This is a genomic window from Mucilaginibacter flavidus (genome assembly GCF_024055575.1).
Lineage (GTDB): Bacteria > Bacteroidota > Bacteroidia > Sphingobacteriales > Sphingobacteriaceae > Mucilaginibacter > Mucilaginibacter flavidus.
Genome location: NZ_JAMXOE010000013.1, coordinates 1 through 56707, shown reverse-complemented (window position 1 = coordinate 56707; position 56707 = coordinate 1). Strand labels below are relative to the sequence as shown.

Sequence of the window (56707 nt, the reverse complement as noted above, 5' to 3'; positions counted from 1 at the left end):
GCTGTGTTATCGTAGTGTGATTTATAGCAGTAGCATATTCCGTATAGCTTAGCTGCTGAAAGTCTATTAACTGAGAGTCCCATACCGAATGCAGGTTGGTGTCGTTATTAAACCATTTTACTTTAAAGCCATTGCCACCCTGGTCGTCGGTATGCGCAGTGTGCATAGGCTGATGTACATCTTCAATAATATGTATCAGCACACGCAGGTAAAGTAGTTTATTTTCTTTGCTGGTGCTTTTCTTCTTTAATTCGCCAATCAGGAAATTCATTTTGGTATAGGCATCAACCTTGGTATCCTGTGCCAAAAATTCCTGCATTTCCGGGTAGGTGTGGGGCTTGTCAAAATCGATATAATGCCAGGTGGATAAATATTTGTAGTTATCGTCCGATTTGATAAAATCGGCCCAGTTGCTGGCCATGGCGATTGATTCATTGCCCAAAATATCTTTAATGGCCTTGCGGGCCTGCGGTGATAAATAGCTGTCGGCTATTTGCCCGCAAATGCGGTGCCCCTGAGCTCCCCAAGCCATCGACTGTAACGGTGCATAAATAATAGCAAAGCCTAAAGCAATTATTTTAAAAAACTTTGTTTTCATATTATAGCGGTTTTGGAACACAGCTTGTTCGCTTTATTAAACGAGCATTAATGGGAATAACATTGGTAATACTTGCAAATTGAACTAACGAATCGGTCGTTTTGGTGATCTTAAAATATTCTTCATAATCGCCAAAACGCAGGCAGGTTGTTTCATCTTTCACGCTTTTGTCGGCCTTGCAAAATTCGCCCTTCATGCGCAAGGTGTCGTGCCGTTGCTCGTAGGTGCCTTTCCAGTACTCGATCCATTTACCGCTGCCCGTACAGGTGTCCGCTCCGGTACTTACCTTACTAAATGAGTGTATGGTTACAAAAAACGAATCGCAGCTGAACTTTAAATCGTACAGCGAATAGCTAACCAGGCGTTTTTGTGCCGGCACCGAGTCCTGGCGCCACTCGCCCTGTACCCAGCTTTGTCCCGGTTTTTGTTTATCGGGATTGAAGGTGCATGCGGAGCCCAAAGCCATTAGTAAGGCCAAAGGTAAAAGGTAAAAGGCGAAAGGCTTTTGCATAGATATTTGTTAAAGTCCCCCTCCAATGGAGAGGGATTTAGAGTGAGGCGAATTATTTTAAACCACCTATCATATCTTCAGGGCGTACCCATTGGTCAAACTGCTCGTTGGTTAACAAGCCAAGGCCCAGTGCTGCTTCGCGAAGCGAAAGGTTTTCCTTCAATGCTTTCTTGGCGATTTTGGCCGCATTTTCATAACCGATATGCGGGTTAAGCGCGGTTACCAGCATTAGCGAGTTTTCCAGGTGCTTTTTAATGCCGGCGTAGTTTGGTTCGATACCGGCAGCACAATGATCGTTAAATGACACACAGGCATCACCGATTAAACGTGCCGACTGTAAAAAGTTAGCCGCCATAACGGGTTTAAACACATTCAACTCATAGTGACCGTTAGAACCTCCGACCGATATAGTAACGTCGTTACCCATTACCTGTGCCGCAACCATTGTCACTGCCTCATTTTGGGTTGGGTTAACCTTGCCCGGCATAATTGATGAACCCGGCTCATTGTCCGGAATATGTATTTCGCCAATACCCGAGCGTGGCCCCGAAGCCAGCATGCGGATATCGTTTGCAATTTTCATTAGTGATACCGCAATTTGCTTTAATGCGCCATGGCTTTCTACTATGGCGTCATGAGCAGCAAGGGCCTCAAATTTATTGTCGGCAGTGCGGAATGGCAGACCGGTAAATTTAGCAATGTAGTCGGCAACCTTTACATCGTAACCTTTTGGTGTATTGATGCCTGTACCAACGGCTGTGCCGCCAAGAGCAAGTTCCGAAAGGTGATCAAGTGTATTTCTTAGCGCTTTTAAGCCATGAGTCAACTGTGATACATAGCCCGAAAATTCCTGGCCCAGGGTAAGCGGGGTGGCATCCATCAGGTGCGTACGGCCAATTTTTACCACACTTTTAAACGCTTCAGATTTGGCCTGCAGCGTATCGCGCAATTTTTCAATACCCGGGATAGTAACATCAATCACCATTTTATAGGCGGCAATGTGCATGGCGGTCGGGTAGGTATCATTTGACGACTGCGACTTATTTACGTCATCATTAGGGTGGATAAAGGTTTTGCCCTCGCCAAGTTTATTGCCGGCCAGTACGTGTGCACGGTTGGCAATAACCTCGTTAACATTCATGTTTGATTGCGTACCCGAACCCGTTTGCCATATCACCAATGGGAATTCGGAAGCTAAGCCGCCGGCTAATATTTCTTCACAAACCTGCGCAATCTGGTCGCGTTTTTCGGCAGGCAATACGCCGCAATCGGTATTGGTGTAAGCTGCAGCCTTTTTTAGATAGGCAAAAGCGGCAATAATTTCCTTCGGCATTGATGCTTCGGGGCCAATTTTAAAGTTATTGCGTGAACGTTCGGTTTGTGCTCCCCAGTATTTATCGGCAGGTACCTGTACCTCGCCCATGGTATCGTGTTCGGTTCTGAAACTCATGGTTTTTGTATTTTTTGCAGGGGCAAAGGTAGGGTTTTATATGGTGGATATAAATGCCAAAGAGTAAACTTTTTGGTACAAAAACTATAATAAACCGCAAGTGTTGTGTAAATAAATAATGCCTTAACAAATGCATAAATATAACATCATATACAGATCGCCAAATAAAGAAATCTACCTCTGGAACGGCAACAGCTTTGACAAACTTGACGACGAGGAGCGCGAAGTGCTGCTATACAGCGGCCAATCGGTAAATGCGGAAGATGCAGCTGAAGCTTTGGCTGCCGGCAAAGCAGCGGCCAAAATGGAGTTCCCCGGTGACGAAAACCCTGACATTAAAAAAGTCTCGGTGAAGGTTTCCTAAAAGATTTTTGCGGCGTAAATATTACGTGATCGCTCAATTATTTTGTGACGCCCCGGATTTAATTGGGCTCCAGGATTCCAATCTTCGGTTTAGCTGTGTACCTTTGCCATATCCGGGATAAAAACCCGGCATACACATGACAAAAGAAATCGAAATTGTTTGCCCTCCCGGGCAGCAGGAAGATGAAGCCGCTTTAATAAAAATAGCCGCCACTTCACTTAATCTATCACCACAAAAAATATCTGCCTTAAAAATTCTGAAACGCTCTGTCGATGCGCGGGGCCGCAAGGTGGTTTACCGCATGCAGGTACAGGTTTTTGTGGATGAGGTATATGTGCCCGAAACATTTACAGTTAACTATCCCGATGTAAAAGCCGCCAAACCGGTAATAATTATTGGCGCCGGGCCCGCCGGGTTATTTGCGGCTCTGCAATGCATTAAACTTGGGTTAAAACCTATAATAGTTGAGCGCGGCAAAGATGTAAAACAACGCCGCCGCGATTTAGCCAATATCAACAAGCAGGGCCTGGTAAATCCTGAGTCGAACTATTGCTTTGGCGAGGGTGGAGCAGGCACTTATTCGGATGGCAAATTGTACACCCGTTCCACCAAACGCGGCGATGTTAACGCCGTACTGAAAACCTTTGTGGCCCATGGCGCAACTGAAGATATTTTAATAGATGCCCGTCCGCATATCGGCACCAATAAGCTGCCGCAGATAATTACCTCGATAAAAGACAGCATACTCAATGCTGGCGGTGAAGTGCTTTTCGATGCAAAGGTTACCCGCCTGCTGGTTGAGTTTGGCAAAATAAAGGGTGTTGAACTTGCTAATGGTGACAAGCTGACGGCCGGTGCCGTAATACTGGCAACAGGCCACTCTGCACGCGATATTTTTGAAATGCTGCACCATCAAAATATTTTGATTGAGGCTAAACCGTTTGCCTTGGGTGTGCGCATTGAGCACCCGCAGGAAATTATCGACCAGGCGCAATACCATTGTGAATTCCGTGGGCCCGACCTGCCGCCGTCATATTATAACCTGGTTGAACAGGTAGATGGCCGGGGTGTATTTTCGTTCTGTATGTGTCCCGGCGGTATCATCGCCCCCTGCGCTACGGAGGCTGATGAAATTGTGGTAAACGGCTGGAGCCCATCTAAGCGGAATAACCCTTTTGCAAACTCGGGCACTGTAGTGCAGGTAAATTTGGAGGATGTAAAAGGCAATGAAAACGACCCGTTGCGGATGCTGCGCTTTCAGCAACAAATAGAAAAGCTTGCCTTTACAGCAGGTGGTGGGCACCTCGTTGCACCAGGGCAGCGCATGATTGACTTTTGCGAGAACCGTTTATCAAAAAACCTCCCCGAAAATTCATACCTGCCCGGCACCAAAAGTATCGAACTAAAAGAAATTTTACCCGGCTGGATAAATGAACGCCTGCGCAAGGCTCTGCCGGTATTCGGCAAAAAAATGAAGGGCTATTACACCAACGAGGCGATATTGGTGGGTGTTGAGTCGCGCACTTCGTCGCCGGTAAAGGTTCCGAGGGACAAAGAAACATTACAGCACCCGCAGGTAACAGGATTATTTCCATGCGGCGAGGGCGCGGGGTATGCCGGTGGCATAATTTCTGCTGCTATTGACGGGATTAACTGCGCCATTGCGGCATCAAAACTATAAACATGACAATTTCTGAAAAATTAAGCAAAGAGTTAGAACAGGTATTATCGAGAGATCCCTGGTATGGTTCTTCAGTTTATAAAATACTGGATGCGGTAAGCTTTGAAACCGCGTTTGAAAGACCGGCAGGCGCCGCCCACACTATTGCTGCAATTGTATTACACATGCTATCGTGGACGGAAGAAGTAATGGACCGGCTGAACGGCATGACGGCTTCGGTGCCCTCCAGCGGCGACTGGCCTGAACCCAGCACACCCAATGAACAAAAATGGCAGCAATATGTCAATGATTTAAAGCTGGTGAACGTAAATTTGCTGGGGATTATCCAAAACTTCGAAGAAGAAAAATGGACCGAGCCGATACTGGATGAACGTAACCCGGAACTGGGTACCGGAGTAAGCAACGAGGAACTGGTACGGGGTTTGATACAACATCATATATACCATTCGGGACAGGTAGCAATTTTAATAAGGATTATTAATGGCTGATAAAAAAACTTTGATATTAGGTGCAACACCCAACACCGGGCGCTATGCAAACCTTGCCGCCAACCGGCTGGTTAGGAGCGGGCATACAATTGTGAATGTGGGTATAAAAGAGGGTGAAGTTGCCGGTGTGCCTATTGAAAAGCCCGAAACCATTCACGACGATATCGACACCATTACCCTGTATGTTGGCCCGGCAAACCAGCAGGGCCTGTATAACTATATTTTAGCTACCAACCCCAAACGCATCATATTTAACCCCGGGACCGAAAACTCCGAGCTTCGTCGTATGGCAAATGATAAAGGAATTGAAACGGAGTATGCCTGTACGCTGGTGATGTTGTCGATAGGGCAGTATTGAATTTGATGTGTGGATGAGAAGCTTTACTATTTCAATCTTTCACAAACCTCTTTCACCGTTTCGCTTATCGGCTTAAATTCTATACTGATAGCTTTTTTAATTTTCGAGTTATCGTAATTGCGTTGCAAACTGGCTGCCTGGGCCGATACTTTATCGATAGGCGGATTTTTGCCGGTTAAAGCCCCGATTATTTTTGATGCGCGCCAGGCTATCCCCATCATCCATGGTTTGGCTAAGGTGGATGGAGGAGTAACGCCAAAGCCATTCGCTATTTCGGTAGTAAGTTGTTTGTAATTGCGGTTTTCGGGACTGATAATGTAGCGTTCGCCACAGATATCGGTATTCATCAGGGCTATCATGCATTTGGCGACGTCTTCCACGTCAACAAATCCACAACTGCCGGCGGTGTAAAATTTAAGTCCTTTATGCACGGTTTCAAAAAGTTGCCCGCTGCCTGCTGTACCTGCATTAGCGCCAATTATGATGGACGGATTTACAATAACAGCGTCCAACCCCTCAGCAATGCCGCGCCAAACTTCCATCTCGCTTTCCAGTTTTGATATGGCGTAACCGTCGGTTTCGGTAGCCTGATCCAGGTGATGGTTTTCGGTTATTAAATCGCCGGGCTTGGCAAGGCCTATGGCCGCAACTGAACTTACATGCACCAGCCGGATATTGTGCAACATGCACAGGTTAACCAAATTTGCCGTACCCATTACATTGGCATTAATCATCGGCTTTTTATCAGCCTGCTTTAATGATACCCAGGCCGCACAGTGGTACACCTGCGTTACGCCTTTAAGTGCATCTTCCAGCGCAAAAATATCCAGCATATCTGCCTCCACCCATTGTACCTGGTAAGGCAGCAAAATATCCGGGATCAATGATTGCGCCCGCCGGGTGCAGCGGATACGGTTGCCCTGCTGCAAAAGCTGCAACGCCACTTCCGAACCTAAAAAACCTGTTGCCCCGGTAACTAATATCATACTGTGTGCAAATAAACTAAGATTTATTGGATTTGAAGATTATAGGATTGAAAGACGGAGAAAAAGACGTTTCTATAGCGATGGGTTTTAAACCCATCGCTATGGTGAAGCCACGATCAAAACTAACATCTCCGCCACAAATCTTATTATCCTTCCATCCTATAAATCCTAGTTATGTTTAAAGACAGTGCAGGATAGTTAACTAAATGCATTTTCATTAACTTGCCTAACCAATTTAAAAAACATCCCTGGTTATATTTATATGAGAAAGCTCTTGTTACTGTGTGTCGCCTTTCATGTTTCGGCTATTTGTTTGGCGCAGGTTAAGGTTCAATATTTACAAACCGAAAATGCGGTTAACCCTATTTGCATAGATGCCGCTAACCCGCGGTTTAGCTGGCAACTGGATGCAGGCGACAAACGCGGCGTTATGCAAACTGCATATGAACTAAAAGTAAGCAGCGCAAAAGGCAAACACGAAGCCTGGAAAACCGGCAAGGTGTCGTCCGACCAATCGATGTATATTATCTATAAAGGCGAACCGCTGGCATCGGGGCAAAAGTATATTTGGCAGGTAAGGGTTTGGGATAACGCGGGAAAAGCCTCAGCATGGAGTGAGCCGGCCAGTTTTGGGGTGGGCATGTTAAACGCTGCCGACTGGAAAGCCAAATGGATAACCCCCGGCTTCGTCGAAGATTCGGTTAATCGCCCAAGCCCGTTATTTCGCAAAGGATTTTCGCTAAATAAAAAAGTGGCCTCTGCTATGGTTTATATTACCTCTCATGGTTTATATGAAGCCCAAATAAACGGCAAACGGGTGGGTGATGCGTTTTTAACTCCTGGCTGGACAACCTACAACAAGCGCCTTCAATACCAGGCCTATGATGTTACCAATTTGCTGCAGACGGGCGCAAACGCAGTTGGCGCAACGTTGGGCAGCGGCTGGTACCGCGGCCACATCGGTTTTTCTAACCAAAAGAACTACTACGGGAAGGACATAGCCCTGTTGCTGCAATTGGAAGTAACTTATACCGACGGCAGTACCGAAAGTATTGCTTCTGACGATACCTGGAAGTCATCTACCGGTCCGGTTAGGTTTGCCGAGATTTATGCAGGGGCAACCATTGATAACCGCATGCAGGTAAAAAATTGGTCGACAGCCGCATTTGATGATAAAAGTTGGTCGGGTGTAACGGTTAAGGATTATACAAAAAACACTTTGGTTGCTACCGTTAACGAACCGGTTAGAAAGCATGAAACCTTTAAACCGGTAAAAATATTTAAAACGCCCAAAGGCGAGGAGGTGATAGACTTTGGACAAAACCTGGTTGGTTGGGTACAAATGAAAGTGAGCGGCAACGCGGGCGATACCATCCGGTTATCTCATGCCGAGATTTTGGACAAACCCGGCAACTTTTATACCGACAACCTCCGCGCGGCACGTGCCCAGGATATATACGTTTTAAAGGGTGGCGGCGAAGAAACATTTGAACCGCAGTTCACCTGGCAGGGTTTCAGGTATATTAAAGTTGAAGGCTACAAAAAAGATTTGAACGCCGCTGCTTTTACGGCCATAGCACTATACTCGGATATGAAACCTACCGGTACATTCACCAGTTCGAATGATATGATCAACAAGTTGCAGCACAATATTCAATGGGGACAAAAGGGTAACTTTTTAGATGTACCGACCGATTGCCCGCAGCGCGATGAGCGTTTGGGCTGGACCGGCGATGCACAGGTGTTTTCGCGCACAGCAACTTATAACATGAACGTACACAACTTTTTTACCAAATGGCTTAAGGATGTTGCCGCAGACCAATACACAAGCGGCAGTGTTCCGTTTGTTATTCCTGATGTTTTAGGGAACGATAAGAACGAGCAGGGCGGCAGCACTGGCTGGTCAGATGTGTCTGTTATTGTACCATGGAACATGTACCTGGCCTACGGTGACAAGCAGATACTGGAAAACCAATACAGCAGCATGAAAGCCTGGGTAAAATATATGCAGGACAAAAGCAAGAACGACCTTTGGAACACCGGTTTTCATTTCGGCGACTGGCTTTTCTATAGTGTGAACGACGATACTGATGGGACCTCGGCCATAACAAGCAAATTTTTAATTGCGCAGTGCTTCTGGGCACATTCAACCCAACTGATGATAGACGCCGCCAGGGTGCTTGGAAAAAAAGATGACGAGGCTGTTTATACCGCTTCGCTGGCCAGTATAAAAAAGGCATTTGTTAACGAATATGTTACGCCAAATGGCCTGATATCATCAGATACCCAAACTGCCTATGTACTGGCCCTGGAATTTGATATGCTGCCCGAAAACTTAAGGCAGCAGGCATCAGACAGGCTGGCAAATAACATCCGCAGGTATGGTAACCACCTTACTACCGGTTTTTTAGGAACACCATACCTGTGCCATGTGCTGAGCCGCTTTAACCATGCTGATGTGGCTTACCGCCTGCTATTACAGGACACCTATCCTTCATGGCTTTACCCTGTAAAAATGGGCGCCACAACCATTTGGGAAAGATGGGACGGCATACGCCCCGATGGCTCGCTTGAAACCCCGACCATGAACTCCTACAATCACTATGCGTACGGCGCTATTGGCGATTGGATGTACCGCGTTGTGGCCGGCATCGATACAAAAGAAGAAGGCCCGGGTTATAAACAAATTATTATAAAACCAACCCCCGGCGGCAACATGACCAACATTGAGGCCGACTACAATACCAACTACGGTAAAGTAAGCTCGCACTGGAAAATTGATGGCGGTAATTTGTTGATGCATGTGGAGATACCCGCAAACACTACCGCTACGGTTTACATACCTGCGGCGAATGCAGCCGGCATAACCGAAAAAGGTGTGGCGCTGTCATCTGCACCAGGGGTGACGATGGCAAATGAATCGACTACAGGGTATGTGGCGGTAAATGTGGGTTCGGGTGTTTATGATTTTAGTACGGCAAAGCCGTAAACACACCGGCTGTAGGGGCGTATTGCATATGCCCTCTTACGCCGTTGTTGGTGTTGTCACCAACAACAGATGATTTTTGTGAGGTCGAAAATGCCGGCGGATTATTGGAAAATGTAAACATTTTGCAAACCCATTCTTGTTGGTGACAACACCAACAAGGGCGTAGGCCGTAATGACAAAAATTGGAGAACCGGGACAAAAAATAATTACAATTGGGCGTATGCAATACGCCCCTACAATAAATCAAACCAATAAACCAAAACCATGGGCATTATTTTCGGCGTATTTTTTCATTTCATCGGGGGTTTTGCCTCGGGCAGTTTCTACATCCCTTACAAAAAAGTTAAAGGCTGGGCCTGGGAGAGCATGTGGATTGTGGGTGGCATATTTTCCTGGCTGATTGTTCCGCCATTGGCTGCGTGGATAACCATCCCTGGTTTTATGGATATCATTAAACAAACCGGCTATGACGTATTGGGTTGGACCTACCTGATGGGCGTTCTGTGGGGTATCGGCGGTTTAACCTATGGACTTGGCGTGCGCTACCTGGGGGTATCATTAGGCAGTACCATTATTCTCGGCCTGTGTGCTGTATTTGGCTCGCTGGTACCATCAGTTTACTATAACTTCTTTCCGAAAGAAGGTAAAGATACTATCACCATACTCACCACCTCGCACTGGGGGCAAATGGTTTTGCTTGGCATTGCTATCTGCGTGCTGGGTATTATTATCTGCGGCAAAGCCGGTATGATGAAGGAAAAAGACCTGGCTAAAAACTCGGAGGCTAAAGCCGAAAATAAAGACTACCGTTTCGGCCTTGGCATTTTTGTAGCGATAGTATCGGGCATTTTAAGTGCCTGTTTTAACTTTGGTCTTGAAGCCGGGAAATCAATGGCTGACGTGGCAAATGCGGCCCATTTAGCCTTACATCCCGGCGAAACATCGTTTCTATACCGCAATAATGTGGTTTACATAGTAGTGCTATGGGGCGGGCTGACCACCAATTTTATCTGGTGCATGATATTAAATGCCCGCAACAAAACCTTTGGTGATTATACCAACCAGAAAAGCCCGTTGCTAAAAAACTACCTGTTTGCGGCATTGGCAGGCACAACATGGTTTTTACAGTTCTTTTTTTACGGCATGGGCGAAAGCAGGCTGGGTAACGGCGCAAGCTCATGGATACTCCACATGGCTTTTATTATCCTGATAGCCAACATGTGGGGCTTGATTTTAAAGGAATGGAAGGGCGTAAGTAAAAAGGCGTTTAACACGGTGATATTGGGTATTGCCGTTATTATAGTATCGGTTTTGGTGGTTGGGTACGGGAATGCGATTAAATAGATGTGAGACTTGAATCAGGAATCAAGCTACTGATATTAAAGCGCTTCGGTTTAACACCGGGGCGTTTTTTTTAAGCGCTTCAGCGCCGTGCAGAATAATCACCATTTGTCTAAAACTTTTTCTTAGTCGTTCCATTATTAGTATAGTAAACATTACTAATTTGCTGCTACAAAATGAAAAAGGTCTGCCTGGTATTGCTGTTCTCAATAACGCTTTGCCGGGTAATGGCACAAGGTAGCTGGCAACTTAAAAAAAACGAAAACGGTATCTTCGTTTACACCCGTACGGCGGCAAACGGAAACCTGAAAGAACTTAGGGTGGTCTGCGAGTTCGACGCCACTAAAGCACAACTGATAACAACCCTTCAGGATATTGACCACTACAAAGACTGGGTATACTCGAGCAAAAAAACTGAGATCTTAAAAACCCCGTCGGCTCAAAAGACTATTTATTACACGCAATCCAACTTACCCTGGCCAATTAAAGACCGCGATTTGGTTGTAGAGCTCGACATTGGCCCGCCGGAAGCGGATGTTTTGTATATCCAGGCAAAAAGTCTGCCGGCCTATCTGCCAAAGAACGACAAATTTGTTCGCGTTCCGTATTCACTTGCAACATGGAAGATAACCCAGGCGCCCGATAGGAAGCTAAAAATTGACTACACCTTTAGCGTCGACCCGGGAGGCAGTATCCCTTCCTGGTTGGTGAACGCAACCATGTCCATTGGACCCTATAATTCATTCGTTAAGCTTAAGGAGGTATTAAAGCAGGGGAAGCGTAACTAGTAGTCTTAAGCCCTAAGTAAAAGGGCAGTTTTCCCTGACTCTGGACTCAAGACTAACGACTTAAGACTAATAAGTAAACCCCGGAAAAACGATATGAAAAATACTCCACCACTCTACTTCCAACGAAAAGTACAGCTTAAACGGGCCCTGTATAAGTAGGGTCTCCCCGTTCTCTAAAACAGCATCATACCTCACGCCACCTTCCGCGTGGCCGAGGCCGCCATTTTCATTCAATTCAAATTTTATTTCTTTAATAAAATAGTCTTCGTTTTTAAACTCCCGGTAAGCGGCGAAGATATTATTCATTTGTGCGATGACATCCTTTTTGCTCATTATCAGCCTGTCGGGTAAAATAAACTGGTTGGCAAGTTCCCAACTGTATTCGCCAAAACTTTGTTTAAACCACTCCGTCATAAACTCCGTTGTGCGGTTCTGAATGTCTTTTTTATGATTTGGGTGAAATTCCTCGTAATCAAAATTGGTGGTCATTCCCGGCACCGAAAAATCGTCGGTTTCCTTTTCAAACAATTCTTCGGTAATAAACTGGTAGCGGGTGCGGCTATCGCATTCATCATCAAAATGCACTACAATGTTTTTAGCGGCCAGCAGGTCGGTAACCTTTTGAAGTTCGGTGCCAATAGAGGCCTTGTCCAAATCATCCGCTTTTATAAATTCCGGTCTGCCCAGCAGATCGTATATCAAAATCCGTTTGGCGTTGGCATAATTCTGTTCAAAAGCAAAAATATTTTTCAGGAACTCATTCTCCATTTCGGGCGGCAAATTACCCGAACTATGCGACTCCCCGCCCAATTCGGCCTGCAGTTTTAAACGCAGCAACTCGTTTTCCATGCGTAGGTTTTCTTCGGGGTCATCGCTTAGGGGCTGGTTGGTTAAATCGTCGTTGTTACTCATTCGAATAAGGTTTTATTGTTGAATCAAATTTAACGGATAGGGTGGAAAAAGCAAAAGAAATACACATAAATCCTTTAACGCTCTTTCCCCTGTCAACTCTTAACAGTCAACAGGGAAATCGCTTTTAAAAAGGAGGCTCCTCCGGGAGCCTGAAAAATGTGTGGGCCATTGTCTATAAACAGGCCGCTCCTCCGGAGCTAAAACAGCAAACAGCTCGACTCCAGCGGAGTCACCTGTTTATAGGCAAAGACAAATCGAAAATTCGGGCTCCGGAGGTGCCTCCTTGTAACACAAAGAGTTTAAAAGCGATTTCCCTGTAACAGCCAACTGATCTTTGTGGCTCCGCTAAATTTTTATATTTTTAGGCTCCCCTGCCATCCAGTTTAAACCATGATTAAACGTTTACTTTTCCTGTTACTTTTAATGCCCGCAATGCGCTCTTTAGCGCAGGATGCCGACTTTTTCAAACCTGACAGCGTCCGCAGGCAATTAAAGGCTGTCAAAATCTCCACCACGATTAATATTGATGGTAAGCTTGATGAGCAGGAATGGGCCCTTGCACCGCCTTCGCCACAATTTATCCAGGTTGAACCAAACCAGGGCAAGCCAACTGCCTTCGAGACCCGGGTGAAAGTGCTTTACAATCAAAAATATTTGTATTTCGGCATCATATTAAACGACCCGCTGGGTAAAAAGGCCATCCGCGCTACCGATTTTATCCGCGATTTTGATTTTATGAAGCACGACTTGATAAACCTGTCGTTCGATGCTTTTAATGATAAGCGCAATGCCATGGTGTTTGCCACCAATGCCTATGGCGTGCAGCGCGACTTGCTGGCTTTTGACGATTTATATTTTGATATCGACTGGAACGGCCTTTGGGAAGTACGCACTGCCCGGTCTGACTCGGGTTGGGTAGCCGAAATTGCCATCCCCTGGAAAACGCTGCGCTACCCCAAACGGGTAGATACCATACAAAGCTGGGGACTGAATATTTACCGCAACCGCAGGCTCACCAACGAAATCAGCGCATTTTCGCCGTTTCCGCGGGTGTTCAGCGCAACGCACATGAACTACGCAGGCGAGCTTACCAACCTGCAGCCACCGCCGCCAGCCACAAATATCCGGGTGCAGCCTTATATTTTGACCTCGTACGATCATTACAGCAATTTAGGTGCAGATGTGAAACCTCAAAGCACACATTTTAAGGCCGGCGGCGATTTAAAATGGGCCATCAACTCCAACGCCATCCTCGATTTAACAGCACATACCGATTTTGCCCAGGCCGATGCCGATTTGCAGGTAAACAATATCACCCGTTTCTCAGTTTTCTTTCCCGAAAAACGGCAGTTTTTTTTAGAGAATGCCTCGCTGTTTGGCGTCGGTGTAAGCCAGTTTGCAGATGGATCGGGCGGGGCGATGCGGTACCAGCCTTTTTTCAGCCGCAATATAGGTTTGGATGATAACGGCAATCCAATCCCGATTGTAGGTGGCGGGCGTTTCGTTTATCGCTCATCGAACCTCAATTATGGTGCAATTGTAATGCGACAGGGAGGGGACAATGACCTGCCCGGCACTAATTTTTTTGTAGGGCGGGTGTCTGAAAACTTTGGCAGCCAAAATAGGATTGGCGCGTTAGTGAGCGTTAAAAATCAGCCCGGCGTTTCAAATGTGGAAAGTACTGTTGATGGTTTTTTCCGGCTTGGCGAGTCGCAATCAATCAACGCTATTTTAACCCAATCAACCACTACCAATACGGGTAAAAAAGGGTTTGGAGGGGTGATGCAATACATCAACTCGACCAACCAATATAAAATATGGTGGACAGAATCGCTCATCACTAAAGACTTTGACCCGCAGCTTGGCTTCGTATCCCGTAAGGATATCATTGGCACCACGCCGGGCATGAATTATTATTACCGGGGTGGGCTGCTGCCGTTTAAAAGCCTCATCCGCGCATTTGAGCCCGGGATATTGCCGGAGCTTTATTATACAGCATCAACTGGTAAATTTGCCGAAATGAGCCTGGCGTTCTATCCTATCTGGTTTAACCTACAAAGCGGGGCCTACCTGGGCTATGGATTTACGCCTACAAGGCAGCATTTAACGGAGGTATTTGCCCCGCTCGACGTCAACATTGCGCCCGGTGATTATAATTACACGGTGCACAATATCCTGCTGAGTACCGACCCTTCAAAAATCATCAATCTAATGCTCGACTGGAAAACCGGCACCTACTTTAACGGGCATTTAACTTCGGCGGACTGGAAACTGCAATTTGCGCCCATTCCCCATATTTCGCTGCTGGGCGAGTTCAACCAAAACCATTTTACCGGCGTAGGCGAGCAAAAAGTAAACAAAAATGTAAACCTGTACATATTGCAGGGCCGCTTTGCGCTTAATCCGCGCGTGCAGCTTACGGGCATCTACCAAAAAAACTCGTTTGATAACGCCGACAATTACAATATCCGCCTGTCGTGGGAGTTTTCGCCGTTGTCGTATGTTTACCTTATCTACAACCGGGGCGTGGCCGGCGTGGCCAACACTTTAACGGTGCACCCGCAGACTGAAGACCATTTAATTGCGAAGATTAGTTATTTGCAGCAGTTTTAGGAGGCGATTCTTTTAAATATTACAAAACCGGCCCGGTGTTTGGCGGACAGATTTTCTTGTTTTAAAGTGGCCGGCATAACACCGCCATAAGCTATTTTTTACGAAAAGTACTGACACTGATTTGTCAGTACTTTTCGTGTTTTCAGGGTGGCAAATAAGGCAAAAAGTGCATTATCAATACAGAAACAAGCTTTTTAGCGAGTTGGGTTGACTTTTTCCTGTTTCACCCTGTTTATTGTGTTTCACTGTGTACAGCAACGTAAAACTATACAATAATGCACGCTCCCCAAATGCTTTTCAATCTCCCCAAGCCTGGTAATCCTACCCTCAAACAATTCCCCCTCCCCACTGTTATCTCTATAACTCAATTATAAAAACCAAGCGCATTCCGTTTGCCCATAATCTCAACGTTATCAGCCGGCCCGAATTACCCCAGGTTAAAATAATTTGATTGAGCTAAAAACAAATTAACAAATACAAGCTTTAATAGCAAAAAAACACAAGCTCCTATGGAAGAAGAGGTTATGATACCGGCCTGGAAAAAATGGTTTGAAGGCGTTGGCGACCAGGTGGCGTTTTTCTTTAAATTTTTCAAAAACATTTTTGTGGGTGGTTTTGAATGGTCGGAATTTGTGCGCCAGTGTTTTGAAATTGGCTACCGCTCGCTGATGCTGGTAGGCATTACCTCGTTTATTATGGGCGTAGTGCTGATATTGCAGCTGCGGCCCACCCTGGTGGCTTTCGGCGCGGCAAGCATGCTGCCAAAAACGTTGTCGGTTTCATTTATTCGCGAAATTGGGCCGGTTATCATCGCCATAATTTGCGCGGGTAAAATAGCCTCGAGCATAGGCGCCGAGCTGGGCAGCATGAAGGTGACCGAGCAACTGGATGCCATGGAGGTATCAGGGGCAAACCCAACGCAATATTTGGTGGTTACCCGCATTATTGCCACAACCATAATGGTGCCTATACTATCAATATTTGGCGACGCCATTGGGCTGTTCGGTGGTTTTTTGGCGCTCAATATCCGCGACAGCATAAGCTTCCAGCTATATTTTACGAAGGTAATTGCAGCACTTGATTTTACCGATTTTATTCCGGCATTGGTAAAAACCATATTTTTTGGCTTCGCCATTGGTTTTGTAGGTTGCTACAAAGGGTTCACATCAAACAAAGGCACCGAAAGCGTTGGGATAGCGGCAAACTCGGCAGTGGTAACGGCTTCTCTTTGGATTTTTGTTATCGATGCCATTGCCGTACAGGTAACCAGTTTATTATTTTATAAATAACATGGAAGCGGACAAAACAAAAAACGGACAAAAACATACCGCTACCGATAAACGGGAAACTGTTATTTGCGTTTCGGGATTGAAAAAATCATTCGGCACAAAAAAGGTGCTCAAAGATATAAACCTCGACCTCCGGAAAGGCGAGAACATCGTTATCCTTGGTCGCTCCGGTACCGGCAAATCGGTGACTATACAATGTATCGTAGGCATGCTGAAACCAACTGAAGGTTCGGTTAAGGTGTTTGGACGGGAGGTGTCGGAACTATCAGACGACGAGTTGAAAGAAATGCGGATGAAGATCGGTTTCCTGTTTCAAAGCGGCGCCCTGTACGACTCGATGACCGTTCGCGAAAACCTTGAGTTTCCGCTTACCCGCGTTCTGAAATTGACCGACCAAGCCGAAATAGATAAAAAGGTTGAAGACGCCCTTGAAAGCGTAGGCCTGCTGGATGCGATTGATAAACTGCCGTCGGACCTATCAGGCGGCATGCGCAAGCGGGCAGGCCTGGCACGAACCATTATTGTGAACCCCGAGATTATGTTGTACGACGAACCAACAACGGGCCTCGATCCTATTACCTCGCGGGAGATTAGCGACCTTATTTTAAACATTCAAAAAAAGCTAAAAACGTCATCCATCATTATTACTCACGACATGGAATGTGCACGCATTGCGTCAGACCGGGTGGTGATTATGGACGATGGCAAATACATTGCAGAGGGCACGTTTGACGAGCTGCATAAATCAAAAAATGAAATTGTAAAATCATATTTTCTGGATATATCATGAAAGCAACAGCATCACAAAAAATAAAAATTGGCATATTTACCTTTGTAGGTTTACTGGTGCTGGTATTAATAGTCTTTTTTATAGGCAACAAAAAAAACCTGTTCAGTTCAACCTTTGGGGTTTACGGCACCTTTAAAAATGTAAACGGCCTGCAGGTGGGTAACAATGTACGCTTTGCCGGTATAAACGTGGGCGTAGTGCAAAACATTACTATTGTAACCGACAGTTCGGTACGGGTTGATCTTACCCTAAACGACGAGGTAAAGAAATTTATAAAAACCGACTCAAAAATCAGCATAGGCAGCGATGGCCTGATGGGCGATAAGCTGGTGGTTATTGCCCCAGGCGGCGTTACAAGCACCACCCCGGTATCCCCCGGCGGGCAACTGGCATCAATACCCCCGCTTGATGTTGACAAGATAATAAACAAGCTGACAAAGGTGGCTGATAATGCCGAATCGCTGACATCCGGGCTATCGGAAATTGTGGCTAAAATAAATAGCGGCAAAGGTAGTATCGGGCGTTTGCTGAACAGCGATAAATTATCGAAAGACCTGGAAGGTACCGTTAGACAGGCCAAAACGACTATGGCTAACGTGCACGCTACCACCACAACGTTAAATACCGACTTGAAGGCTGCGCAAAGTAATTTTCTGTTAAAGGGTTTCTTTAATAAAAAGAAGAAAAAAGCCCAGCAGGATTCAATCAAAAAAGCGAAGGCCGCCGAGGATGCCAAGAAACCGAAAACGGATCAACAGTAGGGCTTTTTGCGTTTTGAATTTGGCGTCCGTAATTCCAGGGGTCAGTAATTTATATACTGTTCAGTAAACGTTCCATCAGCATAAAAATCGATCAGACCGTAACCGGCGGCGGTTTGGCGTTTGTTGCCTTCCCACCAGGCGCCGCTAACCGCCCCGTTACATATATAGGTTACGTTGTTATAAACCACCTTGTCGCGCAGGTGTATATGGCCGCTTAGGCACAATTTTACGTTGGGATGCAGATAAAACAGATCGACTATTTTACCGGTATCGGTATGCATATCGCCGCCTAATATTTCCCATTTATTGCTGCCGTCAGCAATATCATCCACCATTAGTGTTGCTGATAAAATAGGAATATGCGATAACACACAAACGGGCATTGTCGCGGGTGTGTTTTGAAGTTCTGTTTGCAGCCAGGTAAATTGCTCGTCGCCAAGTTTACCGATATACCATGTGTTATCAATATCCAGGTGGACACTATCCAACATAATAAACTTCCAGCCATTTTTTATGAAGCTATAGTACGGAGTTGCCAGCTTCAATTGGTCCATCGAGTACTTTTTGCCGTACAGGGTTTGGCCTTTATCGTTTTCGCTCCACCATACATCATGATTGCCCAAAACATAATGCATGGGCAGGTTGCATTCCGCTTTAAGGGTTTTGTGCCACAGGCTCCATTGGGAGTTTATAACATCGAGGTTTTCTTTATTTACATCAAAGACCACATCGCCGCCATTTAATATAAAATCAACGCCGGGCTGTTGCTGCACGTGCTGAAGGCATTTTGCAAAACGCGCCGGCGCATCCCACTTATCTTTTAAATGGATGTCGGTGAGATGGGCAACCCGCAGCACTGGTTTTTTATCCGTCGCAATTGCGCCGAAAGAAGGCAGCGCCGGGATTAACAGCAGCCCGCCAAGGTTTTTTATAAGCGATCGTCGTTGCATGTTTTTTGCATTTATAAAAGACGAAATTAAGCATCGGGATTAAAACAACTATGAGGTTAATATCAACAAAATGATAACCCCCGGGCGATTTAAAACGTAGGCTGCAGCAAATAATAACTACATCAAAATGTTACATAACGTTAATACGAAAACCCTTGCTATGTCTGAAACTACGCGTATATTTATACTCGTCAGATGATACGATGAACCCAACCCTAATTACGCGAAAATCATTGGCCGACGAAGTTGCTGTTACATTACAGGAACAACTATTAAAAGGCCTTTACAAAAAAAACCAAAAGCTACCTGTTGAGGCCGAACTGATGAAAAGTTTTGGCGTAGGCCGGTCCACCATCCGCGAAGCAGTTAAAATTTTAGTGAACTCTGGTTTTCTGCGGGTTCAGCAGGGCATAGGTACTTTTGTTGAGGATAGCTCGGGCATTAATGAGCCGCTGGGGCAGCGCCTTAAACGGGCATCAGCTAAACACATTACTGAGGTGCGCGAAATACTGGAAATGAAAATTGCCGAAAAAGCAGCCATGAACCGCACCGGCAATGATATCTCAAAGCTTGAACATGCGCTAAAGAAACGCACAAAGGCTGCGAATGAGAACCTGGTTGAAGACTGTATTGACGCACATGTAAATTTTTGTATCCTGATGGCCGAAGCATCAAAAAACGACATGCTGGCCGATTTGTATAAATTATTTTCGGTTCCCCTTAAAAATGACCTGTTGAACGCGCACCAGGATACGTCCTTTTTTAAAAGCACTTCCGAAAACTATCATAAACTGTTTGATACAGTGTTACGCGAAGACCCCAAAATGGCCTGGCATTGGAGCGGGAAAATTACGGGGCAGATAACGAGGTGAGGTGGTGAGGTGTGAATGGTGAAATTTGAGTCGTAGACCCCGATCGGCAATGGCCCCTTAAAACAACGATATCTGTTGTGCCTTAAAGTCAACTGACCCGTTTTGTTGTATGGCGTAGCTCTCCACCCGTTGGCCGATGTAGTAAACTTCACTCTCCGCATATCGTGAAGCAACTATAATATTTACACCACCGGCACATTCGTCGAAAAGTTGTTGTACCAATTGCGGGTCATTATTGTTTTTTGAAAGGTGGGACAGCAGCAGGTGCGTCATAAACGAAGGCTTGTGTGCCATAAAAAGCTCCAGCGCCTGTTTGTTGGATAGGTGGCCCTGTCCGCCGCGGATACGGCGTTTCAGGTGGTAGGGGTAGCCGCCCTTATCCAGCATTTCATCATCATAATTAGCCTCCAGGAAGGCCGCGTGACACTGACTGAAATGACTGATAAGGTTTTCGCAAACTACGCCTATATCAGTAAACACCCCAACTTTAATCCCCCGGCAGGTTATCGAAAAACTATGCGGGTTACTGGCGTCGTGCTGTTTGGGGAACGCCGAGATATGCAAATCACCAATAACAACGGTTTCAAAGGCCCCGAAGGAGATAACCAGTTCCTGGTCAAGCATTAGTCCGCCACGCCGCAAGGTTGGCGGTGTAATGTAAACCGGCAGGCGGTATTTTTTGGCGATAACCGGTATACCGTTAATGTGGTCAGAATGTTCGTGCGATACAAAAATGGCCTTAACTTTCTTCATCGACAGCCCCAGCCGCAGCATGCGCCGCTCGGTTTCGCGACAGGATATGCCGGCATCAATCAATACAGCTTCGTGCTCGTTACCCACGTAATAGCAATTACCGTTACTTCCCGAATTTAATGACGCGATGAAAAGTGACATATGAGGATACAAATAACGGTATTATTTCGGAATTCGGATTTTCGAATTCGGATTTTTTGAATTAGGAATACTGTTGAAAGACACACAAAAGAAATATCCGTTAATGAAAAATCGCTAATTCAATATTAATTAAATCCGAAATCGAACATCCGAAATCCGAAATTCAATATATTAGCCTCATGGATTCACCAATAACATTACCCGTACTTGATGCTGTTGAATTGCGTGTGCTTGGCTCGCTGATGGAGAAAAGCAAAACCACGCCCGATTATTACCCCATGACCATTAACAGCCTTACGCTTGCCTGTAACCAGAAGACCTCGCGCCGGCCGGTTGTTAATTATGATGACGACACCGTTGCCCAGGCATTAAACACCCTGAAGCGGCGCGGGTTAATATCCACTGCCACCGGTGGGTCAATCCGCAGCGTAAAATACAAACATAACTTTGCCATTGTGTACCCTGTATTACCGGCCGAGGTAGCCATAATTTGCCTTTTAATGTTGCGGGGACCACAAACGCCCGGCGAGATAAATACCAACTCTGGCAGGATGTACGAGTTTGAATCGATAGAAGAAGTGCAGGAGAAACTGGAGCGGCTAAGCAGTCCAGAACTGCCCTTTTTAATGCAGTTGCCCCGCCGCCCGGGGCAAAAAGAAGTGCGCTATGCCCACCTGTTGAGCGGTGTACCCGAGTTTACCGAGGACGATTTTAATGATGACGCACCGATAAGCAACCGCGGCGCCCTTGAGGCACGGGTAACCAAGCTGGAAACCGAACTTGCTGAACTACGCGAAGCTTTTGATAAATTGATGAAAGAATTGACGTAGAGAAAGAGTCAAGAATCAAGAGCCAGGATAAAAAACAAACCCAATTCAACGGTTTGCTACTGACTAGAATAAAACTTTGTCCCCTTCGTCTTGACTCTTGGCTCTTGATTCTTGTCTCTTGGTTCTTGACTCTCTTTTCTTTTCCCTTCTACGATTATATTTTATTTAAAAGTTAAAACTTTAATGGTGTGCCGGGTGTTTGTTTATTGAATTTATAAACACACTAACTAAGTACCTATGAAGAAGTTAAGTTTCGCGATAGTAATCGCATTTGCAGCCTGTGCTATGCAGAGTTGCGGCGGCAACAAGGATGCCAAAGAAAATGCCGATAGTTTAAACAAAACCAAGGACACCACTACAAATGTTGCGGCCACGGGAGGCATAGCGGTAACTGCCGAAGATGCTAAGTTTGCTACTGACGCTGCTAACGGCGGCCTGGCCGAAGTTGCCTTAGGCAAACTGGCCCAAACAAAAGCAAGCAACCCGCAGGTTAAAAACTTTGCCGATATGATGGTTACCGACCATGGTAAGGCAAATGACGAACTGGCTGCCATTGCAAAAGCAAAAAACATTACGCTGCCAGCCGCACCAGATGCCGATCATCAGAAAAAACTGGAAGACCTTGCTAAATTATCAGGCAAAGACTTTGATAAGGCCTATGTTGATGCCATGGTTGACGGGCACAAGAAAACCCTCGACCTGATGAATATGGCGGCTAAGGATTGTAAAGACAGCGAATTAAAAGCTTTCGCCGTTAAGACCGCGCCGGTGGTGCAAACGCACCTGGATGCCATTAATAGGATACATGACAGTATGAAATAATATATGCACTCGCTGTTTAAAGAGGGGAATGGGTATGGCGCCTGTTCCCTTTTTTGTTATGTGTATTCCTGTTTTTTGCTTCGTTCTTAGCTAAAAATACCGTGTACCAAAATGTATCATCTTGTACGGCATTGTATAACCGCCAGCCAATTTTGTATGTTATTTTTGTTACAGAGGTTTAGATAAAAAGCGACCAACGCTTTACAAATTTGGTGGGAACACAGACAAGTACAGGGGCACAAATTCTACTTCAGTGTTATTTCAGCAGCTCACCAGGCAGGGCTCCCGCAGAACCGGGGCCCTGTTTTTTTTCACCCGAGCCGCTTAAAGCTCCTGCACTGTACCCGAAAGTTTTACGTCAGGGTCGCTGGTGGTGCATTTCAGTGTTATTTCGGGTATAACAACTTTTACTTTTCCGCCGGTAACCGTTACTGTTATATCAACATCGGCGCCCAGGTAGGCATACGTTTTTGTAAGGGTGGAAGCCGCAAGCTCAAACTGGTTTGCAGTAAGCGTTCCGCCCACGCCGCCTTTCAGCTTCAATGTTCCGCTTGCCGTTGGCACTGTCGCAAAGCTCACCGAAACGCCGTTAACCCGAAAGTCAGAGGTGGGCACCGCTGTCCAAAAGTTTATTAAAGTGGTTTTGTCGCCGCCGGACGTGTTGGCCCGGCTGGTAATCCCGGTTTTGTAGGTTACACCATCTAATATCCAGCTGTTTTCGCCAGAAGCGGCTTTTTTGGTAGTGCTGTCTTTTTTGCAGGCGATGGTAAACAATACCAGTACCGCAACCATCAATGTAAATGCTTTTTTCATGGGTTTTAATTTTTGTTTGTTTTTATATTACAAACCAACGGCTTTACAAAGGCGGCATCAATAATACAGATGTGGTATTTTTGGGGAAGAAAGCTACAAATCGCAAGGAAGTGAATGGGTGCAACAAAAAAGGCCTCCTAACACTCGCTGTCCGGAGGCCTTAACCTAAACCTTTATTACATGAAGCAAATTGGGTATTTGCGTTAATAAGCATACAAAACTACCTCAACTGCTATTAACAAAAAAAAGCAATCGACCAGCGGGCGGGTTGTATAGATAGAAATCCGCATGGTAACCAAAAAATCTTATTTTTGGCCGTTTAAAGTGCTATTATATGAAAACCCTTGCCGATTTACTTTTGCTGGGCGATGCCCGCCTCTACGAAAGCTGCGATCCCGTTTTGCAAGCCGAGTTGCCACTTGTATACGGATGGGTAGCAGACATGGATAATGTAATGAAGGAGATCAGGATTAAATACAACTTTGGCCGGGCAATAGCCGCTCCGCAACTGGGTATAATGAAACGGCTAATTTATATGAACATTGATAAACCTGTGGTGTTCATTAACCCCGAACTGCATAACCTGAGCGCCGAGCTATTTGAACTGTGGGACGATTGTATGAGTTTTCCCAACCTGCTGGTAAAGGTAAAAAGACACCAGTCCTTAACCATCAAATACCTTGATGAAAACTGGCAACCACAACAATGGCAAATGGAGGGGGCACTATCGGAGCTGTTACAGCACGAATACGACCACTTAAACGGCGTATTATGCACCATGCGGGCAATTGACGATAAGTCCTTTAAATGGAGAGGGTAGTCCAGTCTTCTAGCTGCTCCAGTTTTTAAACGGGTGTACCGCTAAGTTTGAATTTGCATAGCGTCCTTCGTCCGTTACTTCCTGTGTAATCCATGCTGGTTTTTCAAATTTCTCGTCCTCGTGGTTAAGTTCTATTTCGGCCACGATTAATCCTTCGTTATCTCCTGAAAACACATCCACCTCCCAGGTAAAGCCGCTATAGGGTATACGGTAACGTGTTTTTTGAGTGCCATTTTTGGCGAATGTGGCCAGTAGTTCCTCGCCGTCGTTTAAGGGTATTTCGTACTCATATTCGCTGCGGCTTACATTAGTGGAACCCCGGCCTTTTAACGTCAGGTAGCTGTGTGGCCCTGCCACCCTAACCCGCACAACTTTGTCGTCATCACTCAAAATATATCCCTGCCGGTAATGTATGCCCGGTGGCTTATCTAATTTATGCCAGGCATCATGATCAACTAAAAACTTTCTTTCTATTTCTACCCCCATATACGCTAGCTTATTTGCTCAATTGGCAAGTCGACAACAGTTGTTGCCTGGTTATAAAAATCTTTGGTGAGCACCCTAATATTTCTTTTTAGTATGGTCATTTGTTTTTTCAGCGACCCAACAATTACTTTATCGTTAGCTTCGCCGCCCGAGAATAGTTCTATAGCAAGCACGCAGTCGTGCCAATCACCAATGGCGGTTTGTACCCGCTCCAGGTAGTCCTCATTCAACCCTATGGTTAGTACAGGCCGCACCAGTTTAAGATTGTAAATTAAAATTTTTACCAGCTTGCGGCATTCGTGCAATCCCTCGTTAAATTTAATGTTTTTAACAGCGTCGGCTATCTGCTGCAGCAATTTCTGATAAAAAAGATTAATGTGTAAATCGCTTATTGGTGGTATTTTTCCTTCCAACTGGTGTTTCGCGCGACCTATTTTATCAAGATGTTTATCCCCTGCCAATTTAAAATCGCGGTGGGCATTAAGCTGCAGCTGCTGCTGGCTTTCCATCAGCAAATTGTTGCCGGTATGGTGTGCATTACCTAACTGCTGGTTCATAAAAGCATTCCGTATCTCCCCGGCCTTTCTAAAAACACTTTTAACAGGTTTAAAAAGTGGCGCAAGCACGGGAACGTCTTCAACGCTATCAGCCATTATAATAAAGGCTCTCAATTTTTTTACCTGTACCCTAAAGCGGTGCAGGTCTTCGGGATCCTCAGTTTCCAGGTACGCGGCCAGGCTGTCGGTCATGGCTTCCCATTGCTTATCAAAATACTTTTCCTCTTCCCGTTTTTTCATAGCTAACAAAGGCGATGCAGCGGCAACTACAGATTCTTTAAACATAGCCGTGTACATTAAGTTTCGGTTAACACTATTTAATGATAACCTATCAGCTTACACCAGCAGGTTAACCATATACAACCCAACCAAATGTACTTATCCCTGCAAAGTTAAATAATGATATTGCTCATGCTTACAACCGTTGGTTATCACATATTTAAAAGTGCGTGAAACCCATAATTATTAACCACCGTGGTAAAAGTATTGGGAGATATAATATTTATTTTGCCGAAAGTCGAGGGGGTTCCGCTGTATAATTTAGCCATTCGGCTACCAGCAAGTTGGGCACCCAGCTTAAGAAAGCTATGATAAGGTAGTTGTGCGCAAAACCGACGCCACTGCCTACCACCGTAAACAGGAATATATAAAGCCGCAAAGTTACGGCACCAAAGGCAAGTGCGTAACTACGGCGCATCATTTTAATGTGCGGGTTTATGCGGCCCTTTATTACCAGCAACCATGCGGCCAAAGTAAAAACAACCCAAAGCGTGTTCTGTAGCAGGAATGACGTAAAAACCCCCGCGCCGCGATTTACAAACAGCGTCATCACATAAGCACCGGGTGCCGCAAAAAACAGCACGCCGAAAACGTATATCTTTCCCAGTGTTTTGTGCAGCGGCCGGTTGTTGTATACCTTTTTCGAGAACTGGAAAAACCCAATGAACAAAATTATGCTGCTGCCTATAATTTGGCAATAAAAAGCAGGCAGGTACCAGCCGGTTTTAACTGCGGCATGCTTTATCTGCAAAAAGGATGAATGCCCCTTAAAATCGAAATATTGTAAAAAGGTACCGACGCATAATATCGCTACCCAAAAAAAAACCGTATACCACAATACCTTTAGCGCCAGTTTCATTTTGCCGCGAGGGTGTTTTTGGGTGCAGAGCTGCCTTTTAGTCGCTGGTTAATCCAGTTGATATTATATTTATCAATTACGGTTAATGAGTCGTCGACGCTGACATTATAGGGTTGCTTATCTATTGTTTTGCGGTTGTACGATTCCATCATCATAAATATATCTTCCCAGCGTTTGTCCTTGAACTTATAAGCCTAATCAGCAAATATTTCGTTTTTTATCATGCGTAGCATTTCGGGCGTAATTTGATTGATTGTCTTTTTTTGCCGGTGATTATAATCCCCCGGGCCGACAAGCATTGTATAACATCCATTTAAATAACTATCGTCCATTTTTACATACTTGGTAAAGCCAAAAAAGCGGTCGTTTGGCAGTTCGGTCAATTTGTTGTTTTTAACGGCGAAATAATGATAGTACGGGCCACCTGTTATATCTTTAGTAGAATCATAAAGCTCGGAATAAAACGTGGCGCCGGCTTTCACTTCGTACAACGAATCGTTAATTACCTTAATACTGTTCACATCGCAAGCACCGGTCAATGCGTCGCCCCAGGCTTCTTCACGGCTATAATCAGAGCTAATACCTTGCGTAAACAAGCGGTTGTTCTTCTTATCCACAATTATTATATTCTTTTTGTCGTAAAACTCGCTTCTTCCACCTAAAAAGTAATCGCGTATAGAGTAAAACGTAGCTTCGAGCCAGTTTTCAGATGGTTTGGCTGTTGTGGTATAGGTTACCTTATAGTTGAGATGGGTGTCCTCGTAGTCAACTTTACGCAGGGGGTTTTTAAAATCCATCCTTTTATTAATAATATTCAAATCAACCAGGTACGAGGGCGCTATGTAGATTGCCCCATGTTCGGTTTCTGAATTATATTCCGTTATAACATTCAGCGCGCTTTTATATAGGTCGAACGAACCCGCCAGTCCCTTAATTTTCGGCATAATGTCGCTTATTTTCAAATCAACTTTGTCCGAAACTGTCGTGTCCCGCTTCAGGTAAAAATAATCGGCGCCGTTGCGTAAAACAGCAAGGTTATCGCCATCGTTAACCGGGAATACCTGGTCGTAGTTTACCGGTAGCACTATTTTGCCTTTAAGGTTATAAAAGCCTTTTTTACCATCCTTTTCCACCTCAACCAGGCCGGGAAATGTGCCGCTAATGTTGTGTATCAAATCATATTGGGGAGGGATAACTTCCTTTAAATCCGGGTTAACCAGGCCCATTTTGTAAGGCGCTATAACGCTGTCGGGGTAGCGATTAATATCGTTATCCATATCCCATTTTCCTTTAACCACGTAGTAATAGGTCTTTTTGTCAACGTGGGCCAGCCACACAACGGTATCATAAGCCGGCTTAAGTGCCCGGGCCGTTTTAAACGCGGCAATTGTTTCGGGGCTGAACATATCTTTCGGCGGCATCGTTTTTTGCCGCACCACACTTTCATAATCTGCATATTCGGCTAAAAAACGTTTAGCATCAACATCCTGTATTTTATATTGGCGGGGTGTCGTTTTCTTTATTGTGAATTTTAAAAGGGACTCGCGCGAAGCAATCGAGTCGTGGCTAAATTTTGTAACAACGCTTACTATCGCCACATTATCGTTCATCATTTTAATGTTCGCGCTGTTAATGTCAAGACTGATGGTAGCAAGGGGCTTTGAATTGCTGTTAAATTCGCTTTTCCCCGAAAGCAGATTAGCCATACCTAAAAATGAGCGACCGGAACGGCTCTCCGCGAAATACGCCAAAACAGAATCGGGATTGCGTGCTTCAACTTGTTTATTAAAGGCAGTCAAAAATTGGGCTATCTCGCCTTTTTGAGCTTTCTCTGTGGTTTTGCATTTTACCATTAACAATACAGCAGAAATAAACGCAATAGCGACCAGGGTTTTTAGGAAAGGTTTGGATTTCATGATACCAAGATAACAGATTTTATAGGAATCGAAAAAAGAAACGTTTGCAGGAGCGGGAAATCGCTTCAACCCTAAACGAGGCTTTATCATAGTAATGTGTTTAAAACCATAGCTATAGCAGAAATTTCCAGCCGTTAACCGTATGCATCGACCGGGCGAGGTTTGTACCTGTTTACAAACATCACCCGGCTTCTAACTTTTCGTAAAAAAGCCATAGCTTTAACAATTATGGTTTTAAAGAAAATATTACTGTGTGCTGTATTTGCCGGCGCTTGCTTGTTTTGCACCAGGCTATCCGCCCAAAATAAAAATAGCCCGGTGGATAATGTTCTAACCCCTTCCCCGGCGGTTGCGCTGAACGGCTACCTGGGGAATAAGTTAAGCGCATCATTAAACAATCGTATAATGGCGCAGGATGCCGATCGGCTAATTGAACCATTTAAATTGAAAAACCGCACCGAAACACACCTTTGGCAAAATGAATTTTGGGGTAAGTGGTTTACCTCTGCTGTGCTGGCCTACAAATATCAACCCTCAACTGAACTAAAAAAAGTGCTCGACCATTCGGTTAGCGCGTTGCTTGCCACCCAAACTCCGGATGGTTACATCGGCAATTATGCTGCCGGGCATCGCCTGGAAGAGTGGGATATTTGGGGCCGCAAATATTGTATGCTCGGGTTGCTGTCTTATTACGACCTTACCGGCGATAAAAAAAGTCTCAGCGGCGCAATCCGTCTTGCCGATAATTTAATAAGCGAACTAATTAAAAAAGACGGCATAATTGTAACCAAGGGTAATTTCAGGGGCATGGCGGCATCGTCGGTACTGGAGCCCATTTGCCTGTTATATAAAGCCACCCATAATCAAAAATACCTGGATTTTGCAAAGGAAATAGTGCGGCAGTGGGAGACACCTGATGGACCACAGCTGATAAGCAAGGCGAATGTGAACGTTGGTTCGCGCTTTCCGAAGCCCAAAAACTGGTACAGTCCCGAACAGGGTCAAAAGGCATATGAAATGATGTCGTGTTACGAAGGGCTTACCGAACTTTACCGGTTGACGGGTGACGAAACCTACAAAAAAGCGGTAATGGACGCCTGGGAAAATATCCGCGATACGGAAATAAACATTGTAGGATCGGGCGCATCTATAGAGATGTGGTTTGGCGGTAATATACTCCAGGACAGGCCTGTCACCCATTACCAGGAGACTTGCGTTACGGTTACCTGGTTAAAACTTACTGAGCAACTGTTGCGCCTTACCGGCGATTCAAAATACGCTGATGAAGCCGAACGGACATATTATAACGCATTACTTGGTTCCATGAGTGCTGACGGAGCGGTTTGGGCCAAATATACCCCGCTAAACGGTCAACGCCTGCCCGGCAGCGAACAATGCGGTATGGGGCTTAACTGTTGCGAAGCCAATGGCCCGCGCGGGTTATTTAATATACCGGCCTACATGGTTACATCGCGAAAAGAAGGCCTGCAGGTTAACTATTTTTCGGACGGGGTATTTAAGCTTAAAAGCCCGCAAGGCGACAGCCTTGTTTTAACGCAACACACGGCATATCCAAAATCTGGCACTATTGAAATGGATATTAGCCTGCAAAAGCCGCAGGAAATGGAAATTTTCGTCCGTATACCAGCATGGAGTAAAAACACAAAGTTGAGCGTAAATGGTGAGATTGTTAATGATGTACAAGCTGGTCGGTATACCCGCATAAAGCGCACATGGAAAACCGGGGACAAGATTATCGTTGACTTTGATATGCGTGGCCGGGTAATTGAAATGGGCACAACCACCCGCAGCGCGGCAATTATGCGCGGCCCAATAGTTTTGGCAAGGGATTCTCGTTTTGAAGACGCGGGACTGGAAGCCGCGTTAAAACCCGTAACTGATGTAAACGGTTATATTGAACTCGTTGAGGATTTAACCAAAGCCGACGATGTTTACATGGCTTTCAAGGCAAGTTTTATCCCGGAATCATATACCGAAAGCCCTGGAGGGCCGATTAGCATTACGCTTTGCGATTATGCGTCCGCCGGAAATGGAAAACAGCCATCGTTCTATAAGGTTTGGGGAGCGCTGTTGGTGAACAAGGCGGGGGAATGAAATGAAATTTGCAAGGAGACTCTGTTATTGGCTAACGCTATTCGGTACCTGCTACCAAACCATCATTCACACACGAAAACCCAAACAAACAACGATCTTTAATCATGGCCGCTACATCGGCGGGTACATATTGCTCCCACCCGTCTTCATTTTGTTTGATCATGTTCAGCACCTTGTCGGTTTGTACATGCAGGTTGCCTTCGTTGTAGTGGCGTATATCCTCAATCTTGTTGTTGGCTATCAGGTAGCGGTAAAGATCGATAAGGTGGGGCGGCGGGTAAAACCGGAGGCAGTTCCATATTACACCATCGCGCAAGGTGGGGTAAATAAACAACTTTACCTTACGGCTGAACAGGGTGGCGAATGATTCCAGTATACCGCCCGGCAGGTTATTATAGTGTTCTTCCGTAAAAATATATTCGAGGTTGGGGTAGCCCAGCACCATCCCAATTTTTAGTTTGGTAATGCCTGACAGGTAAGCTACCAGCTTATAATATTCATGAAAGTTGGAGATCAATACCGTTTGCCCCAGCGAGCAAAGTATATCTACCCGTTCAAGGAAGTCCTTTTCGTCAATTTCGGCACTCTCGCCGGCGTTACGTTCTTTTAATGCCTGCAGCGTAAGCTCGGCAATTACTACCAGGTTTTTACGGTCGACATCCGGCTCTGCCACAAATTGCTTAACCCCCGTATTTAGCATATCCAAATGCACGTTTATGATAGGCCTGAACCGACCGCGTATAACTACAATATGCTTTTTATACAATACTTCGGATGGCTGCTGGTTTTTGCCGTCGGGGCCAAACAGCGCCGCGTCCGAAAATCCGTATTTTACCAGGTGCAGGCTCATCAAGCGGTTATCAACTTTGGTAAAGTTTGGGCCTTCAAAACGAATCATGTCGATCTGAATGGCATCGCGGGAGAGGTTATCCATCAGCGACAGCAAAAATACTGGCGGTATCTCGGGGTAATAAAAACAGGCATAAATAAGATTTACACCCAATATGCCCACTGCCTGCTGCTGCAAAACGTTGTCGTTATCCAGTAGTTTAACATGCAGCACCACATCATTAAACGGTCCGTTTGGTTCCAGCTGAAAACGGACGCCCATCCATCCATGTCCATCATTTGTTTTGTGATAGTTGAGCGCCGACATGGTGTTTGAAAAGGCGAAAAAGGTTGTTTTATCGCCACGCTGACTGGTCAGGCGTTCAATTAACAGGCCATATTCGTGCTCCAGCATCGATATCAGGCGGGGCTCGCTTACATAGCGACGGCTTTCCTGCGCGCCATAGATGGCATCGGAGAAAACCATATCATAGGCCGACATTGTTTTGGCTATAGTCCCGGACGATGCGCCTGCTTTGAAGAAATTAGCCGCCACGTCCTGCCCGGCGCCGATCTCGGCAAACGAGCCGTAAATCTTAGGATCGAGGTTAATGGCCAGCGCCTTTTGTTTGGTTCCAATTTCTTTATTATGGATGACGTTCATAAACCATTTTTATTTACGCTTGACGGCATGTTCAGTTGTAGTGTGCAGATGTTTTAAAAATACGGCTTTTTTGCGATTTGAATAGGGGAAATTTTAAAAACGGGCAAACGGGGGATTATTTGATAGTAGTTTAACGGGAAATTAATGGTAACCGTCTCCACTTATTAAACGCCTTTAACCACCGACTGCGCTGAGGAGGAGCAAAGGTCGCTGTGATAAAAAACATTTTTCTACCACCCTGTTTAGTTATAACCTCTGGGTTCACTGTGTCTTTTTTCGATAAACTCTGCGGGGATACAAATAAAATTGTCGCTCGTACATTTTTGGCTAAAGCCATTAACACGCTTTTCAAATCCCGTCCCTTAAAAGGGACGGCAATGAAATAGTTCGTTCTTTGCTTCATTGCCGTCGGTTTTAACCGACGGTTAGGGAATAACGAAATAAGGTTTCATCCAAATTCCACCATCCTGCAGAATCCAATAGGAAGCATTTGAGCGACAATTTGATTTGCACCCTCCGTGGTTATTCTTCCGGATAAATTTTAAATTTGAACATACACACCAATTAACGCATGGCCACATCACCAAACATCCTCCTGGCGGTACCGTTTTTTATAGTACGCGATATGGAAGCCTCGTTAAGTTTTTATAGAGATAAACTTGGTTTCACCATGACCCACCAATGGACACCCCGCGGCAAAATTGAATGGTGCAACCTGCAGCGCGACGGCGTTTCCCTGATGTTAAAATAGCCAGCTACGGACGACCACTGGGTGTACCATTTGCAGGAAGCAGGCAAAGGAATCTCCATCTGCTTTCAATGTGCTGATGTGCTGGCGCTGTTCCATGAGTTTAAAGGCAATCGCGTAGAAATTAACGAAGATTGAGAAAGACAATTTGTCTAAATTTTAAACATTTGATAATCAGAATGTTCCACAGCGTTCCAGGTGTTCCACGTGCAAAAACGGAACGCTTTGCGTGCAATAATACTGGTATAGGTTTACACTTTGGTAGCATTTGGGGTTATTTCCGGCCATTGTTCTGTGCGCCGAAAATGGTAAATTCGGACAAGAAAATGGTTGCAATGAAAACGCTGTTCAAGTCTGATCCTAAATTACCCATCTACAGCTTAAGCGAACAGGCAGTGACCATTGAATTTGGCGGGGAAATCAGCCAGGATATCCTTGAAGTCATCACTGGATTTGATCGATCCCTTAACCAATATCCTTTCCCTGGTTTCATAGCTTCTGTGCCTGCTTATACCACACTAAGTGTTTTTTTTGATCCTGTGCGGGTAATTCAATCGGATGAAATGCCCGGTGCAGCTTGTTTTGAAAAAGTGAGCGCCTACCTGTCGCAACTTCACGAAAAGCTGGAAAACACAACAGTGGCTACCGGCAATATCGTAACCATCCCTGTTTGTTATGACGCGGAGTTGGGGCCGGACATTGCGGAAGTCGCGAAAATTCATAAACTCACTGTCGATGCCGTTATCCAATTACATAGCACAACAGAATATAGCGTACATATGATAGGTTTTTTGCCGGGCTTTGCCTATCTGGGCGGAATGTCCGAATCGTTAGCCACGCCCCGGAAGGGCACACCGCGAAATGCTGTACCTGCAGGTTCCGTGGGGATTGCCGGCAAACAAACCGGTATTTATCCGCTGCAAACACCGGGCGGCTGGCAGCTTATCGGGCAAACCCCGGTTAAATTATTTGATGCCAACCGCGTGCAACCCTCTTTGTTAAAGGCCGGCGACCGGGTAATTTTTAAGCCGATAAGCCGGCTCGAGTTCGATCATTTAGTTGCGGCAGAATGAAAATCCGTATACTCAAACCCGGCTTACTGAGTACCATACAGGATATGGGCCGCCGTCACTATCTATCCCAGGGAGTGCCGCTTTCGGGGGCTATGGATAGTTTGTCTGCCCGGATAGCCAACAAAGCCGTGGGGAACACTGACGACCAGGCGGTAATTGAATTTACTTATGCGGATGCCGGGTTTAGAGCAGAAACCGACTTGCTAATTGCTTATGCCGGGGATGGAATGCGATTGCAATGCGCAGCGCAAATTTTACCCCCGGAGCGCCCTGTGTTTATCCCCGCAGGCACCGTCATCCAACTTATCCATAGTTCCATCGGGGTTCATACCTATTTATCCATTGCCGGTGGCTGGGAAATACCCGAAGTACTGGGCAGCAGGAGCACCTGTTTAGCGGCATCGTTTGGCGGCTTTAAGGGCCGCTCGTTGCATGCTGGCGATATATTAAGTGGTATTGGCCAATTAAGTGCTATTTCTGCAAGTTTATTAAGAATACTAAAAAACGAGCAAATCAATTTTGCTAAATGGAGTATTCCGCGGCAGCTCATATTGCCAGCAAACAGGAAGGTTATACGGGTTACCCCGGGCACAGAGGCTGACTGGTTTAACAGCCAATCCATTGTTGATTTTTTTTTGGCTCCTTATATATTGGGCAGGAATAGTAACCGGATGGGGTTTCGTTTGGAAGGACCGGAAATCGTTCGAACAAAAAATGATGAGTTAATTTCAACCGCGGTTACGCCAGGTACCATACAGGTTACCGGCAGTGGTCAAATGATATTGCTGATGGCCGACGGCCAGACAACCGGCGGTTACCCGCGGATTGCACAAGTGGCTTCGGTTGATTTACCGCTTTGCGGCCAGTTGAAACCCGGAGATACCGTATATTTTAAAGAAATAAGCCAGCGTGAGGCTGAAGTTCTCTATCTTAAAAGAGAAGATGAGTTGAGCAAACTAACAACTGCTTTAAAAAGCATATTTTTATAATTTTAATACCACACTATGCAAGTCATTGATTTAAACTGTGATATGGGTGAAGCCTTTGGCAACTACCCCATGCCTAATGATGATATTATAATGGACTATATCAGCTCGGCCAACATTGCCTGTGGCTTTCACGCCGGCGACCCTGAGGTAATGCAACATACGGTTAAAATGGCGATAAAAAAGGGGGTGGCTATCGGGGCGCATCCCGGCCTGCCTGATTTGCAGGGCTTCGGCAGAAGGGAGATGAAAATATCCGCAAATGAGGCCTACCAGATGACGATTTACCAAATAGGTGCTTTATATGGTTTTGTGAAGGCGGCTGGCGGTAAACTACATCATGTTAAAGCACACGGCGCTTTATACAACATGTCCGCAAAAGACGCCGCGCTGGCTAAAGCAATTGTTGAAGCGGTGCATGATTTTGATTCCACCTTAATTTTATACGCATTAGCCGGGAGCGAAATGGTTGAAGCTGCCAAAAAGACGGGCCTGGTTACCGCTTCGGAGGTATTTGCCGACCGGACTTACCAGGACGATGGCTCGCTTACCCCACGCACGCAAAGCAATGCGCTGATCACCGATGAGCAACAGTCTATCGAACAGGTTTTAATGATGATGAAACAACAACAGGTGGTTTCTGTAAACAAAAAGAATATCCCGCTAAAGGCCGAGACCTTGTGCCTGCATGGAGATGGGTTGCATGCTGTAGAGTTTGCTAAAATGATCCGTTCAAAGCTTCAAAGCGAGGGGGTTACCATCAAAGCACCCTCGTTATGACGAAAAAATCTAACTGGAGCGTTTTACTGGGTGCAGCATTCCTGATGGCCTCGTCGGCTATCGGACCGGGTTTTTTGACCCAGACCGCTGTATTCACCGCCCAGTTAGGTGCGAGTTTTGGATTTGTTATCCTGCTTTCCATTTTGCTGGATGCCATCGCTCAGCTCAACATCTGGCGCATTATTGCAGTAGCCGATAAACCCGCGCAGGATATAGCCAATAAAGTATTTCCGGGCCTAGGTTATTTCCTTTCCATCCTGGTGTTTTTAGGTGGTATGGCTTTTAATGTAGGCAATATCGCGGGCGCGGGCCTGGGTTTAAATGTATTGTTCGGCGTAAGCGTTAGCCAGGGTGCGGCCATGAGCGCTATTATTGCCATCGGCATTTTTATTTATAAAGAAGCAGGAAAGGTTATGGACACGTTTGCCAAAACCATGGGCCTGCTTAAAATATCACTCGCCCTGTTTATAGCTTACATCAGCAAACCTCCTTTAGCCGAAGCCGCATTGCGGGCCGTTAATCCCACACATTTTAGCTTTACCGCCGTATTGACAATTGTCGGCGGAACGGTAGGCGGCTATATCACATTTTCGGGCGCACACCGCTTGCTGGACGCCCGGCAGACTGGGATAGCAAATTTGCCGGCCATTAACAAAGGTGCGCTAAGCGCCATCGGCCTGGCGTCAACCATGCGGCTGTTACTGTTTATTGCAGCCCTGGGTGTAGTTAGCGCTGGCGGAAAATTAAACCCGGATAATCCTGCCGCATCGGTATTTCAATTAGCCAGCGGCGCATTTGGGTATAAGATATTTGGCCTTGTCATATGGTCGGCTGGTATCTCTTCTGTAGTGGGTTCGGCGTATACTTCTGTTTCGTTCATAAAAAGCTTCCACCCGGTGATATTGAAATTCAACAGGGAGATCATCATTGCATTTATCATCGTATCCTGTATCATTTTCGAAATAATTGGTAAACCGGTTAAAACCCTGCTGACCGTTGGCGCCATTAATGGCTTTATATTGCCTATTGCCTTAGGGGTAATGCTTGTGGCGGCCTATCGCTCCAAAATAGTGTTCGCTTACAAACAGCCATTATGGCTCACCATTTTGGGCGTTATCGTCGTGGTTGCTATGACTTATATGAGTTGTGGCGCAATTGTGCAGATGCTGGGTTATTGAATTGAAAAAAGCCTGTTTGCAAATTGAGCATTTATGCACAGATGTCTTCTATGCTGGGCGCGATATTCGTTCCGACATATTTTATATTCAGTAAATCTAAAACACTATATGCCACAAAATTGGCTCATCACGCCCTCATTACGTCCGGGCCGCGGCCTGGATATTGTTCGTATCGTTGTAGCGCTCGTTTTGAGCGTACATTCCATCGTCAGGATGACTGATGGCCTGGTCGGTGATTTCGGGGAATTCCTAAGTTCCGTCGGTTGCCCCTTCAGTGTAGCGCTTGCATGGTTCGTTACCCTTTCTACTTTGGCCTCCAGCGTTGCGCTTGTTATTGGCCGCCTGGTTATTCCGGCCAGCATTTGCCATATCATCGTTCTCATGATGGGCATCCTGTTCGCCCATAGGCACAGCGGCTGGTTTGTTGTAGGTGGCGGCAGAAACGGCATGGAGTTCAGCGTGGTACTTATTGCTTGTTTGTTCGCTGTGATGTGGTCGTGTTGGCCAGGGAAACAAAAGATCTGAAGCAATATCGCAGTCATTCGCGAACCCCGTTATTGAGTTAAAACAAAAATGCCTCCTTTAGTAAATTGAGCATTTCTGCACAGATCTGTGCTGTTCCCGACACTACATTCGTTCCGAAATAATATTTATAATAAACAATCGAAAACTTTGTATGTCACAAAATTGGCTTATCACACCCTCATCCCGACCTGACCGTGGCCTGGATATTGTTCGTATCGTTGTAGCGCTCGTCCTGAGTGTTCATTCCATCACCCGGATAATAGGCGGGGATGTGTCCGGTTTCGGGGAATTCCTCGGCTCCATCGGCTTCCCGCTGGGCGTGGCGCTCGCATGGCTTATTACGCTTTCTACTTTAGCCTCCAGCGTTGCACTCGTTGTTGGCCGCCTGGTTATTCCGGCCTGTATCTGTCACATGGTTATTCTTGTGATGGGTATCTTTCTCGACCATATGCACGACGGCTGGTTTGTAGTGGGCGGCGGCAGAAATGGTATGGAGTATAGCGTAGTGCTTATTGCCTGTTTGTTCGCTGTGCTTTGGTCGTATTGGCCGCGGAAACAATAAACTGCAAAAGCGGCCCAGCTTCTTATTTCATAGAGTCATTTACCGGCCTGCTGTCTACAAATTGCTCAAAGCTGATGATCTTGCCTGCTTTTAATTTCCATACGTGGGCTACCCTGGCCTCCATTAACCGGCCTGTGGCTTTGTAAGTACCTGCGTAAGTGCCATAGGCAACCACCTTATCCTCACTTGCAACATAGTCTTCCGGTGTGAACTTATAATCGATCCATTCGCTTCCCAAACGGCTAAAAACGTTCTTTGTAATATTTTCCAAACCGATATAAGTACCACCGTATGGAAATCCTTTAGCTTCTGTCCAGGCTATATTTTCAGCAACATGTTCCGCAAGGTTCCTGCCGTTTTCTTCGGAAGTTTTCCCTTCATATGTGCTCTTTACTATCTCTAAATTCGTCATTCGTTTTTAATTTAAAAGAACAACCCGGCAGTGCCATAAACACTGCCAGGTTAATAATTTTACCATTTCATTTCGCCGGAGTTTACTTTTGCACCTAGTTGCAGAGCGATATCAAAAGTAAGCGTAGGATATTTGGCTTTTATTGTGGCTATGATAGCGCCTGATGTTTTGTTGGTTTTCAAAACCTCTTCATAGAACTCTATATAGGTTTTTGTGTGCTTCACAGCGCTAAGGTCGAATGCGCTTTCAGATTTGGCGTGAGCCGGAACCACAATTGCGGGCTGTAACGCTTCAATTTTGTCCAAAACATTTATCCATTGCTGGCGGGCCTCCGTTGTTTGTGCATCTGCCATCCAAAGATTGAAAGTGGTCCCAAAAACGTTGATGCCACCTATCACGGCTTTTATGGAAGGTATCCATACAAACGTTTTGGCCGGAAATTCTTCTAAGCCAATGATCTCTACTTTCTGGCCTTCCAGGTCAATGCTATTGCCTTTTAAAACCTGTGGTAAAACAACATTCGAAGTAATGTTTTTACCCAATTGAGCGCCCCACACATCTAATTTTTTCTGGGCCGTCGCTTTAATGTGTTCCACTGTTGCCGGTGCGGCATAAGCTGTAACTTCCGGAAAATATTTTTTGAATACTTCCAATCCGAAATAAAAATCAGGGTCGCCACAAGAAATATAAATAGCGGTTAATTTTTTGCCTGATTTTTTGATTTGCTGAGCTACTTTTTCAGCGTCAGCCAGGGTGAATTGCGCGTCGATCAGAACGGCATCCGTTTTTCCTGATACGACAACCGAAGATACACCAAAACTATTTTCTGATGCGTTGTAAACTTGTAGCGTTAAACTGTTTGTTTCAATAGTTTTGAAACTTTGTGCCTGTACGTCCATTTTTAATAAAATTAAGATGATTAAAAAAGCTGTTGAAATAACTGGTTTCATTTTTTTGTTGCTAGTGACGATGCAAAGATGGGGGCACCGGGTACCAGGAAAGATTGAACAAGTTCAATAAATCAAATTCCGTTTACTTTTTGTGGGCAAGCTTGTTGCGTATTTTACTTAAAAACTCATGACTAATGCCCAGGTAGGCTGCCATTTGCAGGTTAGAAAGGCGCTGGTAGATTTGAGGGTATTTTTCTATAAAGTCAGCATAGCGCTGGTCGGCAGTTTTACTCAAATTATCTACCATTCTTCGTTGTAAGGCAACGTGGGTTTTTTGCGTCATTACCCTAAACAGCTTCTCTATTTCAGGTATGTTTGTGTAAGCAAACTCTTTGTCTTTTTTCGAGATCAACAGTACCTCGCTGTCTTCAAGTGCTTCAATATAAAGCTGCGACGGCAGGCTGTTAGTAAAGCTGTCGATATCAGTTACCCACCAGTTTTCAATAGCAAAATAAAGTATCTGTTCATCGCCGTTTTTATCAATATGATAAACCCGCAGAATCCCTTTGGTAACAAAACCCTCAAACTTGCAAACTTCACCTGCCCGCAGTAAGAAACTCTTTTTCTTTATCAGACGTTGTTGAAATAAGCTGCAAAACGCTTCTGTTTGAGCCGCTGGTAGTGTGATATGCCGGTTAATATTTTGTTTAAGCAATTCTGTCATAGGCGGCTGGCAGGTCGGGTGCTAATAAGAAAACTTGAGATAGCACTTCAAATTTGCCGAAACAAGATACGAAAATTAAAGTAACGACCATTCCATAGTCTGGCAGAATAAAAGTTAAAAAGTCTATTTTATCCCGCCAAACGCAGCGAAGCATGAGTTTTTATGTAATATCTCTACGTTACTAAATCCAACTTTGGCAAGCAAGGCAAGCTGGTAATTGAGCGAACGGGGAGTGTCTTCATAATTTACGTAGTCCATTACTTTCTGGCGGTATTCGGGGCCACCAAGTGTCTCCAAATAACTGCAATACTTATCCCCGAACAACTTAGTGATAACATCGGAATCGTGAGAGATCAAGTCAGACACCCAAAAGCTGCCGCCCGGTTTCAGCGTTTTATAAATTTTATTGAACATTAGCTCCCAGTCGTCGTCATCGCGTAAATGGTGCAGCGTGGCTGCGGCAAGGATAATATCAAAATGATTGTCCGGCAGGTCCAGGTTTCGCATGTCATCCTGGATTAAAGTGACGCTGCCCCCAGTTTGCGGTGTAACCCTTTCTTTAGCTTTTTGCAACATTGGCAGGCTCAAATCATTCAGGGTGCAATTTAGGCCGGGGATTTTACCCAACATCTTCAAGGTATAGTTACCCGCGCCGCAACCAATATCCAGCAGTTCCGTTGCATGCGGATTAGCATACTTTGCGGCTTCTGTACACAACTCCATGGTTAGTGGTGCGTCGATGGTGGTTAGCTGGCCTGTTTCGAGGTTCGAAAAACGTTCGGTGTCTTTATCAAACCTTTCCCTTATCTCCTGGTTTGTTGCCTTTTTTGAATAATCCGTTTTCATACTTACATTTTGGTTTTGCCGAAGTTACCGGGTTTAATCATATTTGCAAAGTATCAACAACCTATAGTTTACCTGAAGATTAATTCAAAGGTTTTTAATGTCCTTTGCTATCAGGCCAATGTGGTTGTCTAGCTGGTGCCCGCCGCTTTCAATTTCGCGAAAAGTTGCTGCCGGAAGCTTATGCGTGTAGGCTGTTAGATTATCAAAGGGTACCTCTTCGTCGTCGCGGCAATGGTATAACAAGATTTGGGTATTTTCCGGAAGCCGTTCAGCGAAATCATCCCGGAGCTTTAGCCCCTGTTTCCAATCCTCTTTGCCGATCCAAAAGGGTGTTGATACCAGGAAAACCCCTACTATCTTTTTCGAAACCTTATTTTCAGCAAGGTATTTGAGCAGTAACGAAGCCCCTAACGAATGTGCGACCAGAATAACATCGCCGCTGAGTTTACCAATTTCGTTCCCGATCTGCTTCAACCAGCCAAAATCCGGGAGGGCCTCGTCGGTTTGCATTCGGGGATAACTAATCTCATAATCCTTCCCTAATGCTTCCTGCAGCGATGCTGCCAACTTTGCATCTGCCTCGTAGCCATCGTTGCCACCGCCTTGTATAAAAAGCACTTTTTTTTTCATGTCCAACTATTTATAATTCAATCTAAAAGACTTCTATTAAATCGTGTGCCAAGGGAATTGCGCCCTAAACCCAGCGAAAGGCGATAATGAATCCCCTATGACCAAAAGCAATTCTTTAATCATTACTTTCGAATTCATTAGCAGCACTAAAAATAAATGGAAATAGGTATAGATAGTTTCGCTTCTGCAATGTACGGCACCAACAATACGCTTAGCAGCGTTGACGCTATGGCACAACTGTTGGAAAGGATAGAACTTGCAGACCAGGCCGGCCTCGACGTTTTCGGTATCGGCGAACATCATAAAAAGGAATTTTTGGATTCGGCTACCGCTGTTATCCTTGCGGCGGCAGCTGCGCGCACTAAACGCATCCGCCTAACCAGCGCGGTTACGGTTTTGAGCGCCGCCGACCCGGTACGGGTTTTCCAGAACTTCGCCACGCTCGATCTTGTATCAAAAGGGCGGGCGGAGCTGGTAGTCGGCCGTGGCTCATCTATTGAAGCTTACCCGCTATTTGGCTTTAACCTTGATGATTACGACGCACTTTTTAAAGAGAAGCTGGATCTGCTATTGCAGATACGTGACAACGAATTTGTAACCTGGCAGGGCAAGTTCCGCCCGGCTTTACAAAACCAGCCTGTTTACCCCCGGCCATTGCAGCAAAAACTGCCGGTTTGGTTAGGTGTTGGCGGCACGCCCGCTTCGTTTGCCCGGGCAGGAGCCCTGGGGTTACCGCTGATGGTTGCGATAATTGGTGGTGAAACACATCGCTTTCGGCCGTTAATCGACTTGTACCGGGAAGCCGGGGACAGGGCAGGTTTTACGCCGGATCAGCTAAAAGTTGGTCTGCACTCGCCCGGCTATGTAGGCGCTACGAATGAGCAGGCCCTGGCTGATTATTATCCGGGCTATGCCGAACTATGGACCAAACTGGGCAGGGAACGTGGCTGGCCACCTGTAACCAAAACGCAGTTCGACTCGCTTGTTGCCCCAAAGGGGGTATTGGTTGTCGGCGGACCAGAGCAGGTTGCCGAAAAGCTGTTACGTCACAGCGAGGCACTGGGTGGGGTCGACAGGTTTACTTTCCAGATGGACAATGCGGGGCTCACGCATATACAGCTTATGAAGGCAATTGAATTGATAGGCAAGAAGGTGATACCGCTGGTAAATGCGGCTTCTTAAGCCGCCCTCTTTGATCCTGGTGGAACGCAGCAACATAAAAAAAGCCTTCATTTAGGCTGAAGGCTTTTAATAGAATACCGTGGCTTTAAATTAACACCGACTAACTATCCTTTATCAATTTTTGAATTTGCGCGTTTAGTTCGCGGTGCGGTGCGCCATATTCTTTCCAGGCAAGCCCCATTTCCATTAAATCAAACGACTTAATTACAGTACCGCCAGGTTTACACACTCCTTTTTCTTTTTCGAAACCGATTACGTAGATCAAGTCGGCCAGTTCAACCGCCAGATGAATATCATGGGTGGAGAAAATTATTGTTCCAAGATCGCTCGTTGTCGTAATTTTTTCGAACGTGTTTTTCACATCGTCGATATTCCGTACATCAAGTCCCGAGAATGGTTCATCGAAGATCATGAAATGGTGCGAACAGATAATTTGCTCAATGATGGCCACGCGCTGTTTTTGACCGCCCGAAAGCTGGTTCTTTGACAGATATCGCTGGTCTTTTAAATTCCATGTTTCAAGGTATGAATCGACTACATGTTGCCTTTCACTTTTGGGAATTTTCCCTTGTTTTGCTGCATCATGCAGCATTTCCTGCACAGTTTGGTTTCGTGAAAGCGGGTACGATTGCTGAACAAACCCGATATCGCCCCCTTCAACTTCTTTAAACGAACCATTATTTTTTTCTTCATCAGGAATAATAATAGTTCCTGTTGTTGGCGGGTAGATGCCAGCGATTAGCTTGAACAATGTAGATTTACCGCTGCCCGATGCGCCCACCACCGCTACGGTTTGGCCCTGTATACGATTGGGCCTGTTAATATCATGAATTACGAACGGACTTTCTTTTGTACCGATGTCCCTCAAAATCAGTTTTCCGTGAATCCTTTTTGAAACCCCCTCGATAGTAAGGAGTGAAGAAACTCTTTTAAACTCTTCCATGATTATTCATATTTTTTGTTTGCAGGAAATGATTTAAAGAGCGATTTCAACGCCTCATCAAGACCGATTCCCAAAATCAGGATGGTAAGTTGCAATGCGAATACTTTTGGGAAATTAAGCCCCCGGTTGGTGTCAACCAATAAGGCGCCAAGGCCCCCCTGCGATTTATCCATCGCCTCAACCGAAACGATCATCATAAATGTCATGCTTAGGTTTAATCGTATAACTTCTATCAGGTAATCAAGTCGGTCGACGATCACTACCTTCCAAAGAATTTTCCAGTTGCTCATCCGCTCCGCTTTTCTCCTGATAATATCTTCTTCCGGTATTTCATCCAGGATGCTTATCAGTGCGCTGATAAAATAGAACGACATAAAAATAACAAGCAGGGTGACTTGCAGGTTTCTCCCTCCACCGGTAGTCATTGCCAAAAACAGCGTAAAACCCTGGATGGGGTTATAACGTAATTTCGTAAACAAATACCCTATTGGCCTGAAGAATGGTATCCGCGTGGAATAGGCGATAGCGCTGGAAATTATAATACTGATAACTGTTGCGATGCCGCATATGGTAAGCGTGGCAAGGATGTGAAAGAACAGTCCGTGGTCCCACAAATCGCCCCAGGCCTTTAACACCTCTCCCAGCGTTGGAAAGAAAGACGGCTTCGGCACCAGGTACGCCCAGGTGAACAGCAACACACAAAGCTGAATTGACCCGATGGTCCATATCATGCTTTTCCGTACTTCAACTAACGGTGTAAAAACTTTTTCGATCGTTTTCAATAGTTTATTTTTAAGTGCAGTAAACAGGGACGCCCTTTTTTAAGGGCGTCTCTCAATTATTAAATACCATTATTCCACAAGGGTGATATCTACCCTCCGGTTTTGCTTCCTTCCTGCCGCAGTTGTATTTGGAACGACAGGCTTGGTATCACCTTCACCGTCAGTCGAAAACTTCTCAGATGCAAAAGTATTATTTGAACGCTGCATGAGCCACACTTTTACTGCCCGGGCACGCAATAACGACAGAGAAAGATTGGCGTCGGCATTCCCGGTATTATCAGTATGCCCTACAATTTTCACGTTTGCGTTTTGGTCGGCTTGGTTAATCAGGTTAAACAACTCTTCCAATTGGGAAGTGCCGTCGGCTGTAACCTGCGATTTACCGCTTTCAAATTCTATATGCCACGACCGCTTGCCAATTTTCTTACCGGCTATATGTGTATAATCGGCTTTTACAGTCTCTCCCGACTCAATATTTACCTGTTTAAGATAGGTTAGATCAACGGCCTCTTCGTAAGGTGTAACGTTGCCCACGTTCGCTTTGAAATCTACCGGGTTAAGGTCCTTCAACACACCGTTAAAATAATCAAATACCGATTTATAGTAATTATTCCCGCCTTTAATACCAAAGTATTTCAGGTTATCCGAAAGGTTCGACATTTCTGTACCGCCGACCGCTACTGAAACCCCTTCGGAATTTTGCATAGTGGAGCCGCCGGCTTTTGCAAACTTATACCAGTCTTCGGCCGTTTCCGAACAATCTGCCGTTGATGCGCAGAATATTTTTGGCGCAAGCTGAGTTGAATATTTAAACCAGTCGTCGTATTGTTTAATCTGATTGGTAGCGGTTAAACTTGCGCTCAGGAAATTTACTACCGGTTTGCTGTTTTCCTTCATCCATTTATCGCAGCCAACAATAACGCAGGCCATTTGATTTGGATACTGAATTGTTGAAACAACCTTTACCAATCCATGTTTTTGAAATGCCTGGCGATCGCCCGGGAACCATGTGGCGGCCCCTTCAATTTGCTTCTTTACAACTTCACCTGTTAAACGCCCTTTGTCATCCTTTAATTTCAGGCTAACTTCACGGCCAATATCCTGCGCCGCTTTAAGAAAGTCGCCATCGGGTGCCGGAATAAAGTTAACGGCATTGGGATCGTAGGTAGTTGGATCGGGGTTGATCTTTATACCATTGTCACCGCTTGCAAAACGTACACCTACACCCCAGTCACCGTCGCCGATAACTGCAGAGATAATAGAGCCCTTCATTGTCTGCGGATCATCCTTCCAGGCCTGCTTGCCTACAATACAATCCTCACCAAGGCTGAAACCAACGATGCCAATTATTTTCATTTTATATTCGGGACCGTAGCCGGCGCTGGTAATGGCTTTATTAATTGCCGGCAGGTAGTTGGTAGCGCCATCACCCATAATGGTAACAAACTGCACGCCCTGCGAAGGGTTTCCGCCGCTTTTGGCATAGGCTGCTACGAAGCTCAGCTGGTCGCGCTTCATATCATCCGTGCTGTTATTGGTTATCATGCGGACGTTTAGCCCGTATTGATCCATAAGTGACCCCTTCATGGTTTTAGAACCGCCGTTTGCCGAAAAGATACCGGCGTTTGCGAACCATACCCAGTTCATCACCCTGATTTCGGGACGGTTGGCGACATCGGCAAATTCTGACTGCTCAATATCAGGCACCGCTAATTTTTTTGAGGTGGAATTAACGTTTATCTCATCCTTTAGTATCGATGCTTTTGAAATATTTGTTGACTCGGCACTGTGCATCCCGGGTATTAAACCATGTGTAGCTGCATACCAAACCAGGGCGACTATGGGCGCGGCGATAACGATTGCTTTTACAGGCCACCGCAGACCGCTCCAGAAACTTTGATTTTCCATTTTTTGTTGAGGTTTATTGTTTATGTGAATGTATGTTTTGGTTATTATTATTTTTTAGTCGAGGCTGAACGTTTTATCAGGGCGTTCATCAGGGGTTAAGTTATGATACGGGCTTGCCACTTCCTGCACATCGAGTTTTTTAATTTCTCCCGAGCTGAGCTGGGAAACGATGGATTCCAGTTCGTCCTGGGATTTTGTCGCTTCTATATTATTCAGACGGCTTTCGCTCAGGAACTCTAGGTTACGTTGGATATTGGCAATGTTATCGCCAATTTTTACCTTAACGGCCTCCATTGCTACCTGGAATTTCCATTTATCTTCCACTTCAAAAATATCGGCCAATCCCTCGGTCGCTTCTCTCATTTTAGTGGTGGCGTCCAGCTTCTTCGCAATGATGGTGATACTCGACGTAAGTAAATTATCATATATTTTTGCAGCCGACTCATTATCCTTTAAAACTTCGAGGGCTTTACCAAACTGATTTGAATATTGTGAATACGACTTTGCGAGTTCGAGCGAAGTTGTGCGTTCGCTATCGCGCATGGTAGCGGCTACGCGGGCCTCATTCGCATCCCGTGTAAGCTGCCGGGCCTGCTCATCATTACCGTCGGCTTTGGCGGCAATAGCATCAGTGTCGCATTTTTTTGCTTTGGCCGTCAATTTTACAATCTGGCTGGCCTTGGTCTCACTCTCCTGGTTTTGAGCTTCCGCTTCACTTATCATATTTACGCGCACCCCTTCAACTTTAGTGATACGCTGGCGGACAGCTTCACGTGTTTTTTTAACATCCTGCAACAGCAACTGTAAGGTTTCGATACTGAATTTTTCGGCAATGGCTTTATCACTCTTAAAGATCAGTATGCGGCCCAGGGTGCTCAGCGTATTCACGATTTTGGGGAAAAGTAAAATCAACACTACGGCAACTATTGAATAAACGGTGAGCAAAACGCTCATTTTTGCAAATTCGATCAGTGTTGGCAGCGCTTTGAAAAAAAAGTATCCTAATAGTACAAATAGCGCCCAGAAAACAACTTTTGAGATTGTTTTCTTTGCTTCCGGAGTTTTCATTTTATCGGGAAGCTGGTTATTCAGTATTTGAAATACCGGTAATTGTTTCGACACCTCGAATGGAAGCGACGTTTTTGATTCTGGACTGGTTTGCATCTTAATTGTATTTTTAAAATGTAGGTTTAAGAAAGTTTAATTTTACTAAATAGGTCAACCGCACCCTGCAGCTGGTTTAATACCTGTTCCAAAGCAGCGTTAGCCACATTGATTTTTTGGTCGATGGCCGCTATCGGCGAGGTATAAGTTGAATCCACCTGTGCTAATTTCTGCTGTTTATCTATTAATTGTTTTTGCAGGTCCTGGATTTGCTTGGCGAGCGCATTGGTCTCTACCGTAAGCGATACCTTTTCATTTTGTTGCTGCTCAACCAGTTTTTGCCGGTCATTCTTTTTCTGGATGATACCGCCTTCTATCTGCTTTTTTAGTTCCGCGATATAATGTTTTCCCGAATCAACTATGCCATCAACGGTGAGCGAGTTGCCGGCGCCTATATTTAATACTTTGTATGCCTGTGCAAAGTTCTGTTCGGTAACACCGCCCATTGCCTCAACCGAGTTCCAAAGTTCTAAAAAATCAATTCCTGGTTGATTCATAGCCTCAAACGCAGCATATATCTTTTTTATCATTGCCTCTACGTCCGATCCCGCCTGCTGTGGTATTGACGACTGTGTTTGTCCGGCGCCCGGTCCGCTTTTTAATGGCGCGGTATCATTACTCCTGACAGGTTCTTCGGCTTCACTCTCTTCATGTATCTGCTGTAAGTATTCTTCTTTCATGATCACTTTTGTGATGCCGTCGAAAATACCGCCAAACATGTTTTTCTTCTGAGGCTTTTGGTCGTTTGACATACCTATTATTTTGTTAAATTTATATAAATCTTTGGTTTAGCATTGCCTCATTTAATTAAAAATGTGAGCAGCAGCCCTTAAAACACCCAATTACATGGTGAATATAGTAAAAGTTATCAAATAGCGTTATTGCTGGCTGCCGGAGGCCTGTTATTGGAGTCGTGATGGAACAAATGTCCCGCGGGCGCATTAATAGATTTGCTGGCGCCCGTAAATTCCGGGGCTAAGGAAGAAAAAGTACAGAACCTGTGGAATACGAAAGTGTCCGCACGGGCAATTTAGGGGTGTTTTGATAAATGTTGTTAAGGCTGGCAAACTGATTTTTCAATTTACTTATCAAATTATGGCCAAAGCTGCGCAAAAGGGCAGCGGCCTGTTTTATAATACCCCGCTTCCGGGATATTTTATTGCTTTGTGAATATGTGGTGGTGGTTGATGACATGATTTTTGTTTTTAGTATCAAAAACTTTCAGGCATTTTATATTTAGACTTTTTTTTTGCAGGTAGTTACAGTTTTTGGTGGATTTTTTTTTCGATACTGCGGAATACCCTGTTACCCAATAAAAAAACCTTCAGACTTTCGACTAATGGGCTTAACTCAAAAAGCCGGGAGGAGAAGATTAGAACATCCCGATCGAATCGGAAAGCAATGACTCAAGGTACAATCCGGCAATCCACGTACTAAAAGCCGTTAACGTTGGTACATAGGGCGTATTCCTGAACGTTTTTATAACCACTTATTTAAAAGCCGGCCTTAATAGCCAGGAGGTGGTAGTACCCAATAAGGCCCCGCCAACAACATCGCTGGGGTAATGTACGCCCAGGTACATACGCGAGTAGGCTACCGAACCCGCCCATAAATACGAAGGGGCTATGACGTACCATTTTGGATACGCCCTTGATAACGCCGTTGCTACCGCAAAGCTTGTTGACGAATGCCCCGAAGGGAACGAAGTGCTCTCTGCATTGTAAACCGCTACGATTTTTAAATTCTGCACAAATGGCCGACGGCGCTTAAATACAGTTTTCATTAACAAGGTAACGCCCAAAGTTACGGCGGCGCTGCTGCCTACATATAAGGCGTTCTGGCGCATCTGGCTGTCGTTCCGCACAATACCGCCAACCATCAGTGCCACGGGTATGCCATAAGAAACATACCCCAGCGAATTTGATAAAAACAGCATTTTTTTTGTCTCGCTATCATTACGCTGTAAAGCCAGGTTGATTAAAAATTTATCATCAAAGCGCTGAATAAAGTTATTCACCTGCGCCGCCTGGACCTTTACTTCTGTAGTGGTTTTTGTTTGCTCCGGGGTTTTGGGTTGCTCTTCTGTTTTTACCTGCCCAAAAACGTTCCCGGCAAAGGGCATAGCTACCAATAATTGCAGAACAAATAACGCATTGATTAACCTTGTACCTTTGCCTATTTTCATAACGATATTAGTATGGTATAAATATTATTTATGCTCAATTTAAAAGTGTTTACCTTAACGTAACACAGGTTTAACAATAAACCTTTTAAATTGTTAAAGTGTATCTGCCATTAAATTTAAGACTTCTGATTTAAATAGCCGGGATTAGAAGGTTCAAACTTCCGAACTTCCCGATCTATCCCGGTAGGGTTCAGTTCAGCGTTCCATTTTTCTCAGCGGAACACCCGGAACGCTGCGAAACACGCTCATTATCAAGTGGTTTTATTTTGACAAATTCACAAACCGGGACGCGATGCCACAAAAAAAAACCTTCAGGCTTAAGACTTCTGACTTAAAAAGTCGCCCTACCTGTACAAATTTCGAGCTTTTTTCTATACGATTTGAGGCATTTGGCCGATCTACCTGTTTGAAGTATATTTAAAATCTTGATTACTTATGACCGTCTAATCGACTAATTAACCTTAAGGTATTCTCTCATTATTAAAAAGAACACACTTTTAAAGAATGGAAAAAAAGTTATTCAAATCACTTAAAAACGGAAAAGTTATCACACTATTTTATAAAAGGGCTGAAAACTCTTCGTATACAGTACACCTGCAATACAAAAATGAACTATTTATTATTCATTACTATGTATTTGATGGAAATGATGTTTTTGACGAGGAAAATTACAATAATAAGCTGAGAATTGAAACAAAAAACTTCAACGAGTTTTTGGAGCTTGTTAAAGTGCGATTCCCTGGAATGATTGAAAACTGGAGCAATTAATTTGATCCTATTTGGATTGACAGGAAGTGCTTCGCATGACATTCAATTGGAATATTTTTAAGAATTGATTCATTGGAAATCCGGAAGGTTTCAGTTTAGCGTTCCATTTTTCTCGGCGGAACACCCGGAACGCTGTGGAACATGCTCATTATCAAGAAGTTTTATTTTAACCAATTCATAAACCGGGTCGCGATGCCACAAAAAAAGCCTCAAGATTTTCGACTTAAGGCTATTGACTTCACTCGTCGGGATGAGAAGATTCGAACTTCCGACCTCCTCACTCACGCCGGAGATCGATATAATTTACATAGGTTGTATTCATTCGTAATCAGCCCCAAAGGTTCGCACCTTCTATTTCAAAAGACTGATCAATATCTACCTTTATTGTATGCCCCCAAAACAGGTCGTTATCGTCAAAATAAACCTCAAAGCTACCATCTGAAAATACTAAAACACCATCTAATTCAATGGTATTTATAAATACGTCTTCGCTCACAAGAGGTTGGTCTTCATCAAGCCATGACTCGTTCTTAAGTTTTATAAGCGACGTTGCTGTAAATTGCTTAACGCTTTCAAGCCCTTCATTAAGCCAATTATTTATTTGCGTGGCCAAATCAGTTGCCTTCTGCATGTGTTCTGCTTCAAAATCAACCAAGGTCATGCTGTATTGCTTATCGTTGTAGGTGGCTATTCCTTCAAAGTCACCGGTTTCTGCGTTAAAACTTAAATTCATATACTCAAATATAAGAAGGCCTGGGAAACGAATGGATAGATATTTAATTGCCGATGTGGTTTTGTTGTAAAACAAAAAAGCCTCAAGACTTTCGACTTAAGGCTTCTGACTTAAAAGTCGGGATGAGAAGACGACCATCCAACTCCTTAATGCGTTGATTTTATTATAGTTATACTGCTGAAAATTTAACAGGGCACCGAATTGGGCACATGATATTTGCCCAATTTTAATCGATTTTTGTAGCCCTTTTCGAAGCTTGGTAATAATCAATGAACTGTTTTAACAAAGATAAACAATTCTTATTTGTTTAAAAAACAATGTTTTGGTTGTTTTGAATTGAAGAGGGCGGGATTCGTACTTAAGCTAAAATAGCCCCTTTCTATTCCCCTAGGGTAGTTTTTATTTTATAGGTAGCTTTTTATACCCTTTCAAATTCGATTAAATTCAGCTAAATCTGATGATTCAAATTTAATGATTTGCTAGCAAGTTTGCAATTCTTATTATGAATTGCCGTATATAATAATGGGAATTTTTAAATCTCCAAGATGGTAACTGGGGGTAGTCTTTAAGGGAACTCCTTTGTTATAGAATATATACGGTTCAGTTTTACCCTGGGGCGTACCCTTTAAATTAAAATTAATTCGAAATTGGTTCAATAACTGGCCAAAAGACTCATAATCTTTTGGTCCCTGGTTCGAGCCCAGGTGGAGCGCACAAAACGCACCTTAAATGGTTTAAAAAGCCTGTAAATTAATTGATTTACAGGCTTTTATGTTTTTAGCCATATCAAATAATACCAAACTTTCTCAAGCTTTACGATACCTATTCCATAACCTGTTTTCAATTTTTACCTTCGAGGTATTGAAAAGTGGTTTAACGAGCTGTTATACAGTTATTTACAAATCTCAAAACGCCATAAATTATGGTCTTTTTTGACCCTTTTTGATACCGAAAATCGAAGGTTTCAATACCAAATTGAAACAAATTTTATCAAATAAAGGAGAAAAAGGACATGAAAACAGTTAACACATTCGGTATCCAGTTCATTATCAGGCAGGATAAACTAAAAAACGATAAGGCACCCATCTACGCACGAATTACAGTTAATGGTGAAATAATTCATTTCGCATTGAAGCAATGGGTTAACCCATTGATATGGGACGCGAGACGAGGTACCAGTAAAGGAAAAGGTGATGCCGCTAAAAATATAAATAACGGTTTAGATCAGGTAAGGCTTACATTGGGTAACTGCTATCAACAATTGCTGTTAAAGGGTAAACTAATTACACCTGATGCCATTAAAGATGCATTTTTTGGCACTGATAGCGCGGAACCTAACACATTAAGTCGTCTAATAGAATATCATAATGAGCAAGCGAAGCATGAGCTAACCTGGAGCACATTGAAGCACTACTACGTTACGCAACGTTATCTCACTAAATTTATGGAAAAGAGGTTTCGAAAATCAGATGTGCTATTGCAGGAAATCAACTATAAGTTTATTGCCGATTTTGAAACCTTTTTGCGGGCACACAAGCCACTGGACCATCAAAAACCCATGAATAATAATGGCGTGATGAAACATCTTATCAGAGTGGAGAATTCGCTGATATTGACCACCTGATTCCGGTGCAAACTGACCACCGATTCCGCGGGATATTGACCACCTGATTCCGGCGCAAACTGACCACCCCGGACGGGCAGAAAATGCAGTAGAAGCAACCATATTTTTGTGGGTTAACACCTACCAATTATGGCCAACACTACAATCAGCATGAATAAGATTAGACAGATCCTTAGAATGTACAATCAGGGGCGCAGCAAGTTATCTATAGCTGCACAATCTGGTGTCTCCCGGAATACGGCAAAGAAGTATTTTGCCGCCTTTGATGCCAGCGGCTGCACGTTTGAACAGATCAATGCCCTGAACGACAAAGAACTGGAGGACTTCTTTGGCAATGGCCAGGAAAGGCCTCCCGACAAGCGTATGCTCGCCCTGCAACGCTGTTTTCCGCAAGTCGATAAAGAACTCAAGCGTACCGGCATGAACCGCCGTATCCTATGGGAAGCCTATAGAAAAGAGTTTCCTGACGGCTTTCAGTATACCCAATTTTGCTTTTACTATAACCAGTGGAAGGCACGGGTCAATCCCACCATGCACCTTGACCATAAAGCAGGCGATAAGATGTATGTTGATTTTGCCGGTGAAAAGCTGAGCATTACCGATAAGGAAACTGGTGAGGTCATAGAGGTTGAGGTCTTTGTAGCTATACTGGGAGCCAGCCAGCTTACCTATGTGGAAGCTGTTGCCAGTCAGCAGAAAGAAGACTTTATTGCAGCCTGTGAGGACGCACTGCATTATTATGGTGGAGTTCCATCCGCAATTGTTCCTGATAACCTGAAAGCAGCTGTAACCAAAAGTAACCGTTATGAGCCAACGCTGAACGAAACATTTGCTGACTTCGCGGATCATTACAGCACAACCATATTACCTGCCAGGGCTTACCGCCCTCGTGATAAAGCACTGGTAGAAGGTGCCGTTAAGATCATGTACAGCCGCATTTATGCGCCGGTACGCAAAGCAACCTACCATACACTTGCAACGCTGAACATCGCTATTAAAGAAGCGTTGGAAGTGCATAACAGCCAACCGCTCAAAGGCCGTAATTACAGCCGGAGACTACAGTTTGAAGAAGTAGAAAGGGAAACACTTTCACTGCTGCCGGCATTGCGCTATGAGTTTAAAAAGCAACATCAGGCTACCGTGATGAAGAACGGGCATGTCTAACTGGGCGTAGATAAACACTATTACAGTGTGCCTTACCGCTTTATCGGCAAGAAGGTAAAGATACTTTACTCCAGGTCCAACATGGAGGTTCCTGGAATGGGCATCATCCATTCACGAAGATGTACGGCTGTATATCCTAAAGATACTGGATCGCAAACAACACCCTGAACAGGCCTACCGCTCCTGCGTGGGCATATTGAGCTTCGCCAAGAAAGCGGGCAATGACCGATTAGCCAGCGCCTGCAGAAGGGCGCTCGGTTATGGTATCTATAATTACAAAACGATCCAGCAGATACTAGAAAACAAAATGGATCAATATGAGGACAGCTTGTTTGCTGATGAACTACCCATGCCCAGCCACGATAATATAAGAGGAGAAGATTACTATAAATAACCATTAAACAACAATAATATGAACACAAACACCTTAGACAAACTGCGGAAGATAAAGTTCTTCGGTATGTTTCATGCCTTTAAGACCTGCCTGGAAACCGGGCAAACAACGGAATATACCGCAGATGAACTGCTGGCCCACCTGGTGGAGGCAGAATGGGATGACCGTCAGAACAGGCGCATAGACCGTTCCATATTCTATGCCCGTTTCCGCTATAAGGCTTCTGTAGAGAATATTCATTACCATGCCGACCGAAGTATCGACCGTAACCAGATCATGCGGCTGGCGGACTGTTCGTTTATCGGCCGCTATGAGAACTTGCTGATCACCGGCAGCACAGGTATTGGCAAAAGCTATGTAGCTTCAGCTATTGGCCACCAGGCCTGTATAATGGGCTACAGAGTGCTGTATGCCAGTACGCCTAAGTTATTCGCCAAACTAAAAATGGCTAAGGCTGATGGTTCTTATATCAAGGAGATCGCCAAGGTCGAAAGGCAGCAACTATTGATATTAGATGACTTCGGTATACAGCCTTTTGATGCGCAGAGCAGAGCTGCATTGATGGAGATCATTGAAGACAGGCATGGCAAAACCTCGCTGATCATTACCTCGCAGTTACCTGTTAGTAAATGGTATGAGGTTATTGGTGAAAAGACAATTGCTGATGCTATCCTGGACCGGATTGTTCATGATGCGCACCGCATCGAGCTGAAGGGAGAGTCTATGAGAAAAAAACGACAACTTGAACCAGAAAACAGCTATCAATAAAATACCTTTTAAATAACTATTTTTGTAAACGCTTCTACAGCATTCGCTGCGTCCTTTCGCCAGCAGTTTAGGTGGTCAGTTTGCCACGGAATTGGGTGGTCAGTTTCTCCGAAATATACAGGAAGTTAGTTAAATCTTGCAAGTCATTCGTGATTGATAAAAACATGGCTTCGATGATAAGCAAGATTGTCACGTTCCAAAATATGGGATGGCTGCATTTTCAAACTGCCAGGGATCCCAATAAGTGTGAGGTCGTCGGCTATAGCAAACGCTCCTTTATCTAACATTACGTGGTGGTTTGGACAAAGGCAAAGCAAGTTATCTAACTTATCTCTTCCATTATGGGGTATCCCCAAAGGCTTAATGTGGGCACCCTCTGCATACATTACGCTTTTCACTGCAATTGTAAAGTTGCAAATTTGGCAACTATAGCCATACAATTCCTTTACTTTCCTTGAAATCTTGCTATCTCGAACAATTCTAAGTATCGTTGTCTGTTGCCTTTTAGTTTCATTATTAAAATCGTTATTTTGGACTATAGAACGCTCTTTTTCAAGCCGATAACGGCAAATTGTATACCCGTCTTTCCCAATCTCTTCGAAATGACTAGTTACGAAGTATAACCCATCATATTGATATCCTACTTTAGGACTATAAATAGATTTGTGATTCGCTCCTCGTGTTACCCTCACAGGCAATCCATGAAGTTCACTTATAATTAATGCTTTGTTTCCGCGGCTGTCCCAACTTTGATCGGCAACTTGCTTACCACCATTAGGATTTCCTCCATGGCCTGTATAAATAATTACATCACCCATGTCTTCATCATCTACATAACCACCACTTAAAACGATAGATGATGATCCAACTTTGTTGTTACCATCAATTCCGGCTATCGTGATCCAATAGGCGAATTGTACCTGAAAGGAATGAACAATAATAAGCTTGCAATGATATGCGTTTATCAGGATAATCATGTTGATTTTCCATGATAAATGAGTCCACCATGATTTGAATTCCTAGCTCTTCATAAACCTCTCTTTTCAAGCACGCTTCGGGTGTTTCACCCGGTTCAATCTTGCCCCCTGGAAACTCCCAAAATCCTTCTAAATGTCTTCCTTGAGCTCTTCTTGCAATAAGAATGTGTTGTTCTTTCCTAATGATAGCCGCCGTGACTAGAATCATAATTTGCAAATTGAAGTTCATAAAGGTAATACTCTATCATTAAAACAAAGTACCTTGAACGCCGGAGAATGATTTTATATCAATTTTCGGTTCACATCGCATATTAATTACTGGCTTACCCTGTTGTGCTATACGTTCCTTAATGCAAATGTAACTTAACTCAGATTCTGTAAATTCAATGTAGTAGGGCATATTATAACCATTGACGAGCGTTGTACTGACTTTGTAACCGGTGAAAAACTAATTGCTTAAAGTGTTCATATGAGCAACCTCACCTTGCAAAGAGTTAAGCAACATGTTTATTAGAGCCATTTTACAGCAAGTGTTATCTAAATCTGCTGCGTAGAACTTTGAATGACGATTTTTGATTAAAAATAACATATTTCAGGCAAAAACGGGTATGGATTCAAACGGAAAGGGAGATTTGCGAAGTTTAAAACTTCGCAAATCTCCCTTTCCGTTTCTAACTAATCTATAATCTCCCGTTAACTAATCTCTAACCCTAATACTTCAGCACAATAAACCCGGCTTTGTGCTTAGTTTCGCCACCGTCTTTATATTCAAGCGAATAGAAGTAAGTGCCAGCTTTTTGCAGCTTGCCATTGGTGCTTGAATGTCCATCAAATACTTTCGTGGAGTTATCATAGCCTTTGGCTTCGTATATCAAAACTCCGGTGCGGCTCATTATCTGTAGCTTATTTTCAGGATACGCTGTTATGCAGTCAATAACCAGCACATCACCTTTTCCGTCGCCGTTGGGCGACACATTTTGGTGTACCGTGATGGCGTTGGTGGTAATTGGCGACTCCTGTTGGTCATACTTCATTATTGCCGCTATCGGCCCCGTCCTGGTAAAGGTTATGCTATACGTTTTAGTGGTTACACCATCCTGTGCTGTTACCACGGTATTAACTACAGTAGTTCCCACA

Annotated in this window: 60 protein-coding genes (1 of these 60 cut by a window edge); 28 read left to right on the top strand and 32 right to left on the bottom strand. The window is 44.7% G+C overall.

Going from position 1 to position 56707, the window contains the following annotated elements:
* The 3 genes in view from NAF19_RS18365 to fumC are tightly spaced (at most 52 nt apart) and all read right to left on the bottom strand, a layout consistent with a single transcriptional unit that may run on beyond the window.
* A protein-coding gene (locus NAF19_RS18365) for a S1/P1 nuclease (RefSeq protein WP_252791789.1) crosses the window boundary here: on the bottom strand, window positions 1-598 show its 5' portion. The gene continues 197 nt to the left of window position 1, outside the view; only the first 598 of its 795 coding nucleotides appear in the window; it begins with the start codon at window positions 596-598; the stop codon falls past the left edge of the window.
* Window position 599: 1 nt separating this feature from the next.
* On the bottom strand, window positions 600-1109 hold the full coding sequence (locus NAF19_RS18360) for a fumarate hydratase (RefSeq protein ID WP_252791788.1): 510 nt from the start codon (window positions 1107-1109) through the stop codon (window positions 600-602).
* Between the two features lie 52 nt (window positions 1110-1161).
* Window positions 1162-2559, bottom strand: a complete 1398-nt coding sequence (gene fumC / locus NAF19_RS18355; protein WP_252791787.1) for a class II fumarate hydratase — start codon at window positions 2557-2559, stop codon at window positions 1162-1164.
* A gap of 130 nt (window positions 2560-2689) precedes the next feature.
* Between fumC and NAF19_RS18350 the strand changes: the two genes are divergently transcribed.
* The 4 genes from NAF19_RS18350 to NAF19_RS18335 all read left to right on the top strand — a co-directional run bounded on the left by NAF19_RS18350 (window position 2690) and on the right by NAF19_RS18335 (window position 5450).
* Window positions 2690-2923, top strand: coding sequence for a hypothetical protein (locus NAF19_RS18350; protein WP_252791786.1), 234 nt, complete (start codon window positions 2690-2692; stop codon window positions 2921-2923).
* Between the two features lie 136 nt (window positions 2924-3059).
* Window positions 3060-4604: an NAD(P)/FAD-dependent oxidoreductase gene (locus NAF19_RS18345; protein WP_252791785.1), complete on the top strand. Its 1545-nt coding sequence runs from the start codon at window positions 3060-3062 to the stop codon at window positions 4602-4604.
* Window positions 4605-4606: 2 nt separating this feature from the next.
* Entirely contained in the window at window positions 4607-5092 is a 486-nt protein-coding gene (locus tag NAF19_RS18340; protein WP_252791784.1) for a DinB family protein, read from the top strand.
* On the top strand, window positions 5085-5450 hold the full coding sequence (locus tag NAF19_RS18335; RefSeq protein ID WP_252791783.1) for a CoA-binding protein: 366 nt from the start codon (window positions 5085-5087) through the stop codon (window positions 5448-5450). Before NAF19_RS18340 ends, NAF19_RS18335 begins: the two co-directional genes overlap by 8 nt.
* A gap of 26 nt (window positions 5451-5476) precedes the next feature.
* On the opposite strand, the gene NAF19_RS18330 is transcribed toward NAF19_RS18335, so the two are convergent.
* A complete protein-coding gene (locus NAF19_RS18330; protein WP_252791782.1) occupies window positions 5477-6436 on the bottom strand; it encodes an NAD-dependent epimerase/dehydratase family protein in 960 nt (319 codons plus the stop codon).
* Window positions 6437-6698: 262 nt separating this feature from the next.
* Here NAF19_RS18330 and NAF19_RS18325 point away from each other — a divergent pair, with 262 nt between their 5' ends.
* The gene (locus tag NAF19_RS18325; RefSeq protein WP_252791781.1) at window positions 6699-9425 is read left to right on the top strand and encodes a glycoside hydrolase family 78 protein; all 2727 of its coding nucleotides are present in this window, start codon (window positions 6699-6701) and stop codon (window positions 9423-9425) included.
* Here the strand turns inward: NAF19_RS18325 and NAF19_RS18320 are convergent.
* The gene (locus tag NAF19_RS18320; RefSeq protein WP_252791780.1) at window positions 9406-9546 is read right to left on the bottom strand and encodes a hypothetical protein; all 141 of its coding nucleotides are present in this window, start codon (window positions 9544-9546) and stop codon (window positions 9406-9408) included. The two genes, NAF19_RS18325 and NAF19_RS18320, sit on opposite strands and share 20 nt — an antisense overlap.
* Window positions 9547-9689: 143 nt before the next feature.
* On the opposite strand from NAF19_RS18320, the gene rhaT reads away from it, so the two are divergent.
* Both rhaT and NAF19_RS18310 read left to right on the top strand, forming a co-directional pair.
* On the top strand, window positions 9690-10769 hold the full coding sequence (gene rhaT / locus NAF19_RS18315) for an L-rhamnose/proton symporter RhaT (RefSeq protein WP_252791779.1): 1080 nt from the start codon (window positions 9690-9692) through the stop codon (window positions 10767-10769).
* A gap of 173 nt (window positions 10770-10942) precedes the next feature.
* A complete protein-coding gene (locus NAF19_RS18310; protein WP_252791778.1) occupies window positions 10943-11554 on the top strand; it encodes an START domain-containing protein in 612 nt (203 codons plus the stop codon).
* 66 nt (window positions 11555-11620) lie between these two features.
* On the opposite strand, the gene NAF19_RS18305 is transcribed toward NAF19_RS18310, so the two are convergent.
* On the bottom strand, window positions 11621-12466 hold the full coding sequence (locus NAF19_RS18305) for a hypothetical protein (protein WP_252791777.1): 846 nt from the start codon (window positions 12464-12466) through the stop codon (window positions 11621-11623).
* Window positions 12467-12856: 390 nt separating this feature from the next.
* On the opposite strand from NAF19_RS18305, the gene NAF19_RS18300 reads away from it, so the two are divergent.
* The 4 genes from NAF19_RS18300 (at window position 12857) to NAF19_RS18285 (ending at window position 17919) form a co-directional block, all read left to right on the top strand.
* Window positions 12857-15079 (top strand): carbohydrate binding family 9 domain-containing protein, encoded by a 2223-nt coding sequence (locus NAF19_RS18300; protein WP_252791776.1) that lies wholly within the window; start codon window positions 12857-12859, stop codon window positions 15077-15079.
* A gap of 509 nt (window positions 15080-15588) precedes the next feature.
* Window positions 15589-16368, top strand: coding sequence for an MlaE family ABC transporter permease (locus NAF19_RS18295; protein ID WP_252791775.1), 780 nt, complete (start codon window positions 15589-15591; stop codon window positions 16366-16368).
* Window position 16369: 1 nt separating this feature from the next.
* Window positions 16370-17158: an ABC transporter ATP-binding protein gene (locus tag NAF19_RS18290; RefSeq protein WP_252791774.1), complete on the top strand. Its 789-nt coding sequence runs from the start codon at window positions 16370-16372 to the stop codon at window positions 17156-17158.
* The gene (locus NAF19_RS18285) at window positions 17155-17919 is read left to right on the top strand and encodes an MlaD family protein (protein WP_252791773.1); all 765 of its coding nucleotides are present in this window, start codon (window positions 17155-17157) and stop codon (window positions 17917-17919) included. Before NAF19_RS18290 ends, NAF19_RS18285 begins: the two co-directional genes overlap by 4 nt.
* A gap of 41 nt (window positions 17920-17960) precedes the next feature.
* Here NAF19_RS18285 and NAF19_RS18280 read toward each other — a convergent pair whose 3' ends face one another.
* Window positions 17961-18869: a metallophosphoesterase family protein gene (locus tag NAF19_RS18280; RefSeq protein ID WP_252791772.1), complete on the bottom strand. Its 909-nt coding sequence runs from the start codon at window positions 18867-18869 to the stop codon at window positions 17961-17963.
* Window positions 18870-19072: 203 nt separating this feature from the next.
* Here NAF19_RS18280 and NAF19_RS18275 point away from each other — a divergent pair, with 203 nt between their 5' ends.
* Window positions 19073-19741, top strand: coding sequence for a FadR/GntR family transcriptional regulator (locus NAF19_RS18275; RefSeq protein WP_252791771.1), 669 nt, complete (start codon window positions 19073-19075; stop codon window positions 19739-19741).
* A gap of 57 nt (window positions 19742-19798) precedes the next feature.
* Here the strand turns inward: NAF19_RS18275 and NAF19_RS18270 are convergent, their stop codons facing one another.
* Window positions 19799-20635: an MBL fold metallo-hydrolase gene (locus NAF19_RS18270; RefSeq protein WP_252791770.1), complete on the bottom strand. Its 837-nt coding sequence runs from the start codon at window positions 20633-20635 to the stop codon at window positions 19799-19801.
* 179 nt (window positions 20636-20814) lie between these two features.
* Between NAF19_RS18270 and NAF19_RS18265 the strand changes: the two genes are divergently transcribed.
* Both NAF19_RS18265 and NAF19_RS18260 read left to right on the top strand, forming a co-directional pair.
* Window positions 20815-21465 (top strand): YceH family protein, encoded by a 651-nt coding sequence (locus tag NAF19_RS18265; RefSeq protein WP_252791769.1) that lies wholly within the window; start codon window positions 20815-20817, stop codon window positions 21463-21465.
* Between the two features lie 237 nt (window positions 21466-21702).
* Window positions 21703-22287: a DUF4142 domain-containing protein gene (locus NAF19_RS18260; protein WP_252791768.1), complete on the top strand. Its 585-nt coding sequence runs from the start codon at window positions 21703-21705 to the stop codon at window positions 22285-22287.
* A 324-nt stretch (window positions 22288-22611) separates the two neighbouring features.
* Here the strand turns inward: NAF19_RS18260 and NAF19_RS18255 are convergent, their stop codons facing one another.
* On the bottom strand, window positions 22612-23100 hold the full coding sequence (locus NAF19_RS18255) for a hypothetical protein (protein ID WP_252791767.1): 489 nt from the start codon (window positions 23098-23100) through the stop codon (window positions 22612-22614).
* Between the two features lie 334 nt (window positions 23101-23434).
* Between NAF19_RS18255 and NAF19_RS18250 the strand changes: the two genes are divergently transcribed.
* Window positions 23435-23920, top strand: coding sequence for a peptide deformylase (locus tag NAF19_RS18250; RefSeq protein WP_252791766.1), 486 nt, complete (start codon window positions 23435-23437; stop codon window positions 23918-23920).
* Between the two features lie 9 nt (window positions 23921-23929).
* Here NAF19_RS18250 and NAF19_RS18245 read toward each other — a convergent pair whose 3' ends face one another.
* The 5 genes from NAF19_RS18245 to NAF19_RS18225 form a co-directional block, all read right to left on the bottom strand.
* Window positions 23930-24406 carry a CYTH domain-containing protein gene (locus NAF19_RS18245; RefSeq protein WP_252791765.1) on the bottom strand — a complete coding sequence of 159 codons (477 nt, stop codon included), beginning with the start codon at window positions 24404-24406 and terminating at the stop codon, window positions 23930-23932.
* Window positions 24407-24411: 5 nt separating this feature from the next.
* Window positions 24412-25248 carry a CHAD domain-containing protein gene (locus tag NAF19_RS18240; protein ID WP_252791764.1) on the bottom strand — a complete coding sequence of 279 codons (837 nt, stop codon included), beginning with the start codon at window positions 25246-25248 and terminating at the stop codon, window positions 24412-24414.
* A gap of 217 nt (window positions 25249-25465) precedes the next feature.
* Window positions 25466-26101 carry a DUF2306 domain-containing protein gene (locus NAF19_RS18235; protein WP_252791763.1) on the bottom strand — a complete coding sequence of 212 codons (636 nt, stop codon included), beginning with the start codon at window positions 26099-26101 and terminating at the stop codon, window positions 25466-25468.
* Window positions 26098-26256 (bottom strand): hypothetical protein, encoded by a 159-nt coding sequence (locus NAF19_RS18230; RefSeq protein WP_252791762.1) that lies wholly within the window; start codon window positions 26254-26256, stop codon window positions 26098-26100. The genes NAF19_RS18235 and NAF19_RS18230 overlap by 4 nt, the downstream gene beginning before the upstream one ends.
* A 39-nt stretch (window positions 26257-26295) precedes the next feature.
* Entirely contained in the window at window positions 26296-28017 is a 1722-nt protein-coding gene (locus NAF19_RS18225) for a WG repeat-containing protein (protein ID WP_252791761.1), read from the bottom strand.
* 228 nt (window positions 28018-28245) lie between these two features.
* On the opposite strand from NAF19_RS18225, the gene NAF19_RS18220 reads away from it, so the two are divergent.
* Complete coding sequence (locus NAF19_RS18220) at window positions 28246-30132, top strand: glycoside hydrolase family 127 protein (protein ID WP_252791760.1); 1887 nt, start codon at window positions 28246-28248, stop codon at window positions 30130-30132.
* A 37-nt stretch (window positions 30133-30169) separates the two neighbouring features.
* Here the strand turns inward: NAF19_RS18220 and NAF19_RS18215 are convergent, their stop codons facing one another.
* Together NAF19_RS18215 and NAF19_RS18210 are read right to left on the bottom strand one after the other, a co-directional pair.
* Window positions 30170-31624: a TonB-dependent receptor gene (locus NAF19_RS18215; protein ID WP_252791759.1), complete on the bottom strand. Its 1455-nt coding sequence runs from the start codon at window positions 31622-31624 to the stop codon at window positions 30170-30172.
* A 130-nt stretch (window positions 31625-31754) separates the two neighbouring features.
* On the bottom strand, window positions 31755-32027 hold the full coding sequence (locus NAF19_RS18210) for a hypothetical protein (protein ID WP_252791758.1): 273 nt from the start codon (window positions 32025-32027) through the stop codon (window positions 31755-31757).
* A 168-nt stretch (window positions 32028-32195) separates the two neighbouring features.
* Between NAF19_RS18210 and NAF19_RS18205 the strand changes: the two genes are divergently transcribed.
* The 7 genes from NAF19_RS18205 to NAF19_RS18175 all read left to right on the top strand — a co-directional run bounded on the left by NAF19_RS18205 (window position 32196) and on the right by NAF19_RS18175 (window position 37476).
* On the top strand, window positions 32196-32375 hold the full coding sequence (locus NAF19_RS18205; protein ID WP_252791757.1) for a VOC family protein: 180 nt from the start codon (window positions 32196-32198) through the stop codon (window positions 32373-32375).
* Window positions 32376-32707: 332 nt separating this feature from the next.
* Complete coding sequence (pxpB, locus tag NAF19_RS18200; protein ID WP_252791756.1) at window positions 32708-33445, top strand: 5-oxoprolinase subunit PxpB; 738 nt, start codon at window positions 32708-32710, stop codon at window positions 33443-33445.
* Window positions 33442-34434, top strand: coding sequence for a 5-oxoprolinase subunit C family protein (locus tag NAF19_RS18195; protein ID WP_252791755.1), 993 nt, complete (start codon window positions 33442-33444; stop codon window positions 34432-34434). Before pxpB ends, NAF19_RS18195 begins: the two co-directional genes overlap by 4 nt.
* 15 nt (window positions 34435-34449) lie before the next feature.
* Window positions 34450-35211 carry a LamB/YcsF family protein gene (locus NAF19_RS18190; RefSeq protein ID WP_252791754.1) on the top strand — a complete coding sequence of 254 codons (762 nt, stop codon included), beginning with the start codon at window positions 34450-34452 and terminating at the stop codon, window positions 35209-35211.
* A complete protein-coding gene (locus NAF19_RS18185) occupies window positions 35208-36389 on the top strand; it encodes an NRAMP family divalent metal transporter (RefSeq protein WP_252791753.1) in 1182 nt (393 codons plus the stop codon). Before NAF19_RS18190 ends, NAF19_RS18185 begins: the two co-directional genes overlap by 4 nt.
* 33 nt (window positions 36390-36422) lie before the next feature.
* Window positions 36423-36914 carry a DoxX family protein gene (locus NAF19_RS30815; protein ID WP_370362892.1) on the top strand — a complete coding sequence of 164 codons (492 nt, stop codon included), beginning with the start codon at window positions 36423-36425 and terminating at the stop codon, window positions 36912-36914.
* Window positions 36915-37065: 151 nt separating this feature from the next.
* A complete protein-coding gene (locus NAF19_RS18175; protein WP_252791751.1) occupies window positions 37066-37476 on the top strand; it encodes a DoxX family protein in 411 nt (136 codons plus the stop codon).
* A gap of 22 nt (window positions 37477-37498) precedes the next feature.
* On the opposite strand, the gene NAF19_RS18170 is transcribed toward NAF19_RS18175, so the two are convergent.
* The 5 genes from NAF19_RS18170 to NAF19_RS18150 all read right to left on the bottom strand — a co-directional run bounded on the left by NAF19_RS18170 (window position 37499) and on the right by NAF19_RS18150 (window position 40978).
* A complete protein-coding gene (locus NAF19_RS18170) occupies window positions 37499-37888 on the bottom strand; it encodes a nuclear transport factor 2 family protein (RefSeq protein ID WP_252791750.1) in 390 nt (129 codons plus the stop codon).
* Window positions 37889-37947: 59 nt separating this feature from the next.
* The gene (locus tag NAF19_RS18165) at window positions 37948-38838 is read right to left on the bottom strand and encodes an MBL fold metallo-hydrolase (RefSeq protein ID WP_252791749.1); all 891 of its coding nucleotides are present in this window, start codon (window positions 38836-38838) and stop codon (window positions 37948-37950) included.
* An 82-nt stretch (window positions 38839-38920) separates the two neighbouring features.
* Window positions 38921-39502: a Crp/Fnr family transcriptional regulator gene (locus NAF19_RS18160; RefSeq protein ID WP_252791748.1), complete on the bottom strand. Its 582-nt coding sequence runs from the start codon at window positions 39500-39502 to the stop codon at window positions 38921-38923.
* A 123-nt stretch (window positions 39503-39625) separates the two neighbouring features.
* Window positions 39626-40348 carry a class I SAM-dependent methyltransferase gene (locus NAF19_RS18155; protein ID WP_252791747.1) on the bottom strand — a complete coding sequence of 241 codons (723 nt, stop codon included), beginning with the start codon at window positions 40346-40348 and terminating at the stop codon, window positions 39626-39628.
* Between the two features lie 84 nt (window positions 40349-40432).
* Window positions 40433-40978 carry an alpha/beta hydrolase gene (locus tag NAF19_RS18150; RefSeq protein WP_252791746.1) on the bottom strand — a complete coding sequence of 182 codons (546 nt, stop codon included), beginning with the start codon at window positions 40976-40978 and terminating at the stop codon, window positions 40433-40435.
* A 156-nt stretch (window positions 40979-41134) separates the two neighbouring features.
* Between NAF19_RS18150 and NAF19_RS18145 the strand changes: the two genes are divergently transcribed.
* Complete coding sequence (locus tag NAF19_RS18145; RefSeq protein ID WP_252791745.1) at window positions 41135-42160, top strand: LLM class flavin-dependent oxidoreductase; 1026 nt, start codon at window positions 41135-41137, stop codon at window positions 42158-42160.
* Between the two features lie 100 nt (window positions 42161-42260).
* On the opposite strand, the gene NAF19_RS18140 is transcribed toward NAF19_RS18145, so the two are convergent.
* From NAF19_RS18140 to NAF19_RS18110, 7 genes are all read right to left on the bottom strand, one after another.
* On the bottom strand, window positions 42261-43103 hold the full coding sequence (locus NAF19_RS18140; protein ID WP_252791744.1) for an ABC transporter ATP-binding protein: 843 nt from the start codon (window positions 43101-43103) through the stop codon (window positions 42261-42263).
* Between the two features lie 2 nt (window positions 43104-43105).
* Window positions 43106-43885: an ABC transporter permease subunit gene (locus NAF19_RS18135; protein ID WP_252791743.1), complete on the bottom strand. Its 780-nt coding sequence runs from the start codon at window positions 43883-43885 to the stop codon at window positions 43106-43108.
* Between the two features lie 69 nt (window positions 43886-43954).
* Complete coding sequence (locus NAF19_RS18130) at window positions 43955-45793, bottom strand: OmpA family protein (protein WP_252791742.1); 1839 nt, start codon at window positions 45791-45793, stop codon at window positions 43955-43957.
* Window positions 45794-45847: 54 nt separating this feature from the next.
* Window positions 45848-46957 carry a hypothetical protein gene (locus tag NAF19_RS18125; protein WP_252791741.1) on the bottom strand — a complete coding sequence of 370 codons (1110 nt, stop codon included), beginning with the start codon at window positions 46955-46957 and terminating at the stop codon, window positions 45848-45850.
* Window positions 46958-46983: 26 nt separating this feature from the next.
* Window positions 46984-47709, bottom strand: a complete 726-nt coding sequence (locus NAF19_RS18120; protein ID WP_252791740.1) for a hypothetical protein — start codon at window positions 47707-47709, stop codon at window positions 46984-46986.
* Window positions 47710-47932: 223 nt separating this feature from the next.
* The gene (locus tag NAF19_RS18115) at window positions 47933-48151 is read right to left on the bottom strand and encodes a hypothetical protein (RefSeq protein WP_252791739.1); all 219 of its coding nucleotides are present in this window, start codon (window positions 48149-48151) and stop codon (window positions 47933-47935) included.
* A 295-nt stretch (window positions 48152-48446) separates the two neighbouring features.
* Entirely contained in the window at window positions 48447-49142 is a 696-nt protein-coding gene (locus tag NAF19_RS18110) for a phosphatase PAP2 family protein (RefSeq protein WP_252791738.1), read from the bottom strand.
* A 504-nt stretch (window positions 49143-49646) separates the two neighbouring features.
* Between NAF19_RS18110 and NAF19_RS18105 the strand changes: the two genes are divergently transcribed.
* Window positions 49647-49910 (top strand): hypothetical protein, encoded by a 264-nt coding sequence (locus tag NAF19_RS18105; RefSeq protein WP_252791737.1) that lies wholly within the window; start codon window positions 49647-49649, stop codon window positions 49908-49910.
* 328 nt (window positions 49911-50238) lie between these two features.
* On the opposite strand, the gene NAF19_RS18100 is transcribed toward NAF19_RS18105, so the two are convergent.
* The gene (locus NAF19_RS18100) at window positions 50239-50643 is read right to left on the bottom strand and encodes a DUF2262 domain-containing protein (RefSeq protein WP_252791736.1); all 405 of its coding nucleotides are present in this window, start codon (window positions 50641-50643) and stop codon (window positions 50239-50241) included.
* Between the two features lie 1012 nt (window positions 50644-51655).
* Here NAF19_RS18100 and NAF19_RS18095 point away from each other — a divergent pair.
* From NAF19_RS18095 to istB, 3 genes are all read left to right on the top strand, one after another.
* Window positions 51656-52267 (top strand): phage integrase SAM-like domain and Arm DNA-binding domain-containing protein, encoded by a 612-nt coding sequence (locus NAF19_RS18095; RefSeq protein WP_252791735.1) that lies wholly within the window; start codon window positions 51656-51658, stop codon window positions 52265-52267.
* A 150-nt stretch (window positions 52268-52417) separates the two neighbouring features.
* A complete protein-coding gene (gene istA, locus NAF19_RS18090) occupies window positions 52418-53431 on the top strand; it encodes an IS21 family transposase (RefSeq protein ID WP_252791734.1) in 1014 nt (337 codons plus the stop codon).
* 412 nt (window positions 53432-53843) lie between these two features.
* On the top strand, window positions 53844-54593 hold the full coding sequence (gene istB, locus NAF19_RS18085; protein ID WP_252791733.1) for an IS21-like element helper ATPase IstB: 750 nt from the start codon (window positions 53844-53846) through the stop codon (window positions 54591-54593).
* 143 nt (window positions 54594-54736) lie between these two features.
* Here the strand turns inward: istB and NAF19_RS18080 are convergent, their stop codons facing one another.
* From NAF19_RS18080 to NAF19_RS18075, 3 genes are all read right to left on the bottom strand, one after another.
* Complete coding sequence (locus NAF19_RS18080; RefSeq protein WP_252791732.1) at window positions 54737-55570, bottom strand: YDG/SRA domain-containing protein; 834 nt, start codon at window positions 55568-55570, stop codon at window positions 54737-54739.
* Window positions 55476-55778, bottom strand: a complete 303-nt coding sequence (locus tag NAF19_RS30810; protein ID WP_370362893.1) for a (deoxy)nucleoside triphosphate pyrophosphohydrolase — start codon at window positions 55776-55778, stop codon at window positions 55476-55478. The genes NAF19_RS18080 and NAF19_RS30810 overlap by 95 nt, the downstream gene beginning before the upstream one ends.
* 502 nt (window positions 55779-56280) lie before the next feature.
* Window positions 56281-56707, bottom strand: a 427-nt coding sequence (locus tag NAF19_RS18075; RefSeq protein WP_252791731.1) for a T9SS type B sorting domain-containing protein, incomplete at its 5' end; no start/stop codon positions are given.

Coding starts and splice junctions, on each gene's coding strand:
- NAF19_RS18270 (WP_252791770.1), bottom strand. CDS start 20,635: ATGTCACTTTTCATCGCGTCATTAAATTCGGGAAGTAACGGTAATTGC.
- NAF19_RS18175 (WP_252791751.1), top strand. CDS start 37,066: ATGTCACAAAATTGGCTTATCACACCCTCATCCCGACCTGACCGTGGC.
- fumC (WP_252791787.1), bottom strand. CDS start 2,559: ATGAGTTTCAGAACCGAACACGATACCATGGGCGAGGTACAGGTACCT.
- NAF19_RS18210 (WP_252791758.1), bottom strand. CDS start 32,027: ATGAAGCAAAGAACGAACTATTTCATTGCCGTCCCTTTTAAGGGACGG.
- NAF19_RS18225 (WP_252791761.1), bottom strand. CDS start 28,017: ATGAAATCCAAACCTTTCCTAAAAACCCTGGTCGCTATTGCGTTTATT.
- NAF19_RS18165 (WP_252791749.1), bottom strand. CDS start 38,838: ATGAAACCAGTTATTTCAACAGCTTTTTTAATCATCTTAATTTTATTA.
- NAF19_RS18295 (WP_252791775.1), top strand. CDS start 15,589: ATGGAAGAAGAGGTTATGATACCGGCCTGGAAAAAATGGTTTGAAGGC.
- NAF19_RS18335 (WP_252791783.1), top strand. CDS start 5,085: ATGGCTGATAAAAAAACTTTGATATTAGGTGCAACACCCAACACCGGG.
- pxpB (WP_252791756.1), top strand. CDS start 32,708: ATGAAAACGCTGTTCAAGTCTGATCCTAAATTACCCATCTACAGCTTA.
- NAF19_RS18305 (WP_252791777.1), bottom strand. CDS start 12,466: ATGAGTAACAACGACGATTTAACCAACCAGCCCCTAAGCGATGACCCC.
- NAF19_RS18150 (WP_252791746.1), bottom strand. CDS start 40,978: ATGAAAAAAAAAGTGCTTTTTATACAAGGCGGTGGCAACGATGGCTAC.
- NAF19_RS18190 (WP_252791754.1), top strand. CDS start 34,450: ATGCAAGTCATTGATTTAAACTGTGATATGGGTGAAGCCTTTGGCAAC.
- NAF19_RS18105 (WP_252791737.1), top strand. CDS start 49,647: ATGGAAAAAAAGTTATTCAAATCACTTAAAAACGGAAAAGTTATCACA.
- NAF19_RS18160 (WP_252791748.1), bottom strand. CDS start 39,502: ATGACAGAATTGCTTAAACAAAATATTAACCGGCATATCACACTACCA.
- NAF19_RS18220 (WP_252791760.1), top strand. CDS start 28,246: ATGGTTTTAAAGAAAATATTACTGTGTGCTGTATTTGCCGGCGCTTGC.
- NAF19_RS18300 (WP_252791776.1), top strand. CDS start 12,857: ATGATTAAACGTTTACTTTTCCTGTTACTTTTAATGCCCGCAATGCGC.
- NAF19_RS18110 (WP_252791738.1), bottom strand. CDS start 49,142: ATGAAAATAGGCAAAGGTACAAGGTTAATCAATGCGTTATTTGTTCTG.
- NAF19_RS18350 (WP_252791786.1), top strand. CDS start 2,690: ATGCATAAATATAACATCATATACAGATCGCCAAATAAAGAAATCTAC.
- NAF19_RS18120 (WP_252791740.1), bottom strand. CDS start 47,709: ATGTCAAACGACCAAAAGCCTCAGAAGAAAAACATGTTTGGCGGTATT.
- NAF19_RS18245 (WP_252791765.1), bottom strand. CDS start 24,406: ATGGGGGTAGAAATAGAAAGAAAGTTTTTAGTTGATCATGATGCCTGG.
- istB (WP_252791733.1), top strand. CDS start 53,844: ATGAACACAAACACCTTAGACAAACTGCGGAAGATAAAGTTCTTCGGT.
- NAF19_RS18250 (WP_252791766.1), top strand. CDS start 23,435: ATGAAAACCCTTGCCGATTTACTTTTGCTGGGCGATGCCCGCCTCTAC.
- NAF19_RS18280 (WP_252791772.1), bottom strand. CDS start 18,869: ATGCAACGACGATCGCTTATAAAAAACCTTGGCGGGCTGCTGTTAATC.
- NAF19_RS18340 (WP_252791784.1), top strand. CDS start 4,607: ATGACAATTTCTGAAAAATTAAGCAAAGAGTTAGAACAGGTATTATCG.
- NAF19_RS30815 (WP_370362892.1), top strand. CDS start 36,423: ATGCACAGATGTCTTCTATGCTGGGCGCGATATTCGTTCCGACATATT.
- NAF19_RS18265 (WP_252791769.1), top strand. CDS start 20,815: ATGGATTCACCAATAACATTACCCGTACTTGATGCTGTTGAATTGCGT.
- NAF19_RS18130 (WP_252791742.1), bottom strand. CDS start 45,793: ATGGAAAATCAAAGTTTCTGGAGCGGTCTGCGGTGGCCTGTAAAAGCA.
- NAF19_RS18155 (WP_252791747.1), bottom strand. CDS start 40,348: ATGAAAACGGATTATTCAAAAAAGGCAACAAACCAGGAGATAAGGGAA.
- NAF19_RS18215 (WP_252791759.1), bottom strand. CDS start 31,624: ATGAACGTCATCCATAATAAAGAAATTGGAACCAAACAAAAGGCGCTG.
- NAF19_RS18260 (WP_252791768.1), top strand. CDS start 21,703: ATGAAGAAGTTAAGTTTCGCGATAGTAATCGCATTTGCAGCCTGTGCT.
- NAF19_RS18205 (WP_252791757.1), top strand. CDS start 32,196: ATGGCCACATCACCAAACATCCTCCTGGCGGTACCGTTTTTTATAGTA.
- NAF19_RS18345 (WP_252791785.1), top strand. CDS start 3,060: ATGACAAAAGAAATCGAAATTGTTTGCCCTCCCGGGCAGCAGGAAGAT.
- NAF19_RS18230 (WP_252791762.1), bottom strand. CDS start 26,256: ATGATGATGGAATCGTACAACCGCAAAACAATAGATAAGCAACCCTAT.
- NAF19_RS18285 (WP_252791773.1), top strand. CDS start 17,155: ATGAAAGCAACAGCATCACAAAAAATAAAAATTGGCATATTTACCTTT.
- NAF19_RS18275 (WP_252791771.1), top strand. CDS start 19,073: ATGAACCCAACCCTAATTACGCGAAAATCATTGGCCGACGAAGTTGCT.
- NAF19_RS18115 (WP_252791739.1), bottom strand. CDS start 48,151: ATGTCATCAACCACCACCACATATTCACAAAGCAATAAAATATCCCGG.
- NAF19_RS18320 (WP_252791780.1), bottom strand. CDS start 9,546: ATGTTTACATTTTCCAATAATCCGCCGGCATTTTCGACCTCACAAAAA.
- NAF19_RS18255 (WP_252791767.1), bottom strand. CDS start 23,100: ATGAAAAAAGCATTTACATTGATGGTTGCGGTACTGGTATTGTTTACC.
- NAF19_RS18080 (WP_252791732.1), bottom strand. CDS start 55,570: ATGATTATCCTGATAAACGCATATCATTGCAAGCTTATTATTGTTCAT.
- NAF19_RS18325 (WP_252791781.1), top strand. CDS start 6,699: ATGAGAAAGCTCTTGTTACTGTGTGTCGCCTTTCATGTTTCGGCTATT.
- NAF19_RS18100 (WP_252791736.1), bottom strand. CDS start 50,643: ATGAATTTAAGTTTTAACGCAGAAACCGGTGACTTTGAAGGAATAGCC.
- NAF19_RS18125 (WP_252791741.1), bottom strand. CDS start 46,957: ATGCAAACCAGTCCAGAATCAAAAACGTCGCTTCCATTCGAGGTGTCG.
- NAF19_RS18140 (WP_252791744.1), bottom strand. CDS start 43,103: ATGGAAGAGTTTAAAAGAGTTTCTTCACTCCTTACTATCGAGGGGGTT.
- NAF19_RS18330 (WP_252791782.1), bottom strand. CDS start 6,436: ATGATATTAGTTACCGGGGCAACAGGTTTTTTAGGTTCGGAAGTGGCG.
- NAF19_RS18195 (WP_252791755.1), top strand. CDS start 33,442: ATGAAAATCCGTATACTCAAACCCGGCTTACTGAGTACCATACAGGAT.
- NAF19_RS18360 (WP_252791788.1), bottom strand. CDS start 1,109: ATGCAAAAGCCTTTCGCCTTTTACCTTTTACCTTTGGCCTTACTAATG.
- NAF19_RS18185 (WP_252791753.1), top strand. CDS start 35,208: ATGACGAAAAAATCTAACTGGAGCGTTTTACTGGGTGCAGCATTCCTG.
- NAF19_RS18145 (WP_252791745.1), top strand. CDS start 41,135: ATGGAAATAGGTATAGATAGTTTCGCTTCTGCAATGTACGGCACCAAC.
- NAF19_RS18240 (WP_252791764.1), bottom strand. CDS start 25,248: ATGTTTAAAGAATCTGTAGTTGCCGCTGCATCGCCTTTGTTAGCTATG.
- rhaT (WP_252791779.1), top strand. CDS start 9,690: ATGGGCATTATTTTCGGCGTATTTTTTCATTTCATCGGGGGTTTTGCC.
- NAF19_RS30810 (WP_370362893.1), bottom strand. CDS start 55,778: ATGATTCTAGTCACGGCGGCTATCATTAGGAAAGAACAACACATTCTT.
- istA (WP_252791734.1), top strand. CDS start 52,418: ATGAATAAGATTAGACAGATCCTTAGAATGTACAATCAGGGGCGCAGC.
- NAF19_RS18170 (WP_252791750.1), bottom strand. CDS start 37,888: ATGACGAATTTAGAGATAGTAAAGAGCACATATGAAGGGAAAACTTCC.
- NAF19_RS18235 (WP_252791763.1), bottom strand. CDS start 26,101: ATGAAACTGGCGCTAAAGGTATTGTGGTATACGGTTTTTTTTTGGGTA.
- NAF19_RS18290 (WP_252791774.1), top strand. CDS start 16,370: ATGGAAGCGGACAAAACAAAAAACGGACAAAAACATACCGCTACCGAT.
- NAF19_RS18095 (WP_252791735.1), top strand. CDS start 51,656: ATGAAAACAGTTAACACATTCGGTATCCAGTTCATTATCAGGCAGGAT.
- NAF19_RS18310 (WP_252791778.1), top strand. CDS start 10,943: ATGAAAAAGGTCTGCCTGGTATTGCTGTTCTCAATAACGCTTTGCCGG.